Origin of the sequence: Streptomyces sp. NPDC023838, assembly GCF_040639555.1 — a bacterium.
Classification (GTDB): domain Bacteria; phylum Actinomycetota; class Actinomycetes; order Streptomycetales; family Streptomycetaceae; genus Streptomyces.
The window spans coordinates 114869-171116 of sequence record NZ_JBFAAD010000006.1 but is presented as its reverse complement, the minus strand read 5'-3'; the positions used below and the strand labels follow the sequence as shown (position 1 = coordinate 171116).

General features: G+C 72.9%; 51 protein-coding genes (2 of these 51 cut by a window edge). 29 read left to right on the top strand and 22 right to left on the bottom strand.

Features of this window, described 5'->3' with window-relative positions; translation table 11 throughout:
- The 3 genes from AB0G17_RS10150 to AB0G17_RS10140 all read left to right on the top strand — a co-directional run.
- Window positions 1–99, top strand: the final stretch of a protein-coding gene (locus AB0G17_RS10150; RefSeq protein WP_361378512.1) for a signal peptidase I. It extends 303 nt beyond the left edge of the window; the window shows 99 of its 402 coding nt (coding positions 304–402); the start codon falls outside the window, past its left edge; it ends in the stop codon at window positions 97–99.
- Between the two features lie 327 nt (window positions 100–426).
- Complete coding sequence (locus tag AB0G17_RS10145; protein WP_361378509.1) at window positions 427–1263, top strand: MerR family transcriptional regulator; 837 nt, start codon at window positions 427–429, stop codon at window positions 1261–1263.
- Window positions 1226–2527, top strand: a complete 1302-nt coding sequence (locus AB0G17_RS10140; RefSeq protein ID WP_361378506.1) for a glycosyltransferase — start codon at window positions 1226–1228, stop codon at window positions 2525–2527. The genes AB0G17_RS10145 and AB0G17_RS10140 overlap by 38 nt, the downstream gene beginning before the upstream one ends.
- Window positions 2528–2601: 74 nt before the next feature.
- Here AB0G17_RS10140 and AB0G17_RS10135 read toward each other — a convergent pair whose 3' ends face one another.
- The 3 genes from AB0G17_RS10135 to AB0G17_RS10125 all read right to left on the bottom strand — a co-directional run bounded on the left by AB0G17_RS10135 (window position 2602) and on the right by AB0G17_RS10125 (window position 4622).
- Window positions 2602–3165: a PadR family transcriptional regulator gene (locus tag AB0G17_RS10135; protein WP_361378503.1), complete on the bottom strand. Its 564-nt coding sequence runs from the start codon at window positions 3163–3165 to the stop codon at window positions 2602–2604.
- 117 nt (window positions 3166–3282) lie between these two features.
- A complete protein-coding gene (locus AB0G17_RS10130; protein ID WP_361378500.1) occupies window positions 3283–4095 on the bottom strand; it encodes a VOC family protein in 813 nt (270 codons plus the stop codon).
- A gap of 203 nt (window positions 4096–4298) precedes the next feature.
- On the bottom strand, window positions 4299–4622 hold the full coding sequence (locus AB0G17_RS10125) for a plasmid stabilization protein (protein ID WP_361378497.1): 324 nt from the start codon (window positions 4620–4622) through the stop codon (window positions 4299–4301).
- A gap of 252 nt (window positions 4623–4874) precedes the next feature.
- Between AB0G17_RS10125 and AB0G17_RS10120 the strand changes: the two genes are divergently transcribed.
- Window positions 4875–6134: an alpha/beta hydrolase gene (locus AB0G17_RS10120; protein WP_361378494.1), complete on the top strand. Its 1260-nt coding sequence runs from the start codon at window positions 4875–4877 to the stop codon at window positions 6132–6134.
- A 30-nt stretch (window positions 6135–6164) separates the two neighbouring features.
- Here the strand turns inward: AB0G17_RS10120 and AB0G17_RS10115 are convergent, their stop codons facing one another.
- Entirely contained in the window at window positions 6165–6464 is a 300-nt protein-coding gene (locus AB0G17_RS10115) for a DUF2087 domain-containing protein (protein WP_361378491.1), read from the bottom strand.
- A gap of 225 nt (window positions 6465–6689) precedes the next feature.
- Here AB0G17_RS10115 and AB0G17_RS10110 point away from each other — a divergent pair, with 225 nt between their 5' ends.
- A complete protein-coding gene (locus tag AB0G17_RS10110; RefSeq protein ID WP_361378488.1) occupies window positions 6690–7658 on the top strand; it encodes a helix-turn-helix domain-containing protein in 969 nt (322 codons plus the stop codon).
- Here the strand turns inward: AB0G17_RS10110 and AB0G17_RS10105 are convergent.
- On the bottom strand, window positions 7618–9006 hold the full coding sequence (locus AB0G17_RS10105; protein WP_361378485.1) for an AMP-binding protein: 1389 nt from the start codon (window positions 9004–9006) through the stop codon (window positions 7618–7620). The two genes, AB0G17_RS10110 and AB0G17_RS10105, sit on opposite strands and share 41 nt — an antisense overlap.
- Before the next feature lie 253 nt (window positions 9007–9259).
- On the opposite strand from AB0G17_RS10105, the gene AB0G17_RS10100 reads away from it, so the two are divergent.
- The 5 genes from AB0G17_RS10100 (at window position 9260) to AB0G17_RS10080 (ending at window position 13414) form a co-directional block, all read left to right on the top strand.
- Window positions 9260–9913, top strand: coding sequence for a formyltransferase family protein (locus tag AB0G17_RS10100; RefSeq protein WP_361378482.1), 654 nt, complete (start codon window positions 9260–9262; stop codon window positions 9911–9913).
- 381 nt (window positions 9914–10294) lie between these two features.
- A complete protein-coding gene (locus AB0G17_RS10095) occupies window positions 10295–11182 on the top strand; it encodes a peptidoglycan-binding domain-containing protein (RefSeq protein WP_361378479.1) in 888 nt (295 codons plus the stop codon).
- Window positions 11183–11870: 688 nt separating this feature from the next.
- Window positions 11871–12593 (top strand): hypothetical protein, encoded by a 723-nt coding sequence (locus AB0G17_RS10090; RefSeq protein WP_361378476.1) that lies wholly within the window; start codon window positions 11871–11873, stop codon window positions 12591–12593.
- On the top strand, window positions 12590–13111 hold the full coding sequence (locus AB0G17_RS10085; RefSeq protein ID WP_361378473.1) for a histidine phosphatase family protein: 522 nt from the start codon (window positions 12590–12592) through the stop codon (window positions 13109–13111). The genes AB0G17_RS10090 and AB0G17_RS10085 overlap by 4 nt, the downstream gene beginning before the upstream one ends.
- A gap of 135 nt (window positions 13112–13246) precedes the next feature.
- Window positions 13247–13414 (top strand): hypothetical protein, encoded by a 168-nt coding sequence (locus AB0G17_RS10080; RefSeq protein WP_361378470.1) that lies wholly within the window; start codon window positions 13247–13249, stop codon window positions 13412–13414.
- 78 nt (window positions 13415–13492) lie between these two features.
- On the opposite strand, the gene AB0G17_RS10075 is transcribed toward AB0G17_RS10080, so the two are convergent.
- A complete protein-coding gene (locus tag AB0G17_RS10075; RefSeq protein WP_361378467.1) occupies window positions 13493–14056 on the bottom strand; it encodes a dihydrofolate reductase family protein in 564 nt (187 codons plus the stop codon).
- A gap of 487 nt (window positions 14057–14543) precedes the next feature.
- On the opposite strand from AB0G17_RS10075, the gene AB0G17_RS10070 reads away from it, so the two are divergent.
- On the top strand, window positions 14544–16181 hold the full coding sequence (locus AB0G17_RS10070) for a phospholipase D-like domain-containing protein (RefSeq protein WP_361378464.1): 1638 nt from the start codon (window positions 14544–14546) through the stop codon (window positions 16179–16181).
- On the opposite strand, the gene AB0G17_RS10065 is transcribed toward AB0G17_RS10070, so the two are convergent.
- A complete protein-coding gene (locus AB0G17_RS10065; RefSeq protein ID WP_361378461.1) occupies window positions 16154–17590 on the bottom strand; it encodes a lipase maturation factor family protein in 1437 nt (478 codons plus the stop codon). The two genes, AB0G17_RS10070 and AB0G17_RS10065, sit on opposite strands and share 28 nt — an antisense overlap.
- Before the next feature lie 101 nt (window positions 17591–17691).
- Window positions 17692–18483 (bottom strand): alpha/beta hydrolase, encoded by a 792-nt coding sequence (locus tag AB0G17_RS10060; protein ID WP_361378458.1) that lies wholly within the window; start codon window positions 18481–18483, stop codon window positions 17692–17694.
- A 177-nt stretch (window positions 18484–18660) separates the two neighbouring features.
- On the opposite strand from AB0G17_RS10060, the gene AB0G17_RS10055 reads away from it, so the two are divergent.
- The 4 genes from AB0G17_RS10055 to AB0G17_RS10040 all read left to right on the top strand — a co-directional run bounded on the left by AB0G17_RS10055 (window position 18661) and on the right by AB0G17_RS10040 (window position 24829).
- Window positions 18661–19785, top strand: coding sequence for a DUF5954 family protein (locus AB0G17_RS10055; RefSeq protein WP_361378455.1), 1125 nt, complete (start codon window positions 18661–18663; stop codon window positions 19783–19785).
- Between the two features lie 45 nt (window positions 19786–19830).
- Window positions 19831–20718, top strand: coding sequence for a methyltransferase domain-containing protein (locus AB0G17_RS10050; RefSeq protein ID WP_361378452.1), 888 nt, complete (start codon window positions 19831–19833; stop codon window positions 20716–20718).
- A gap of 161 nt (window positions 20719–20879) precedes the next feature.
- Window positions 20880–24287 carry an AAA family ATPase gene (locus AB0G17_RS10045; RefSeq protein ID WP_361378449.1) on the top strand — a complete coding sequence of 1136 codons (3408 nt, stop codon included), beginning with the start codon at window positions 20880–20882 and terminating at the stop codon, window positions 24285–24287.
- Window positions 24288–24478: 191 nt separating this feature from the next.
- Window positions 24479–24829: a VOC family protein gene (locus tag AB0G17_RS10040; RefSeq protein WP_361378446.1), complete on the top strand. Its 351-nt coding sequence runs from the start codon at window positions 24479–24481 to the stop codon at window positions 24827–24829.
- A gap of 46 nt (window positions 24830–24875) precedes the next feature.
- Here AB0G17_RS10040 and AB0G17_RS10035 read toward each other — a convergent pair whose 3' ends face one another.
- Window positions 24876–25712, bottom strand: a complete 837-nt coding sequence (locus AB0G17_RS10035) for a DUF4097 family beta strand repeat-containing protein (RefSeq protein WP_361378443.1) — start codon at window positions 25710–25712, stop codon at window positions 24876–24878.
- Between the two features lie 92 nt (window positions 25713–25804).
- The gene (locus tag AB0G17_RS10030) at window positions 25805–26341 is read right to left on the bottom strand and encodes a hypothetical protein (RefSeq protein ID WP_361378440.1); all 537 of its coding nucleotides are present in this window, start codon (window positions 26339–26341) and stop codon (window positions 25805–25807) included.
- Between the two features lie 376 nt (window positions 26342–26717).
- Here AB0G17_RS10030 and AB0G17_RS10025 point away from each other — a divergent pair, with 376 nt between their 5' ends.
- Window positions 26718–27305 (top strand): hypothetical protein, encoded by a 588-nt coding sequence (locus tag AB0G17_RS10025; protein WP_361378437.1) that lies wholly within the window; start codon window positions 26718–26720, stop codon window positions 27303–27305.
- Window positions 27306–27429: 124 nt separating this feature from the next.
- On the opposite strand, the gene AB0G17_RS10020 is transcribed toward AB0G17_RS10025, so the two are convergent.
- A complete protein-coding gene (locus tag AB0G17_RS10020; protein WP_361378434.1) occupies window positions 27430–28536 on the bottom strand; it encodes a substrate-binding domain-containing protein in 1107 nt (368 codons plus the stop codon).
- Window positions 28537–29051: 515 nt separating this feature from the next.
- Between AB0G17_RS10020 and AB0G17_RS10015 the strand changes: the two genes are divergently transcribed.
- The gene (locus AB0G17_RS10015; protein WP_361378431.1) at window positions 29052–29525 is read left to right on the top strand and encodes a hypothetical protein; all 474 of its coding nucleotides are present in this window, start codon (window positions 29052–29054) and stop codon (window positions 29523–29525) included.
- Window positions 29526–29553: 28 nt separating this feature from the next.
- Here AB0G17_RS10015 and AB0G17_RS10010 read toward each other — a convergent pair whose 3' ends face one another.
- Together AB0G17_RS10010 and AB0G17_RS10005 are read right to left on the bottom strand one after the other, a co-directional pair.
- On the bottom strand, window positions 29554–30369 hold the full coding sequence (locus tag AB0G17_RS10010) for an SDR family oxidoreductase (RefSeq protein ID WP_361378428.1): 816 nt from the start codon (window positions 30367–30369) through the stop codon (window positions 29554–29556).
- Window positions 30370–30458: 89 nt separating this feature from the next.
- Window positions 30459–31082 (bottom strand): histidine phosphatase family protein, encoded by a 624-nt coding sequence (locus AB0G17_RS10005; RefSeq protein WP_361378425.1) that lies wholly within the window; start codon window positions 31080–31082, stop codon window positions 30459–30461.
- A 501-nt stretch (window positions 31083–31583) separates the two neighbouring features.
- Here AB0G17_RS10005 and AB0G17_RS10000 point away from each other — a divergent pair.
- Window positions 31584–32348, top strand: a complete 765-nt coding sequence (locus AB0G17_RS10000) for a helix-turn-helix domain-containing protein (protein ID WP_361378422.1) — start codon at window positions 31584–31586, stop codon at window positions 32346–32348.
- A gap of 112 nt (window positions 32349–32460) precedes the next feature.
- Here the strand turns inward: AB0G17_RS10000 and AB0G17_RS09995 are convergent, their stop codons facing one another.
- Window positions 32461–32655: a hypothetical protein gene (locus AB0G17_RS09995; RefSeq protein ID WP_361378419.1), complete on the bottom strand. Its 195-nt coding sequence runs from the start codon at window positions 32653–32655 to the stop codon at window positions 32461–32463.
- 182 nt (window positions 32656–32837) lie between these two features.
- On the opposite strand from AB0G17_RS09995, the gene AB0G17_RS09990 reads away from it, so the two are divergent.
- The 5 genes from AB0G17_RS09990 to AB0G17_RS09970 all read left to right on the top strand — a co-directional run bounded on the left by AB0G17_RS09990 (window position 32838) and on the right by AB0G17_RS09970 (window position 38807).
- Window positions 32838–33998: a serine hydrolase domain-containing protein gene (locus AB0G17_RS09990; RefSeq protein WP_361378416.1), complete on the top strand. Its 1161-nt coding sequence runs from the start codon at window positions 32838–32840 to the stop codon at window positions 33996–33998.
- A 41-nt stretch (window positions 33999–34039) separates the two neighbouring features.
- On the top strand, window positions 34040–34819 hold the full coding sequence (locus tag AB0G17_RS09985) for a methyltransferase domain-containing protein (RefSeq protein WP_361378413.1): 780 nt from the start codon (window positions 34040–34042) through the stop codon (window positions 34817–34819).
- Between the two features lie 73 nt (window positions 34820–34892).
- Window positions 34893–35141 (top strand): ribbon-helix-helix protein, CopG family, encoded by a 249-nt coding sequence (locus AB0G17_RS09980; RefSeq protein WP_361378410.1) that lies wholly within the window; start codon window positions 34893–34895, stop codon window positions 35139–35141.
- Between the two features lie 2 nt (window positions 35142–35143).
- Window positions 35144–35515, top strand: coding sequence for a toxin Doc (locus AB0G17_RS09975; RefSeq protein ID WP_079126386.1), 372 nt, complete (start codon window positions 35144–35146; stop codon window positions 35513–35515).
- A gap of 97 nt (window positions 35516–35612) precedes the next feature.
- Window positions 35613–38807 carry an amidohydrolase family protein gene (locus AB0G17_RS09970; RefSeq protein ID WP_361378406.1) on the top strand — a complete coding sequence of 1065 codons (3195 nt, stop codon included), beginning with the start codon at window positions 35613–35615 and terminating at the stop codon, window positions 38805–38807.
- Window positions 38808–38831: 24 nt separating this feature from the next.
- Here AB0G17_RS09970 and AB0G17_RS09965 read toward each other — a convergent pair whose 3' ends face one another.
- Window positions 38832–39449 carry a TetR/AcrR family transcriptional regulator gene (locus AB0G17_RS09965; RefSeq protein WP_361378403.1) on the bottom strand — a complete coding sequence of 206 codons (618 nt, stop codon included), beginning with the start codon at window positions 39447–39449 and terminating at the stop codon, window positions 38832–38834.
- Window positions 39450–39573: 124 nt separating this feature from the next.
- Between AB0G17_RS09965 and AB0G17_RS09960 the strand changes: the two genes are divergently transcribed.
- The 4 genes from AB0G17_RS09960 to AB0G17_RS09945 are packed head-to-tail and all read left to right on the top strand — an operon-like array spanning window position 39574 to window position 44783.
- On the top strand, window positions 39574–40770 hold the full coding sequence (locus AB0G17_RS09960; RefSeq protein ID WP_361378400.1) for an alpha/beta fold hydrolase: 1197 nt from the start codon (window positions 39574–39576) through the stop codon (window positions 40768–40770).
- Window positions 40770–41942 (top strand): thiolase family protein, encoded by a 1173-nt coding sequence (locus AB0G17_RS09955; RefSeq protein WP_361378397.1) that lies wholly within the window; start codon window positions 40770–40772, stop codon window positions 41940–41942. The genes AB0G17_RS09960 and AB0G17_RS09955 overlap by 1 nt, the downstream gene beginning before the upstream one ends.
- A complete protein-coding gene (locus tag AB0G17_RS09950; protein WP_361378394.1) occupies window positions 41942–43879 on the top strand; it encodes an AMP-binding protein in 1938 nt (645 codons plus the stop codon). The genes AB0G17_RS09955 and AB0G17_RS09950 overlap by 1 nt, the downstream gene beginning before the upstream one ends.
- A 52-nt stretch (window positions 43880–43931) precedes the next feature.
- Complete coding sequence (locus AB0G17_RS09945; protein ID WP_361378391.1) at window positions 43932–44783, top strand: MBL fold metallo-hydrolase; 852 nt, start codon at window positions 43932–43934, stop codon at window positions 44781–44783.
- Between the two features lie 12 nt (window positions 44784–44795).
- On the opposite strand, the gene AB0G17_RS09940 is transcribed toward AB0G17_RS09945, so the two are convergent.
- From AB0G17_RS09940 to AB0G17_RS09910, 7 genes are read right to left on the bottom strand one after another with little or no spacing between them, the layout of a single operon-like run.
- Window positions 44796–45599 carry a thioesterase domain-containing protein gene (locus AB0G17_RS09940; RefSeq protein WP_361378388.1) on the bottom strand — a complete coding sequence of 268 codons (804 nt, stop codon included), beginning with the start codon at window positions 45597–45599 and terminating at the stop codon, window positions 44796–44798.
- Window positions 45596–45835 (bottom strand): phosphopantetheine-binding protein, encoded by a 240-nt coding sequence (locus AB0G17_RS09935; RefSeq protein WP_361378385.1) that lies wholly within the window; start codon window positions 45833–45835, stop codon window positions 45596–45598. Before AB0G17_RS09935 ends, AB0G17_RS09940 begins: the two co-directional genes overlap by 4 nt.
- Before the next feature lie 2 nt (window positions 45836–45837).
- Window positions 45838–47763: an HAD-IIIC family phosphatase gene (locus AB0G17_RS09930; RefSeq protein ID WP_361378382.1), complete on the bottom strand. Its 1926-nt coding sequence runs from the start codon at window positions 47761–47763 to the stop codon at window positions 45838–45840.
- Window positions 47760–48791: a 3-oxoacyl-ACP synthase III family protein gene (locus AB0G17_RS09925; RefSeq protein WP_361378379.1), complete on the bottom strand. Its 1032-nt coding sequence runs from the start codon at window positions 48789–48791 to the stop codon at window positions 47760–47762. The genes AB0G17_RS09930 and AB0G17_RS09925 overlap by 4 nt, the downstream gene beginning before the upstream one ends.
- Entirely contained in the window at window positions 48788–51820 is a 3033-nt protein-coding gene (locus tag AB0G17_RS09920) for a beta-ketoacyl synthase N-terminal-like domain-containing protein (RefSeq protein ID WP_361378376.1), read from the bottom strand. Before AB0G17_RS09920 ends, AB0G17_RS09925 begins: the two co-directional genes overlap by 4 nt.
- Window positions 51817–52140 carry an acyl carrier protein gene (locus tag AB0G17_RS09915; protein ID WP_361378373.1) on the bottom strand — a complete coding sequence of 108 codons (324 nt, stop codon included), beginning with the start codon at window positions 52138–52140 and terminating at the stop codon, window positions 51817–51819. The genes AB0G17_RS09920 and AB0G17_RS09915 overlap by 4 nt, the downstream gene beginning before the upstream one ends.
- A gap of 42 nt (window positions 52141–52182) precedes the next feature.
- Complete coding sequence (locus AB0G17_RS09910) at window positions 52183–53979, bottom strand: fatty acyl-AMP ligase (RefSeq protein ID WP_361378370.1); 1797 nt, start codon at window positions 53977–53979, stop codon at window positions 52183–52185.
- Between the two features lie 365 nt (window positions 53980–54344).
- On the opposite strand from AB0G17_RS09910, the gene AB0G17_RS09905 reads away from it, so the two are divergent.
- On the top strand, window positions 54345–55940 hold the full coding sequence (locus tag AB0G17_RS09905) for a DHA2 family efflux MFS transporter permease subunit (protein WP_361378367.1): 1596 nt from the start codon (window positions 54345–54347) through the stop codon (window positions 55938–55940).
- Window positions 55941–55942: 2 nt separating this feature from the next.
- On the top strand, window positions 55943–56248 hold the beginning of the coding sequence (locus AB0G17_RS09900) for a TetR/AcrR family transcriptional regulator (protein WP_361378364.1). Its footprint extends 402 nt past the window's final position; only the first 306 of its 708 coding nucleotides appear in the window; its start codon is at window positions 55943–55945; its stop codon lies off the right edge, out of view.

The window sequence follows — 56248 nt, the reverse complement described above, 5'->3', positions numbered from 1 at the left end:
GTGTGGGGCAAGGGGGTGGACCACTCCTGGCACGCGGAGGAGGAGTCCGTCGTCCTGACCGTCCGCTGGCCCTCGGTGCCGGGTTACCGGGTGGGATAGGGCCTGCCCGGTGGATCTGCCCGGCGGATCTGCCCGGCGGATCTCGCCGGTGGATCTCGCCGGCGGATCCGGTCGGCTTCGGCCCAGGAGGCCCTTTTTGGTGCCTCCGCGTGCCGACCACATCTGCCGGAGGGTCTCTGGGCGCGCTCGGCCTCAGGGATGGCGCCCTTGGGGCGTACCGCCTCGAGGTCCTCGGCCACCGCCTCCCGGCCGCTTCGCGCCGCAGCGAAAGACCAGGTTGCCGGCGTGCACGCACCGTGTCGCACGATCGGCTTGACCCTCACGCCACGTGAGGCGGCAGGCTGCGGCACGACGAAAGGCACCGCGATGAGTTACTCCGTCGGCCAGGTCTCGGGGTTCGCCGGGATCACCGTGCGCACCCTGCACCACTACGACACGGTGGGACTGCTCACCCCCAGTGAGCGCAGCCCCGCGGGCTACCGGCTCTACAGCGACGCCGACCTCGCACGGCTCCAGCAGATCCTCTTCTACCGGGAGCTCGGGTTCTCGCTGGACGAGATCGGCACCGTCCTGGAGGACCCGGACGCCAACGCGCTGGACCAACTGCGCGCCCGGCACCGGCGGCTGAGCGAGCAGATCGGCAAGCTCCAGCGGATGATGGAGGTCGCCGAGCGGGCCATGGCGGTACAGGAGACGGGCGTCCGGCTCACTCCGCAGGAGCGGTTCGAGGTCTTCGGTGAGATCGCCTTCGACCTCAGTTACGCCACCGAGGCACAGCTCAAGTGGCAGGACAGCGAGGGCCACCGCCGGTCCATGGCCAGCGCCGCCGCGCACACCAAGGAGGACTGGGCGCGGATCATGGCCGAGGCGGCCGCGTGGCGCGAGGGCCTGCTGAAGGTCTTCGAGGGCCGCGAGCCCGCCGACGGCGAGGCGGCCATGGACCTGGCCGAGGAGCACCGCGCCCACATCGGCCGCTGGTTCACGCCCTGCCCGCCGGAGATGCACCGCCGCATCGGCGACGACTTCGCCCGTGATCCGCGCGCGTTCGCGCTGGTCGTGCCCCCGTGGCAACAGCGGCCCGGCCTGGCCGCCTACCTGCGGACGGCGATCGAGGCCAATGCCGTACGTCATGACGCCGCCACCGAAGGACATCCGAGGGACAGCCATGAAGATTCTGATCACCGCCGCGGGGTCGTACGGTGACGTCGCCCCGTACACCGGCCTCGGCGCCCGGCTCCGGCGCGAAGGGCACGAGGTGGCCCTCGCGGCTCCCGGCCCCTTCGCCGCGCTGGTGAAGGACGCCGGACTCGAGTTCCGGCCCCTGCCCGGCGACCCCGGGGCGCAGACCGCGCCCGCCACCGGCAAGCGCGCCCTGATGCGGGCGGCGAGCGCGTCCGTCGGGGAACTGGCGGGCGGCCTGGCCGACGCGGTGGCCCAGGACACCGACCTGATGCTGCTCTCCACGACGACGGCCCCACTGGGCTGGCACATCATCGAGGCGACGGGGATACCGGGCCTCGGTGTGTACCTCCAACCGACCCATCCCACCCGGGAGTTCGCACCCGTGGTCGGTGGTGCGAGGTCGCTCGGGGCATGGGGCAACCGCGCGGCGGGCCGGTTCTCGCTCCGGATGGTCGACCGTGTCTTCGCGGGCGCGGTCGGGGACCTGCGGGCGCGCCTCGGCCTCCCGCCCGCCACGCCCGGCGAAGTCCGCCGCAGGCAGGAGGCCGCGGCCTGGCCCGTACTGCATGGCTACAGCCCCGCCGTGGTGCCGCAGCCCAGGGACTGGCGGGAGGGGCTGGAGACAGTGGGCAACTGGTGGCCGCACCTCGCTCCGGAGGGTCGGGAGGGTCTGGACGGTCGGGAGGGTTCCGAGGGTTCCGAGGGTCCGGAGGGTTCCGAGGGTCCGGAGGGTCAACTTCCGTCGCTCGTGGTGGACTTCCTCCAGGCGGGCCCTCCGCCCGTCTTCATCGGCTTCGGCAGCATGGCGGCGGGCGAGGGCGAGCGTCTGGGCGCCATCGCCGTGGCAGCCCTGCGCCGCGCGGGACTCCGTGGCATCCTCCAGACCGGTCGGGCCCGCCTCACCGCCTCCGGCCCCTCCGCCTCCGGCGACGACGTGCTCACCATCGGCGAAGTGCCGCACGCCCTGCTCTTCCCGCGTGTCGCAGCCGTGGTGCACCACGCGGGAGCGGGTACCACGGCGGCGGGGCTGCGTGCGGGCAGGCCTGCGGTTCCGGTTCCGGTGACCGCCGACCAGCCGTTCTGGGCCGCCCGTCTGACCGCGCTCGGCGCGGCCCCGCACCCGGTCCCGTTCCAGCAACTCACCGCTGCGCGTCTCGCGGACGCCCTGGACCGAGCCGTACGCGACCCGTCCCACACCCGCGCCGCCACCGCGCTCTCGCGTCGCATGGAGCGGGAGGACGGGGCGGCCGCGGTGGCCCGGGCGGTCGCGCGGATGGCGGGGTGAGAGCGCGCCACCTGGTGTCGGCGCTCCACTGCTCCGCGTTCACCGTCACGTGGCCTCGGCCCACACGTACACCCTCACTTGGCCACGGCCGCCCGCTGCTCCAGGATCGCCAGCGTCCGTTCCGCCCAGCGGATGTTCTCCTCCTCGAACGCACGGCCCCGCATCAGGGTCAGATAGGGGCCGACGCGTTCGGCGCGGGCGAGGTACTCGTCCTCGGTCCGCCCGTCGAGCAGGCGGTCCCGCAGCCGTTCATAGCGGGCCAGCTTGGCCCGGGCCCACTCCAGCCGCTCCGCGACCGCGCCCCGTACGGCTTCGGCGTCGCCCGCGTCCACGGCCTGCACCTTGACCAGGAGTTCGTCGCGGATCGCGCTGGGGCGGGGAGGCTCGGCGGTGAAGGAGCGCAGGGCCGCGCAGCCCGCGTCGGTGAGCGAGAACAGGCGTTTGTTGGGCCGGCGTTCCTGATGGACGAGCCGCGCCTCGACCAGCCCTTCGGACTCCATCCGCTCCAGCTCCCGGTAGAGCTGCTGCGGGGTCGCCATCCAGAAGTTGGCGACGGAGGCGTCGAATCCCTTGGCCAGGTCGTACCCGGAAGCCTCGCCTTCAAGGAGTGCGGCGAGGACGGCGTTGCGCAGTGCCATCGCGCCAAAGTATCACTTTCTTCACTAGACAATTAGGTGACTAGTCGATGTGTTGTGCCGACGGCTCGGCCCGGCGAACCATGCCCACGCCGCGACCGCGACCGCGACCGCGCCCGCTCACGCCTTCGCCGTGCGCGTGTTGATGGTGAACGTGGCGCCGTCCGGGTCGCGGATGGTCGCCCAGGGGCCGCTGGCGGCCGTGCCCTGGGCGATGACCATGCCGCCGTGGGCGCGGGCGGTAGCCGTCTTGGCGGGGACGTCCGTGGTGACGAAGTGGACTTCCCAGTGCGGCCGGATGGTGGGGTCCGGCGCCGCTTCCAGGGCGCCGGAGCTCAGGCGCGCCACGATGTGGCCGCCGTGCCGCAGCACGACCTCCTCGGCCTCGTACTGGACGTCGCAGCAGCCCGGCCGCTGGTCCGCCCAGTCGAGGACCTCGCCGTAGAAGATCGCCGCTTCGAAGGCGTTACGGGTGCGCAGCCGCAGCCAGGCCGGCTCCCGGTCGCGCCAGGACTCCCAGTCGTCGACGAGCTTGCCCTGCCAGATGCCGAAGACGGCGCCGTCCCGGTCGGCGGCGAGCGCGCCGCGCCCCGTCTGGAACGCGACCGGGCCCACGGCGACCGTGGCGCTCCGCTCGCGGATGCGCGAGGCGGTCGCGTCGGCGTCCTCGACCGCGAAGTACGGCGTCCAGGCCACGGCCACCTGGAGCGCGGGCGCCAGTGCTCCGATCCCGGCCACGGGCTCACCGTCGTCGAGCGCCGCCCGGAACTGTTCGCCGAGCCGCCCGCTGCGGAACGTCCAGCCGAAGACGGCCCCGTAGAACTCGAGCGCGGGCTCGAGCTCGCGTGCCATGAGACTCACCCAGCACGGTGCCCCGAGCACCGCTGCACTCGACGAAGCCTTGGAACCCGGGGCCGTCGTTGTCCTGTCCATCGCTGTTGCCGATCGCTGTCGCTTGACGGCTTCTTGCGTCACCATTTTGCCGCAAAACAGGCAAACTGCACCCAGCCGTCTTCGGTGATGTGCCGTTACATAGTGTAGTAGCTACGCTGCGTATGGCTCCGCTCACCGTATCGGAGGCCGGATCCGGCCGCGGGAGGGGGCCCGGCCGTTCGTCGGCCGTCCTGCTCGACGGCTCACTTGCCGAGCGCGCGCTTGAGCTGGGCCTTGTCCATGTTGGAGCGGCCGTGGACGTTGCGGCGCTGGGCCTCGGCGTAGAGCTGGTCGTACGTCGGTCCTTGTGAGCCGCTGTGGGAGCGCTGGCCGCCGCGCTTGGAGGACGACATGTCCTGGGTGGAGCTCTTGCTGGCGGTCTTGGACTCACCGGAGCGGGCGCGCTCCTTGTTCACCGTCCTGGCGGCGATCTCCTTGGCTCGCTTGGTGCTCTCGCCGCGGTCCTCGGCGCTCTCCTTGATGTGCTCGTACTGGCGTTCCCGCTTCTGGCTGGATCCGCGTGGCATGACGACTCCCTGATGCGTTCGGATTCCCTGGTTTGTGTTCTGCGATTCGGGTACCCCGATTCGCCTGCAAGGGGCACCCGAATCACTTTCCGTCGTGACATGTCCCTCCGCAACCGCTCAGCCACGCCGGGTGATCGTCTGGGCCCACCCGTGGGTGGAGGCGCGGGGTAGCCCTCGGGTGGACGCGCTGGCCTGCGAATGGGGACCCAAGGACGACGCGGCCGCCCGGCCTCGCGATCTACCGTCGACAGCATGATCGGACGCACTCGGGCGGCCACGGCCGTCGCGCTCACCTTCGCCCTCGCGCTGCCTGTTGCCGCCGCGAGCACCGCCGCCGCGAGCACCGCTATCGCGAGCACCGCTTCGACGAGCACCGCCTCGGCGGCGCCACAGTCATCGGCGTTGTCCCCGGCGGCGTTAGCGGTACCAGCCGCACCGGCGGCGGCCGACGTCGCCGCCCGCCCCCTGCAACTGCCGCGTCCCACTGGCGAGTACGGGGTGGGGAGCTCCGTGTTCCACCTGGTCGACCGGTCGCGTACGGACCCGTGGAAGCCCACTGCGGGCGCGCGCGAACTCATGCTCACGCTGCACTATCCGGCGGCACGGCCCGGTCCGGGACGCCCGGCGCCGTATGCCACCACCGAGGAGACGGGCCTTCTGGTGAAGGGTCTCGGGATCGATGCGGCCGTCCCGGCGGCGCAGTTGAGCGCCACGCGGACCAACAGCCGCCCCGATGCCCGCCCCGCGCACGGGAAATACCCCCTGATCGTGCTCTCACCGGGCTTCAGCGTGTCCCGCTACACCTTGACCGGTCTCGCCGAGGATCTCGCCAGCCGGGGCTATGTGGTCGCCTCGCTGGACCACGCGTACGAGTCGTTCGGCATCTCCGTGCCGGGCGGGCGGACCCTGACCTGTCTGGCGTGCGACGCGGTGGGCGGCGACGGTGGCGTGTCGGGGAGCGTCGTCACCTCGACGCGCGCCGGGGACGTCTCCTTCGTCCTCGACCGCCTCACCGGACGCCATCCGATATGGCGGTACGCCGACATGATCGACAAGCGGCACATCGGCATGGCCGGCCACTCCATAGGTGGCGCGAGCGCGGCCACGACCATGCTGGCGGACCGGCGGGTCGGGGCGGGGATCAACATGGACGGGGCGTTCTGGGACACCCTGCCGACGGGAGGACTCGGCGGACGCCCCTTCATGATGCTCGGCACGGACAAGCACCGGCCCGGTGGCGCCGACACGACCTGGGACCGGATGTGGCCGACGCTCGGCGGCTGGAAGCGCTGGCTGACCGTGACGGGGTCGGAGCACTTCACCTTCTCCGACAGCCCCGTCATCGAGGAGCACTTCGGGCTGCCGCAGCCGCCGCTGCCCGCTCAGCGGGCGATCGCCATCACGCGTACGTACGTGGCCGCGTTCTTCGACCAGCACCTGCGGGGGATACCGCAGCCGCTGCTCGCGGGGCCGACGGCCGGGAACCCGGAGGTGAGGTTTGAGAACCCCTGAAGCGGCCGGTGCCGGGCCGGTGCCGCCCCGTTACGCCGCCCGCTGGTAGCTGGCGCCGTCCCGGGTGCGGGTCAGCAGGCCCGCCGTGATCAGGTAGCGGCGCAGCGCCGGGAAGTCGTCGTGGACGGTGAGCAGGGCCTCGTTGACCTCGCGCTCGGTGTACTGCCGTCCCGGCTCGAAGAGCGTCTCCTTGAGGTGGACGAGCAACTGTTCACGACGGGCTGCCTTGCGAGGGATCGCCGTCAGACGGCCGCGGGAGAAGAGCGCGGCCACGGCGTGGGAGCCGCTGATGATGTCTTCTGACACGGCGTCGGCTGGGTTCTCTGACATGACGCGCAGCCTTCCCCATCGGTCGGCCGCGGGGCAACGGAATTTGGCCCGCGCCGAGCTGGGGAGGCCGCAGCGAGGCCGCGCGCGGCACTCGCGCGGGGTTCCGCTTCGGAGCGGAACACGGCAGGTAAACGGCGGTGGATGGCCGAGGACGTGCTCGACGTCAGCCGAACACGTGTGCCATGCTCGCGCCGCACCGGAGATCTCGGACCACGGGGGTGGGGGATGGGTCTGACGAGCGAGTTCACCACTGCGGTCGTGCCGCCGAGGGAGCGGTTCGCGCTGTGGACCGAGCTGGCCGCCCAGTCCCATGTGCGCAACTGGCTGCGCAGCGAGTGGGCCGAGGACTTCCACGCGCGGCTGCGCGTCCTGGACCTGGGCGAGGTGCGGGTGTCGACGCTGACGTACCCGAGCATCGAGATCACCCGTACGCCCAAGCTCATCCGGCAGGACGACCCCGAGGTCTACCAGGTCAACGTCCTCAGGTCGGGCAGCGGTCACGCCGCGCAGAGCGGGCGGGAGGCGGTGGTGCGCGCCGGAGAGCTGGTCCTGGTGGACAGCAGCCGCCCTTTCACGGGCGGGTTCGACGGCGAGCTCTCGTCGATGACGGTGGTGCAACTGCCCCGGACCCTGCTGCCGTTGCCCCAGGACGTGGTGCAGCGGGTCACCGCGACCCCTATCGCGGCGGACCGCGGGATGGGCGGAGTCTTCGGGCGCTGGCTGGCCGACCTCGACGCGCGCGCCGACGAGTGCGCGCCCGACGACGTCCCGGCCCTGGCCTCGGTGACGGTGGACCTGCTCGCCGCCGTGCTCGGGCGCCGTATGGCCGTCGAGGACACGATGACCCCGGAGGCGCGCAAGCAGGCGCTGCGCGTGGAGGTCTGCGACTTCATCAACCGGCACCTGAGCGATCCCTCCCTCTCCCCGGCGACCGTCGCCGCCGCCCACCGCATATCCCTGCGCCACCTCCACCAGGTCTTCGACTCGCGCGGGACGACGGTCGCCGCCTGGATCCGGGCCCGGCGGCTCGAACGCTGCCGCCGGGACCTGGCCGACCCGGCCCTGCGCCGCCGCCCGGTGCACGCGATCGGAGCCCGCTGGGGTTTCATCGAACCGTCGCACTTCAGCCGCGCCTTCCGGGCGGCGTACGGGATCAGCCCGCGTGACTACCGTGAGGCAGCCCGGAGTCGCTGATCGGGTCGTCCGTGCGGGAGTGGTAGTAGAGGAAGCCGTATTCGTCGGCCCAGCAGGCGTCGCCCGTGAAGGTCCAGCCGTTGCGGACGGCGTCCTGCTGGCGCACGTCGTCGAGGTAGCGGCAGCCCGTGGGCCCTTTGACGGCGAGGGCGCCGACCTGGCCGTACGGGACGGGGCGCCCGGACTCGTCGACGATCGCGGTGAGATAGCCGGGAACGGGCCGCCCGAGCGCGCCGGGGTGGGACCAGGCCTCCTCGCCGCGCATCGAGACGACGATGTGGAGCATCTCCGTGGAGCTGAGCCCGTCGATCATGCTGTTGCCGGTCCGCTGCTTCCATCTCCGGCGTGTCTCGATGGGCAGCGCCTCTCCCGACGAGACGCACTCGCGCAGCGAAGCCAGGTCGTACGGGGTGGTGTCGGCGCAGATCGCCTGGTAGCGGGCGGGGCCGCTGAAACACACCGTGGCACGGAACTCTCCGATCGCGCGGGCGAGTTGGCGGGGCGAAGAGGTGTCCAGCAGCACGGTCGAGGCGCCGACGTGCAGGGGGAACAGGAGCAGTCCGCCCAGCCCGTAGGTGTCCGCCAGTGAGGGGGTGCCGATGAAGCGGTCCTTGTCGGTGGCGCGGAGGACGTGCCGGGGAAAGGAGTTGCACGCGGCCATCACATCGCGGTGCGAGTGCACCGTGGCTTTGGGCGTCCCGGCGGTGCCGGAAGTGAAGGCGATCAGGCAGGGGTCGGTGGCGGCGGTGTCGACCGGGAGCGACCAGTCGGGCTTGTCCGCCATGGCCCGCTCCAGCCCGGCCTCGGCGCCCGCCCCGCCGCCCGGCCTGCCGAGGAAGAACATCGTCCGGGGCACGCGCCCGGTCGACTCCAGCTCGGACCGCAGGCCGGACTCGCACAGGGCGTGGGTGACCCGGGCCTTGTCGATCACATGGGCGAGGTCCCCGGCCCGCAGCGTGGGCGCCGTGGCCACGACCACGCCACCCGCCCGTACCACCGCGAGCCAGATCGCCGCCAGCAGGGGTGTGTTGGCACCGCGCAGCAGCACCCGGTTGCCCGGCACCAGGCCCATGTCCTCGGTCAGGACGTGCACGATGCGCGCCACGACCGCGGTGAGCTGCTCGTACGTCCAGCGCACGCCGTGCGGGGACAGCATGGCGGTCCGCTGTGCCCGGTCCAACGAACCGCCCCCCTCCAGGAGTTCCCACGCGCAGTTCAGCCGCGTGGGGAAGCGTAGGGAGGGCATGCCGAGGAGCAGGTCGGGCTGGAGCGGCCCGGCTGGTAGATGGTCCTGTACGAAGGTGTCCGCGTGGGCGGATCCGTGGTCTCCTTGCGATGGGGTGTTCAACTGCCTGCCCCCTCCTGGTCGGCTTGTCCCTCATTCAACGAGGGCCGACTAGAGATGTCCTTGACGATCCGTGCGCGCTCGTTGTCGGATCGTGCACAAAGCCACGGTCGTGCCGGTGGGGCGGGAGTTGCCCGAGTCGCGGAGGAGCGGGGCGCGCCTGCCGCGAGCCCGTTTCCGAGCACTCTTGACGTCTCGTCACCCCGTCAGCACCCTGGCTCGTGCCGGGGAGGCGGGTCCGAGCGAGGGGGGACGCGTGGGACCTCATCACGCGCGGCGGCGCGATCCGTCGTTGCTGCTGGTCACGGACAGGTCGGCATGGGGTGAACTGGTCGGGCGGTTCGCCCGGACGGCCGGGGCGGCGGTCTCGTACGTGCTGTGGGAGCACGGGGACCCGGTTACCCAGGACCCGCTCGGCGGCTGGGAGGGCGACTGGATCGTCGGCTTCAAGGCCGACTACGTCCTGTCCGACGACGACCTCAAGCGCGCCCGGCGCGGCGCCGTCAACTTCCATCCCGGGCCGCCCGACATCCGGGGCGTGGGGATGTACGAGGTGGCGCTCGCGCGGTCGGCGGACACCTTCGGGGTGACCTGCCACCACATGGTCGAGCGGGTGGACGCGGGGCCGATCATCGAGGTGGAGCGCTTCCCCGTCCCGCCACGCGCCACGACCGACGCGCTGCGCGAGGAGGCGGCCGCCCGGGCCTACTTGCTGTATCTGCGGCTCATGCCCCTCGTCCTGGAGGGCGCCGACCTGCCCGTGTCGACGGAGCGGTGGCGCGGCCCGCTGCACACCTGGGCGCAGTTGCGCAGCCGGTCGTGGCCGGATGTGAGGGATGTGGGGGACGCGAGGGGCGTGAAGGACGTGAGGGATGTGCAGGACGAGGACGTGAAGGGCATGAAGGGCTGAACCACGCCTTCCAATGGGTCCGGTGGGGCCGGTGGGGCCGGTAGATCCGGTGGGTCCGGTGGGTGCGGTAGATCCGATGGGCGCTGGTGAATCGTTCGCTCGCGCGGCGACCGCCGCTCGGGCCACGGGCGGGGCCGTGCGGACCCGGCCGGTAATGCCGTTGCCAAGGAGGCCCGTCGACTCGTTTGGGCGGGGTCATTGCGCGCAACACTGTTCATGACAGGCCTACTCCGCCTCGACCCCCCGGCTGGTCGACGGAGAGTGACGGAAGACCTCGGGCGGGACGCGTCCGTGGGGGCCTTCGGCTTCGACGTCATCAGCCGGCCCCCCACCCATTCCCCCCACGGGCCCCCACGAAGGGGGCTCTGCTCGGAGGCACCGATGCCCGACCTCTGGCTGCCCGGCGCACAACGGATCGACGTGGGCGACCACGCCCCCACCGACAGTGCCTACCCCGCCAAGGCGATCGCCCACATCACGTGGGACAAGAACGCCACCGCCGCCCACCCGCAGGACCAGGTGCCGTACGGCAACCTGCAGGACTGGTTCGGCCGCAACCCCGACGGCAAGGGGTCCGCTCCCCACCTGCTCTGGTCGCCGTTCACCGGCGCGTTCACCCAGTTCTTCCCGGCGAACTCGCGCTCCAAGTCGCTGGTCGACTTATCGGGCGGCACCCGGACCAACAGAGCGGGCACGGTCGTCATCCAGATCGAGGCGCACTTCTTCCCGTACTGCCGGGTCAACGGCAAGGTCTACGCCAGGCTCGTCGACACCCCCTGCGCCGGCTGGGCGACGCTCAACGCGTGGGTGCGCTCCTGGGGCGTGCCCGACACCTGGCCCATGGGGCGGCCCGTCGACTTCACCTCGCACCGTGACGAGCACGTGTGGGAGACCCGGGGCGGCTGGTACGGACACCAGCACGTGCCGGAGAACACCCATCAGGACCCCGGCTCCTGGCCCCAGTTCACCGGCGCCCCGCCGAAGGCGAAGGTCTCGCTGGCCCATGTGATCGCCGCGGCCAGACGCGACCCGGGCCTTCCCCAGGGCGGCACCACGTACAAGGCGGAGGTCCTGGTCGTCGAACGTGCCCTCCAGGCGGAGGGGCTGCTCAGCGCCGCCTGGGTGGACGGCTCCTTCGGCACCAAGACGAAGACGGCCTACGCCGCCTGGCAGCGCAGGTGCGGCTATTCGGGCCCGGACGCGGACGGGATCCCCGGCCACGACTCCCTCGCCCGGCTCGGCGCCCGCCACGGCTTCACGGTCGTCTGACACCGTCCGGTCCCCGGGGCCGCGCGGAGGGCCGCAGAGCCCCGGGTGGCCGGCCACCGACAGATGGACCCGGCGGGCCTCCACCCGCTCGCGCACCTCGCCGCGAGCCGAACCGCAGGTCGATGCGGCGGCCCGCCTCGGCCCAGGCGGCGCGGGCGCGGACGGAGTCGGGCAGTCGACGCCGAAGGGGTGGCCCCAGCGCGCCCGCGACCGCCGCCCCAGCGCGTACGCGCGCACGCTCGCGAATTGTGTACGCAAACGTGCGCCCCCAACTGCGCACCGGCGGCTTTGAGTTACGTACGCGAATACGGATCGCCTCGCCCCGATCCACCGGCTAGCTTCCAGTCCAGTGACGTCGAGCACGGAGGAGGTGAGCCTCATGATGTATCCGCCCCCGACCCCCGTCGATACCGATCGCTGATGCCGCAAGGTGGTGGCCGTTCCCGTGCCGGAGCGGCCACCGCACCCGTCGGCCGGGAGGGCCGGCGAAGCCCGTCCGGCGGAGGGCGAACGGGTCATGAAGGCCGACCTGTTGGTGGGCGGCGACTAAGCCTGCGTGCTCATGGCGAGCGCGTCGAGGCGTACGGCGTGGTCGAGCAGTTCGGGACCGGTGTCGCGGACCAGGACCGGCAAGGCCCCCGCACCCGTCACCAGCCGGGGCGCGTCGACGTGCCCTAGGCTCGGTGCCGTGCTGCGAATCGTCGATCATCTCGTCGGCCGGGGGCCGCTGCGGATCTGTGCCCATGTTCCCCGGGCCGACGGCCCGGGAGATCTCACCGGGCTGCGCGTGCTGCTGACCGCCGACGTGCTCGCGCGCGTCGTCGAACTGCGCGGCCGGGCCGTCCTGGCGGGTCGCACCGGGCCGCGCGTCCCCGAAGCCGACGCCCTCGGCATCCACCCCGCCGACGCCGAGGGCACGGTGGAGGAGATCGCCGATGCCCTGGGCGGCCCACCGGCCGTACACCTCACCAGCCGGGCGTACGAGGGCGGGGGCGGCGCGTTCGTACGGATCGCGCAGGCGCGCGCGGCCGGCGAGACGACGGCCGAGGGCGGGGAGGCGCTGGCCGTACGCCTGTTGCTGCTCGACCGGCCCTACCACGAACCCGTCGCGATCACCGCCGACGATGTCGACGGCGCCGGACAGCGCCTCGCGCGCTGGCGGCGTGCCGTCGCCGACTGGGCCGAGGAGCCGTCCAAGCCGCTCCGGGCGGACCTCGTCCGCACGGCCCGCGACGGGCTGGAGGACAGTCTCGACACCGCCGCCGTACTGCGGCTCCTGGGCGAACTGGCGGGGGACCAGGACGTCCCGGCGGGCGCCAAGTTCGAGACCTTCGCCCGGCTCGACCGCGTCCTCGGCCTCGAACTGACCCGCGAGATCGGCAAGGCGCCCGCCGACGGGGCGCGCGCATGAGCCCGCTGCGGCGGCTGGTGGTCCTGCGCCACGCCAAGTCGGCGTGGCCCGAAGGCGTCGCCGACCACGCCCGGCCGCTGGGGCGGCGCGGGCTGCGCGACGCGCCCGCCGCCGGGCGCTGGCTCAGCGCGGCGGACTGCCTGCCCGACCTCGTGCTGTGCTCCACCGCGCGCCGCGCCCGCGAGACGTGGGAGCTCGCGGCGGCCGAGCTGGGCAGCCCGCCCCCGGTCCGCCACGACCCCCGGCTCTACGCGGCGGACGCCCGCGCCCTCCTCGCCGCCGTGCGCGAAGGCCCCGCCGACATCGAGACGCTGCTCCTGGTAGGCCACAACCCCGGCGTCCAGGACCTGACCCTGCTGCTCACCGGGGAGGCCCTCGGCGAGAGTCTGGACCGGGTCGGGAGCAAGTTCCCCACCGCGGCGATCGCCGTGCTCACCTGGCGCGGCTCCTGGTCCGACCTCGCGTCCGGCGCCGCCCTGCTCACCGACTTCGCGGTACCGCGCGGCGACCGTCGCTGAGACCCGGCACCCGGGTGCGGGACCGGCCATCGGAGTGACGGATCGTTTCGGTGCGCCACCGAGGCGGGGGTGTCGTGATGGAGTTGCCGCATCCGGCATGGCCGCCGGTGTGCCCGTGGGAGAGGACGGAGTGCGATGCAGTACGGCTGTCCCGGCTGCGACGCCCTGCGCGCCGAAGCGCGTCGGCCGGGCATCGATCTGGCCGACCTGCTGCACCGCGTACAGCTCCATGAGCTGGACCCCCATCCGTCCCCGGCGGCCGCCCCGCCGAAGAAGGAGAAGGGCCGCGGACGGCGCCCTTGAGCGGTCCGTGCCCTTGAGTGGTCCGTACCCTTGAATGGTCCGAGCCCTTGAGCGCTCCGCGCCCGGCGCGGCGGATGCTCAGGCGGTCCGCTCGTAACGGAGGAGAACGACTCCGTTGCCGAACGCCCGGGTCTCGATGAGCCGGAGCGGGACCATCGCGTCGGAGGACGGGAACAGGGGCTTGCCGCGCCCGATGAGGACGGGATGGACGTAGACCCGGAACTCGTCGACCAGGTCGTGCCGCAGGAAGGCCGCGGCGAGGTCGGGGCCGCCCACCACCAGGTCCCCGCCGGGCCGCGCCTTGAGCGCCAGGATCTCCTCGGGGACGACGTCCCGCACGATCGTGGTGTTCCAGTCGGCCCGCTCCAGCGTCCGCGAGAACACGAACTTCGGCATCTCCAGCCAGATCGGGGCGAACTCCCTCATCGCCTCGGTGCTCGCCGGATCCGCGTCGACGGTCGGCCAGACCCCGGCCATCAGTTCGTACGTGACGCGGCCCTCCAGGAAACCGCCCATGGTCCGCAGCTCGTCGTTGAAGTGGCGGTGCAGCTCGTCGTCGACGCGGTGCCAGTCGAGCTGGCGCTCCGGTCCCTCGATGAATCCGTCCAAGGACACGGACATCATCAGGATGATCTTCCTCAAGGCGGCCTCACCGAAGTCAGCCGGGACGGGTACGGGCGCGACGATACGCCCGGGACCGCGCCGACGGGTTCATCCGAAGGCGAGTCATCGAGAGCGAGTCGCTGGAACGCCGGACCTGCGGAACGCGGGATCAGCGGAACGCGGGATGGCGGAACGCGGGATCTTCGGAACGCGGGGTCGACGACCGGGCGGTTCGGGCTGCGTGCGCCGGACCGCTTCCGTGGGAGTCCGTACCCCGTCCCGTGCGCGCCCCCTACGTGCCCATACGCCTCCGTGCGCGTCCCGTACGCCTCCCACACGCCTCCGTGCGCGTCCCGCACCAGCGGTTCTCGGCCATTGCGGGCTCCCCGCCTCCCCGATCGGTCCGACCGCTTCCGCCCGATTGGTAGCCTCAGTGAGTTGATCTTGGTGGGCGGTCCGGTGCTCCGACTCGCCCACCCCGCACGGGCGTTCGCGGACGCCCTCCCCGACCAGAATGCGAAAAGAATTGGCTCACCGTCAGCTTCGCCGCCGCACACGCCTCGCCGGTCACCTGGTGGCCTGCTCCACCGTGCTCGCGGTCCTGCCTGCCGCCCCGGCGCTCGCGGACTCCGGCGCCACCCCGCCCGCCCCAGGCGTGACCGCGCACCTCGACGCGGTCGAACAGGCCCTGCGCCAGGTATCGCCGGGCCTGGAGGGAAGCGTCTGGGAGCGCACCGCGGGCAACCGGCTCGACGCCTCGGGCGCCGACCCCTCGGACTGGCTGCTCCAGACCCCCGGCTGCTGGGGCGACGCCACGTGCGCCGAGCGGCCCGGCACCAACCGGCTGCTCGCCAAGATGACCGAGAACATCTCCAAGGCCAAGAACACGGTCGACATATCCACGCTCGCTCCCTTCCCCAACGGCGCGTTCGAGGACGCGATCGTCGACGGCCTCAAGGCCTCGGCGGCCGCCGGGAACAAGCTCAAGGTCCGCGTCCTCGTCGGCGCCGCGCCGATCTACCACCTCCACGTGATCCCGTCGAAGTACCGCGACGAGCTCGTCGGCAGGCTGGGCGAGGCGGCGAAGAACGTCACGCTCAACGTGGCGTCGATGACCACCTCGAAGACCGCGTTCTCGTGGAACCACTCCAAGCTGCTGGTCGTCGACAACCGCTCGGCCGTCACCGGCGGCATCAACGGCTGGAAGGACGACTACCTCGACACCGCCCACCCGGTCTCGGACGTCGACCTCGCGCTGACGGGACCGGCCGCCGGTTCCGCGGGCAAGTACCTCGACACGCTGTGGGCCTGGACCTGCCAGAACAAGTCCAACATCGCCAGTGTCTGGTTCGCCTCCTCCAACGGCGCCGGCTGTATGCCGTCGCTGGCGCAGGACGCCCCCGCCCCGGCCCCCGCCGACGGCGACGTCCCGGTCATCGCCGTCGGCGGCCTCGGTGTCGGCATCAAGAACAGCGACCCCGCCTCGGCCTTCCACCCGACGCTGCCCACCGCCGCCGACACCAAGTGCGTCGTCGGGCTTCACGACAACACCAACGCCGACCGCGACTACGACACGGTCAACCCGGAGGAGAGCGCCCTGCGCGCCCTCGTCGCGAGCGCGCGCGACCACATCGAGATCTCCCAGCAGGACCTCAACGCCACCTGCCCGCCGCTCCCGCGCTACGACATCCGGCTCTACGACGCGCTCGCCGCGAAGATGGCCGCGGGCGTGAAGGTGCGGATCGTCGTCAGCGACCCCGCCAACCGCGGCGCGGTCGGCAGCGGCGGCTACTCGCAGATCAAGTCGCTCTCCGAGATCAGCGACACCCTGCGCGACCGCCTCGCCCTGCTGACCGGCGACAAGGGCGCCGCCCGCGCCACGATGTGCTCCAGCCTCCAGCTGGCCACCTTCCGCAGCTCGGACAGCCCGAAGTGGGCCGACGGCCACCCGTACGCCCAGCACCACAAGCTGGTCTCCGTCGACGACTCGGCCTTCTACATCGGCTCGAAGAACCTGTACCCGTCGTGGCTGCAGGACTTCGGATACGTCGTGGAGAGCCCCGCGGCCGCCGCCCAGCTGAAGGCGAAGCTGCTCGCCCCGCAGTGGCGGTACTCGCAGGCGACCGCCACGTTCGACTACGAGCGCGGGGTCTGCTCGGCCTGATCCCCGAGCCGGGTGGGCGGCAGGAAGTCGCGTACGTACGTCCGCTTCCAGCACGCCCCCGTCGCCCGCAGCTCGCCCCACGTCGTGTACTGGTAGCGGAACAGCCGGGCGCGGATGTAGTGGGGCGGGCTGTCGGGCGGGAACGGGGAGCGCCTGAGCAGACGCAGGGTGTCGGGATCGTTGTCCAGCAGGCGCTCCACCAGGGGACCGAACCACGGCCGCGCGTAGCCCGGCGAGAGACCGGCGAACCACATCAGCCAGTCGAGCCGCAGATGGTAGGGCGCGAACTGGCGCGGCCAGTACCGGAGATCCCCGGGTTTGCCCTTGAACTCGTACTCCCGCCAGTCGGAGTCGGCGAGCGGGAGCGGGTCCGCCGTGCCCTCGATGACGACTTCGAGCCGCAGCCGGCTGATGCTGCCGAACGCACCGTACGTGTTGACCAGGTGCAGCGGGTCGAAGGAGTAGTTCATGATCTGGCGGCGCGAGAGCAGGTTGCGCGCCGGGCGGTAGCTCAGGACGAGCAGGAACGCGGCGACCGCGAGGACCACGACCTCGTACCAGAGCGGGGTGGCCGCGAAGTGCCGGGCCCCGGTGAGCGGCGAGAAGTCGACGGCGGTCACGGCGAGGGCGACGGTCGTCCAGTTCAGCCAGGAGAAGTTGCCCGACAGGATCAGCCACAGCTGGGTGAGGATCATCAGCGAGGCGGCGGCCGTGGCGACGGGCTGCGGGGTGAACAGCAGCACGGGTACGGCCAGTTGTGTGACGTGGTTGGCGGCGACCTCCACGCGGTGCACGGGCCTCGGCAGATGGTGGAAGAACCAGCTCAGCGGGCCCGGCATGGGCTGGGTCTCATGGTGGTAGTCGAGGCAGGTCAGCTTGCGCCAGCACTCGTCGCCGCGCATCTTGATCAGCCCCGCGCCGAACTCGACGCGGAAGAGCACCCAGCGCATCAGGAACAGCACGACGATCGGCGGCGCGACCTTGTCGTTGCCCAGGAACACCGCGAGGAAGCCCACCTCCAGGAGCAGCGACTCCCAGCCGAAGGAGTACCACGTCTGGCCCACGTTCACGATCGACAGGTACAGGACCCACGGCAGCAGCCACAGCAGCATCGCGCACCCCAGCGGCACCCTGGCGTCGACCCCGGCCAGCAGCGCCGCCGAGACCAGGACCCCCGCCCAGGACCAGCCGGCGAAGAACCGGTCCGAGTAGTGGAAGTGGAAGACGCTCGGCGCGCGGCGGAAGGGCACCCGCTCCAGGTACCAGGGGACGGGGAGCATGCCGCGCTCGCCGATCAGCGCCCGGAACTGCAGGGCCGCGCCGAGGAACGCGACGAGGTAGATCGCGGCGAGCGCCCGCTGGAAGACCAGCCGGCTCAGCCAGTAGTCGGGTGCCAGGAACCACTCCACGGTTCCATTGTGACGCTGAGTGACGCGAGTGGCCTGCGGGACGTGGCGGACGCGGCCGTACGGGATTTTCACGCCCGGACCTCTACGCGCGGGCGCACTCCTCAGCGGGACTTCGCCAGCGCCTCCACGACGAGCTCCGCCACGAGGGCGGGTTCCTCGTTCGGCGTGAAGAAGCTGGGGCCGGGAATGGTGACCACGGTGACCTGCGGGCACGCCTTCAGGGTGCGCCGCTCGGCGTCGGTCATCCCGCCGTCCCCGCTCTCGCCGTGCACCACCCAGGCGGGCACCCCCGTCTGGCACAGCCGTGGTGCCACCGTGCCGTGGCGGTCCAGGTACCGCAGGTAGTCGTGGATCGCGCGGCGCATCGCGCGCGGGTCGTTGCGGCGCAGGTCCGCGATGAGCGAGGCGATGCGGTCGGGGGGCAGCGGGCTCTGTTTGGCCATGCCGCCGACCAGCTTCAGCATCGCGCTGTACGGCAGGTGCCCGAGCACGCCCGCGAGCCGGTCCAGCGCCCGCAGGAACACCGCTTCGTCCTCGCGCGAGAAGCAGGGCGCGAGCAGGACCACCGGTCCCGCGAACGCACCCGATCCCGCCATCTCCAGCGCGATGTTGGCTCCGATGCTGTGCCCCACCACCACATCGCACCCGAGCTCGGCGGCGCACTCGGCCGCGAGCCGGGCGTAGTTCTCGACGCTGGTGTCGTGGGGCGCGGGCGTACCGCCGTGCCCCGGCAGCGTCACCGCCACCAGCCGCACCCCGGCCAGCGCGGGCTCGGCCATCAGGTCGTCGTACTGCCGCGCCCGGCACATCCCGCCCGGCAGCAGCAGCGCACTCCCAGCACCCCCCGCCACCTCGTTCTCGCGACGCTCCCAGCTCGCCCACGCACCACTCATGTCCACCTGCCCACGGCGTGACGGCCCGGCCTTGATTCCACCGTACGCCGCTCTCCGCGGCCCGCACGATCGGGCGGCCTTCCACCGGCTTCCACCACTCAACTACCGGTCACCCACAATGAGTTGATTTCACGCTTTGCCACCCGCCGCCGCCCCCGGGTCGGGCACAGTCGGTACATGAACGGTTACGAGGACAAGGTGCCGGCCTTCCTGACGTTCCGTGTGACGCCCCAGGAAGGTCCGATCGCCGCGTTCGCCGAGCAGGAGGCGTGGCAGGCCCGGCAGCGGTACCCGGAGATCCTGGGGGTGGGCGTTCCGGAGTTCTTCCACGCCAGGGAGTGCGAGACGGGCGGCTGGGAGCTGCCCGAGCACAGCAACGACGCGCCGCAGGGCGCCCGGGACGGGCTGGGCTGCCGCTTCCGGGGCCTGGCGAAGGACGCCTCGGACGCCGGGGACGACAGGGCGCGGCGCAAGTGGCTGGCGGCGGCCGCGCGCATGGACCGGGAGGTCGTCGACGAGGTGCGCGTCCTGGGGGAGCGGTTCCGGATCGTACGGGCCTCGCGCTTCATCCGGATGGGGCCCAGCGGGCCGGAGCCGCCGCGCCCCTCCGACCCGGACCCGGGCGAGGTGGGCGAGTCGCACCGGGTGCCCTCCCGCACCAAGGGCTTCGTGATCGACCCGTACACCGGAACGGGCCTGGCCGACAGCATCCTCAAGCTGGACCTGGTGCGTTTCGTGGGCTCCGCGCCCGGTGCGCCCCGCGAGGTCACGGACGACGCGTGGCGGGCCGCCGAGCGGTACCCCGGCGGGGTGCTGCTGCCCGCCGTCTTCATGGTCTCCGAGCGGGAGGACGGGAAGTGGCGCGCCCACGACCCCGGAGCGGCGTACACGACGCCCCAGGGCGCCCGGGACTCCCTGGCGGACTGGCTGCGGGTGATGGCACCGTTCACGCTCAAGCTGGACGAGGCCACCCGCGCGGTGTACGCGGAGGCGGCCGACCGGCTCGACGACAAGCGCCGCAACGCGCTGAGCGTCGCCGACCGCCGCTTCCGGGTGACCCGCGTCGAGCGGCTCGTCCGGATCGGCCCCGACGGGCCCGAGGGCCCGCGCCCGTCCGACTACGACCCCGAGGTCCCCATCGAGGTCCAGGTGCGCCAGCTCAAGGAACAGGGCCTGTGGAAGGAGGAGGACGAGCCGGTGGTGCTCGACGACCGGGCCAAGGAGCTCTCCCGCCTGTGGGAAGAGGAAATGGTGCGCGCGGCGGCCGCGAAGGAACGCAGACGCCGCCCCGGGGGCGGCTGACCGCGGTACCTCGCGCGGTCCCGCCGTGTCGGGGATCGTGAAGAGATGAGCGGCGGGCAGGGCGAGCGCACCGGGGAGCGGGAGCGCTTCGACGTCTGGGCGGCCGGGACCGCCTACGAGCGGTACATGGGCCGCTGGAGCCGCGCGGTCGCCGAGCGGTTCGTGACGTGGCTGGGCTGCGCCGAGGGGCTGCGGTGGCTGGACGTGGGCTGCGGCACCGGCGCCCTGACCGCGACCGTGGCCGCTCACTGTGGACCGGCCGCGCTGCTCGGCGTGGACCGGTCCGCCGGGTTCGCGGCCTCGGCGCGGGGCCGGTCCACCGCTGCCCACGCGCCCGGGACCGCCTCGGCACGGTTCGCCGTGGCGGACGCCCGGGCGCTGCCGGTGCCGGACGCCTCCTGCGACGTCGTGGTCAGCGGGCTCGTGCTCAACTTCCTGCCGGAACCCGGCGCCGCGCTCGCCGAGGCGGTACGGGTCGTGCGGCCCGGCGGAACAGTGGCGACGTACGTGTGGGACTACGCGGAGGGGATGCACCTCCTGCGCCACTTCTGGGACGCCGCCGTCGCCCTGGACCCGGCGGCCGCCGCGCTGCACGAGGGCCGCCGGTTCCCGCTGTGCGGCCCGGATCCGCTGCGGGAGCTGTGGAAGGGCGCGGGCCTCGTCGACGTGGCCGTCGGGGAGATCGAGGTGGACACCGTGTTCCCCGGCTTCGCGGAGCTGTGGGAGCCCTTCCTGAGCGGGCAGGGACCGGCTCCCGGCTATGTGGCCGCTCTGGCCCCGTCCGCCCGTGACCGGCTCCGTACGGCGCTGGGCCGAGCCGTACCGGCCCGGCCGGACGGCTCGATCGCCCTCACCGCCCGCGCCTGGGCGGTACGGGGCCGAAGGCCGCCCGTCGGGACGGCGGGCGTTCGGCTTCAACAGGAGCTGCCGTAACGCGCGTTGCCGCAGAACGTGCCGCCGTAACGCCTGCTCAGGATCCGTGCGCTCCCCGCGCGCGCCGCCTTCGGTAAACGCACCTCGCGACCGCACCCGGCGTGCCACCCTGGACGACGTCACCGGTCAGTCACCCGGAGTCACGACCCAGTGGAGCGCGTATGGACGGGACCGCCTTCACCACCCTCGTGGCCGTGCCCACCGCGCTGCTGGGGCTGGCGACCGCGTACTACCAGTTCCGGCGGGCGAGGAGCGAGACCGGGCGGGTCGCGGTGCGGCCCCGTCGGCGTCGGCGCCGGGGCATCTCCGGGGTGACCGTGGACCTGGCGGCCGCGGCCCGGCCCGGGGCACTCTTCGGCCGCGAGGAGGAGCTGGCGCGGCTCAGGGCGTGGACCGGCGGGGCGGACCGGCAGCGGCTGGTGGGGCTGCTCGGCCCCGCGGGCATCGGCAAGAGCAGGCTGGCCGCGGAGATCGCCGCGACGGTGGCGGAGCGGCGCGCGGGCGCGTACGACTACGTCGTGTGGCGCGGCCTCAAGGACGGACCCGCGCCCGCGACCACCGTGGCCCAACTGCTCACCCTGCTCTCCCGGGGCCGCCAGGCGGCCACCGGGCAGGCGGACGACGACCTGGCCCAGCTGGCCGCGCTGCTCGACCGCGCCCGGGTGCTGCTCGTCCTCGACAACGTGGAGTCCGTCCTCGACGGCACCACCACCGCCGGGCACTATCGCGCCGGGTTCGAGGGCTACCGGCAGCTCATGGACCTCTTCCTGACGGCCGCCCGGCCCTCCACGCTCGTGCTCACCGGGCGGGAGATGCCCGAACACGTCCATCTGACGGCGACCCGCGACGGCCGGGTGAAGGTGCTGCGCCTGGCCGGGCTCTCCGAAGCGGCGGCCGGGGCCCTCGTCGGGCAGTACGACCTCCACGGCAGCCCCGACGAACTGCGCGGCCTGTGTCACTCGCTCTCCGGCAACCCGCTCAAGCTCCAGCTCGCCGCCAGCGCCGCCGCCGAGACGTACGGCGGGGACGTCACCGCCTTCCTCGTGTCGTACGAGCAGGCCCCGGGCGATCTGGGCGCGCTGGTGCAGGCGCAGGTGGAGCGGATCAGCCCGCTGGAGCAGCATCTGCTGGACTGGCTGACCGTCGAGCGCACGGCGCTGACCGCTCCCGAGCTCGCGGCCCTCGCCCCCGACCGGCACGCGGCGCGCGAGGCGTCGGGGGCCGTCACCTCGCTGTACCGGCGCAGCCTGGTGGAGCGCACCGACGACGGGCGGTTCGTGCTCCAGCCCGCGGTCTCCGAGTATCTGACGGACAGTCTGGTCGAGCGCTGCTGCGCCGAACTGCTCGCGGGGGAACCGCGCGTGCTCGACACCGTCGCCCTGTTCGGCCCGGACGCGCCCGACTACATCCAGAGCGCCCAGATCCGCTATCTCCTCCAGGCGGTCCTCGACCGCTACCGCACCGCCGCCACCGTCGAACCCGCCGTGATGCTCCACCGCGCGCACACCCAGCTGCACGACCGCACCCTGCGGGCGACCAGCTGCCTCGCGGGTAATCTGATCAACCTGGCCGCCGCCGAGGGCGTCGAGCTCGGCGGCTGGCGGTTCGCCGGGAGCACGGTGCGCCGCGCCGACCTCACCCGCGCCCGGGTGGCCGGGGCCGACTTCCGGGGCGCGCGCCTGGTGGGCTGCCGGCTGCACACGCCGGTGAGCAGCATCCACTCCATCGCCTTCAGTCCGGACGGCCTGCTCGTCGCGTTCGGGGGCTCCACGGGCGACATCTGGGTCAGCCGGGTGAGTGACCTGGGCGAGGTGGGGCGGCTGCGCGGACACGTCGACTGGATTCGGGCGCTCGCCTTCCATCCGGACGGCCGGCTGCTCGCCTCGGCGGCCGACGACGGCACCATCCGGATCTGGGATCACCGCACCGGCCAGGAGATCGCCCGCTGTACGGGACACGAGGGCAAGGTCACCGGTGTGGTCTTCGACGCCGGGCACGAGCAGCTGCTCTCGGTGGGCGACGACGGGTTCCTCGTCGCCTGGTCCACCCGCACCTGGCGGGAGCGCGCACGCGTCCGCGCCCACGACTGCCAGGTGTGGGCGCTGGCCCGCTCGGCCGACGGCGACCTGATCGCGACGGCGGGCGAGGAGCACTCCGTACGGCTGTGGCACACGGGCACCTTGGAGCCGCACACGGTCCTCACCGGGCACTCCGACTGGGTACTCTCCCTCGCCTTCACCGAAGCGCCGCTCCGGCTGATCAGCGGTGGCCACGACGGCACCGTACGGGTGTGGAACCTGGAGACCGGCGCGGTCGACGTCGAGGTGGGCCACGGCGCCTGGGTCTGGGCGGTGGCCGCGCAGGGCTCCCGGATCGCCGCCGGGTACGGGGACGGCACGCTCTGCAGCTGGCTGAGCGGACAGGACGGCTCGGCCGTCCGCCGCACCCTGCTCGGCCACACCCAGCGCGTGTGGAGCCTCGGGTTCTCCGGGAGCGACGGGCTGCTCGCCTCCGGCGGGGACGACGAGACGCTGCGGCTGTGGGACGCCTCCTCCGGCGAGTGCGTACGGTCGCTGCACGGCAGCACCAGCCAGCTCTGCGCCCTGCACGCCAGGACGAAGGAGGTCGTCACGGGCGGCGCCGACGGCGTCCTTCGGGTGTGGCGGCGCCACGGGGGCGGGGCGGCGGCGGAGTTGGAGGCCGAGCTCGTGGGACACGCGGGCCGGGTCTGGTCGTTGCGGGTGGTCGCCGCCGACCGGATCGTCAGCGGGGGAGAGGACGGAACCGTCCGGCTTTGGCGGCGCACGGACGACAGGTGGCAGGGCCGGGTGGTGGCCGACCTGAACAAGCAGATCTGGTCCCTTGAGACCATGGACGGCGGCCGCCGGATCGCCGTGGTCGCCGAGAACGGCAGCGTCAGCCTGCTCGACATGGCCGACGGCGGGCGCGTGGAGCGCGAACTGGCCGGGCACAGCGGCTGGGTGTGGAGCGTCGCGGCCACCCCGGACGGCTCCCGCGTCGCCACCGCCAGCTACGACCGGACCGTCGGCTGGTGGGACACCGCGTCGGGACAGCTGCTCGGCCGCTTCACCGGCCACACCTCGCCGGTCACCGGCGTCTGTGTGAGCGAGCCCCTGCAACGCGTCCTGACCGGGGCGTACAACGGCGAGGTCAGGCTCTGGGACACCGCCGACCTGTCCTGCCGGGCGGTCTTCGCGAACCCGCACTCCGGCCCGGTGTGGAACGCGGCGACCAGCCCGTCCGGCCGGCTGGCCGCCACCGGCGGCGGCGACGAGGTCGTCGTGGTGTGGGACCTGGAGGCGCAGGAGCCCCGGTTCCGGCTGTCCGGCCACCACGGCTGGGTCCTGCGGGTCGCCTTCTGCGACGACGAGACGCTGGCGAGCGGCGACCAGTACGGCAACGTACGCCTCTGGGACACCGCCACCGGCCGCTGCGCCGGTACGTTCCACGCCCCGCGTGTGTACGAGCGGCTCGATCTGCGCGGGGTGCGAGGTCTGAGCGCCCGGCAGCTGGAGGCGCTCTCGGCGCTCGGAGCCACGGTCGGCTGACGCGCCGAGCGCGTGCCTGGGCGCCGACATCGGCCCGTGCGGCGTCCGCCCGCTCCAGCCGCGCTCGACTCCCCTCGCCTGCGGACCCGGTAGGTTCCGGCGGGGTCGCGCGTGTCGACGAGGGGCACGCGGCCCGGCTGCGAGGATGCCGGGGAGAAGCCGGTGCGGAAGAACGACGAAGCGAGGGCAGCATGTTCAGTGGCGCGCACGCCATCTTCTACAGCACGGACGCCGACGCCGACCGGGCCTTCATCCGGGACGTACTCGGCTTTCCCGGGGTGGACGCGGGCCAGGGCTGGCTGATCTTCCGGCTGCCGCCCGCCGAGCTGGCCGTCCATCCCACCACGGGCGAGCCCAAGCACGAGCTGTATCTGATGTGCGACGACATCACCGCCCAGGTGGAGGAGTTCACGGCCAGGGGCGTCGAGGTCACGCGGCCGGTCAGCGACCAGCCCTGGGGCCGGATCGCGGCGGTCCGCCTGCCCAGCGGGGCCGAGCTCGCCTTCTACGAACCCCGCCACCCGGTCGCCCACAGCCTCTGAGGACCCCGGACCCCTTCGCAGGAGCGGGTGAGACCGGGCGGGCCCGTCAGGCGCGGCGGATCACGATGTCGCCGAGCCCGGTCCGCGCGCGCACCTCGACCGTGTGGTTCTCCGCGCCGGGGCCGTCCGCCGTGCCCAGGGAGTTGCGAACCATCCCCATCCGCGTGTTGACGTCGAGCCAGGCGGCGGTCGACTCGCGGATGCCGACCTCCAGGTCGCCCATGGCGCTCATGAGCACGACCTGGCCGCGCCTGACGTCCGCGACCCGGATGCCGCCCTTGGCGGACTTGGCGTCGACCCCGGCGTGGGCGACGCCGAGCGTGATGCGGCCGTTGGACGCGTTCGCCCGTACGTCGCCGGTGACTTCGCCGATCGTGGTCTCGCCGTTCACGTTCTTCACCGTGGCGGTGCCCCCGACCTCGCCGATCTCCACCCGGCCCGCGCCCGCGACGTCGACGTCACCGCTCGCGCTGCCCAGCCGGATGTCGCCGTGGGCGGTCTTGAGCCGGGCGGCCGCCGCGTGCTCGACCTGGATGTCACCGGCCGAGGACTTGAGGACGCAGTCCCCGAGCAGGCCCTCGACGACGAAGTCCCCCAGCGGCGCGGTCCCCTGGAGCTCGGATCCGGCCGGTAGCTCGATGCTGATGTCGAGCGATCCGCTCCGGCTGAACAGGGAGCGCTTCCTGGGGCCCTTGACCACCAGCTTGCCGCCCGAGTAGGTCACCTGCGTCTGCTGCGCGGTCCGCACGTCGGCCTCGGCGGCGCCGTCGCGGGGGAGCACCTCGACGACCGTGTCCGTACGCTCGCCGGCGCTGATCCGGGCCGAGCCGATGTCGAATTCGAGGATGACGGAGATCGGTTGGGGCGTGTCGAAGCGTGGCATGGCTGTCTGTCCCGTCCTCTTGGCTCTGCTGGATGATCCCGCCGGTCGGCGGGTGAAGGGTGAAGTGGTTCGGTGTGCTTGCCGGACAGGCCCTACCGCACCCAGCCGGTGAAGCCCTGGCCGCCCCGGTGGCGGCTGCGGGTGGGCGCCGGGCCGCCGTCGCCGGGCTCCAGGGCGGTGGCCACGGCCCGGACCAGCCAGGCGTTGACCGAGAGCCCCTCTTGGCCCGCGGCGTCCTCGACGCGTGTCTTGAGGTGGGCGGGGAGGCGGAAGTTGATGCGCGCGGTGCCGCCCTCCTCCCCGTCCGACGGTGTCGGAGCCACGGGCACCCGCGCCCCGCTCGGTGCGCTCTCCCGCGGCTCGCTCTCCTCGTACGCCTCCAGGCCCGGGGGCGTGGTCACCACGAACTCGGGGTCGAGCCCCCGCAGCCGCACGTCGACGGAGCCCGGTGCCAGATCCCGGGTGATCTCGTCCGTGGCCGCGGAGAGCGCGTTGAGCAGGGTGAGCCGGACGGCCGACTCGAGCGGGGTGGTCAGCCGCTCCGCCAGCGCGCGGGCTTCGTCCCCGCCCGCGTCGGCGGCGACCGCGAGCTCGTGGCGGAGGTTGTCCACATACGGCGTGAGGTCCATGACGCCATAGTGGCACCATCATGGCGCCACTACAAGTCCCACGAAGGAGTGAATGGCGCCAGAAGTGGCGCCATCGATGGCGTAAGCGTGGCGCCGCGCATCCCCGGACACCCGTCGTCGCAGGTCGGAGCGGGGGAGGGGAGGGTGCGCGGCGGAGAGGGCCCGGCCAGGTCCGACGGATTCAGTGCGGGCAGCGACGGCGCCAGGGTGGCGCCGTGCGCCCCGGGCGCCTCCTTCGCCGCACAATTCCCGGGCGGCTGGGGGGTCCCCGATTCATACGATGCCCTTACCCTTGGGCGGGTAGCCTCGGTAAAGAGAAGCCAAAGGTGCGTGAGGCCACTGTCGTCCTCACGCACCACAGCGAAAGGCACGGCTTATGGCCCTCACCTTTGCGCACAGGGTCAGCGCTCGGCGTGCGTCCCTGCAGGATGTCAACGCGATAGTCCGCCTGCTCTCCGGCGATCACGGGCTGCCGCCCGAGACCGCCGCTCTCGTCTCGGCCTCACAGGCCCAACTCCGCCTCATCCTCGCGCACTTCGGTCTGGAGACCGGCAAGGTGTGGGTCGCCGAGTCCGGCTCAGGAGCGCCCGAGGCGGCAGCGGTGTGGATCCCGCCGGGTGTCTCCATCGACGAGGAGGAGCACAGAGCCCTGCTCCGGCTGCACGGGCTCCGGCCGACCCTGATGCCCGCGCGCGACCACGACGGACGGATACCGGGCGAGGAGGACCACTGGCTGCTCGCGGCCGTCGGCATCGCCCCGACCGCCCACCCGGCGGCCCTCGAAGTCGTCCTGGACCCGGTCCTGCGCATCGTGGACGAGGCGTCCCTGCCCGCCTACGCCACCGCCCCCGCGTCCTTCCAGGCCGAGCTGCTCGCGCCCTTCGGGTTCGAGCCGTGCGCCTCCGGCGAGACGCGCCCGGAGCCCCGGCTGCGCCGCCCGCCCCAGGGGGCGTACGGCGGCTGAGCGCCCCCTGCGGGGCAGCCAAGCCAAAGACCTCTGCCCGGCCCGCGTCATGCGGGCCGGGCAGAGGTCTTTACGGTCGTACGGCAAGGCCGCGGTGCGGTGCTGTGCGGTGAGGCCGTGGCCGTTACTGCAGTCCGGCGGACTTGCAGGCGGCCTTGTACTTGGCCGTGCAGATCTCGTCGATGGTGTAGAGGCCGTCGCTGACCACGGTGGAGCGGATGTTCTCCTTGATCACGGCGACGACCGGGACGAGCGCGGTGGGGATGTCGCTCTGGGTCGGGCTCTTGGTCTTGGAGTTGGCGATGGAGATGAGGCTCTGCCCCTTGGCCAGCGCGACCGCCATCTGCGCGGCGATCGGGCTCTCCTCCGCGTACGACTTGTAGACGCTCATGTACTGCTCGCCCGCCACGATGCGCTGGACCCCGGCGAGTTCGGTGTCCTGGCCGGTGATCGGCGGCAGCTTGGAGACGCCTGCGGCCTTGAGGGCGCTGATGATGCCGCCGGCCATGCCGTCGTTGGCGGAGTACACGCCGACGATCTTGTCCTTGCCGAGGGCCGAGATCGCGCTCCGCATGTTCGCGGCGGCGTTCTCCGGCTTCCACTCCTTGGTGTCGTACTCCTTCCCGATGTTCACCTTGCCGTCAAGCTCGGCGTGCGCGCCCTTCTTGAACTGGGCGGCGTTCGGGTCGGTGCGGGCACCGTTCATCATGACGATCTGGCCGCTCTTGGCCTTGTCGCCCAGGGTGTCCAGCAGGGCCCTGGCCTGTACGTGGCCGACGTCCTCGTTGTCGAACGAGACGTACGCGTCGACGGGGCCCTCGGCGAGCCGGTCGAAGGCGACGACGGGGATGCCCGCGTCCTTGGCTCGCTGGACCGCGCCGCCGATGGCCTTGGAGTCCACGGCGTCGATGATGAGCGCGTCGACCTTCTTGGCGATCATGGCGTCGACCTGCTGGTTCTGCCGCGCCGCGTCCTGCTCCGCGTTCGCGTAGACGACCTGGCCCTTGCCGCTGGTCAGCTCGCCGACCATCTTCTCGATCAGCGGCTTGTCCGACTTCTCGTAGCGAGCAGCCTGCTTCTCCGGCAGCAACAGGCCTATCTTGAGGTCCTTCTTCTTGGCGGCTCCGCCGGACCCGTCGCCGGACTTGCTCCCACCGCCGCATGCGGCGAGGGTGACGGCCATCGCGACGACACCCACGGTCATCGCTCCACGGCCGGTACGCGTGCTCACTTAAAAACAACCTCCCTGACATGGCCGCATTAATTCGGCCGAGGTGGCTGGAAGCCAACCCTGCGCTTGGGGTGACGTCAAGAAGTTAGCCCTTAACGAGATGACAACGGAATTTTCGGATACGGGCTGGACGGGCTTTATCTGCCTGGCAATTCGGGCTTAAACGGGCTTAGAGTCACTTTTTGCTTCGCTGGTCAATTGCTGATGGTTCGTCAATTTGACGAGGAAGGGAATTGTAGTCTCGCAGCTCAGGTGGGTGGTGCTGGTTGAGGGGCTCCCCCGTGGTCTGTTCGCCAGTCGCCACTTCAAGGAATGCGGCATGCAGGCGAGATCGGCGAGAGGTTCGTTAATTTATTGAACGTAACACCCCTCAGGTGGGGCTGAATTGGTCTACACCTTAGCGGAACCCTCTTATTTCAGTACGTGACTCAAGTAGTAAGCCAACAGCTGGTCAGCCCCTGCATGGACCAGACGTTCGAGGTCTGAACCCTTGGTGTGTCCATGGTGGCCATGGATTGACCGAAATCGCCGCGATCCCCGGTCACCCCACGGGCTACGCCCGTGGGGTGACCGGGGGAGTTGAAGCGATCTTTCGGGCCCTGTCGGTGGAGGCCGCGGACGCGGTGACCGTGCCGGATCTCGGCCGGGCGCTCTCGGACGAGCTGGGGCGGATCGTGCCGCACGACGGCTACATGCTGGCCGGGCTCGACCCGCTGAACAGAGCCAGCTGTCTTTTCACCGAGGAACACGACTACGAGGAACACCACTACGAGGAACACGACTACAGCGAGGCGGCCGCGCGCCGGTCGGCGCTCGACGACGCCGCCGGAGCCGAGCGGCACCCCTTCGAACGGCTCGTCGAGGGCCCCACCAAGGTCGGTGTGGTGAGCCTCGGCGCGGCCCGCTACCGGCACAGCGTGCGGCTGGACAACGTGAGCGTCCCCGAGGGGTTCGGCAGTCAGATGCGCATCCTCACCGGACTGGCCTGACGGATCGTCAGGCCAGTCCGGCATCGCGTCAGCCGGTCGCGTCGTCGCGGCGCTCCAGATGGAACCCGAAGGGCACGGTCCCGGGGTCCAGCGCCGTCACGCCGCCGTCGACCGTGAGCGTCGCGCCATTGACGAACGAGGCCGCGGGGGAGAGCAACCACGCGATGGCTTCGGCGACTTCACGCGGCTCGCCCGGGCGCTGGACGGGCAGCAGCCGGGTCGCCGTCTCGTACGCGGCGTCCACGTCCGCGAGCCCCGCCTCCTCGGCGAACCGGGCCATGCGCCGGTCGGCCATCTCCGTACGCACCCAGCTCGGGCACACCGTGTTGGCGCGCAGCCCCTTCGGCCCGTAGTCGACCGCGAGCGAGCGGCACAGCTGGAGCAGCGCGGCCTTCGACGTGGCGTACGCGGCGTTGGCCACCCCGTTGCGCAGCGCGGACACCGAGGCGACCGCGACCACGGACCCGCGCGCCTCGACCAGATGCGGCAGCGCGCTGCGCAGCAGCAGGAACGGGCCGGTGAGGTTGGTGCGCATCACCAGCTCCCAGTCCTCCACGGAGGTCTCGCCCACGGCCCCGCTGCGCCCGGTCCCGGCGTTGAGCACCACGCCGTCCACCCGGCCGTACGCCGCGACCGTCGCGTCCACCAGGCCCTGGACCGCGTCCGGGTCGCCGATGTCGCAGGGGTGGGCCAGGGCGCCGGTCTTCTCGGCGATCTCGCGCAGCGGCTCGGGGCGGCGCCCGGACACGACCACCTGGTGGCCCGCGTCGCCCAGCAGCCGGGCGGTGGCGGCGCCGATCCCCGTACCGCCTCCGGTGACGATGACAACCTGTCGCTCAGCCATGCCCGTTCAGCCTCCGTGGTCGTGTGCGGTCCGGTTCGACCAGCACCTCGAACGATCATAGGCAGACGTGCCCGGGGCACCGCGATCGCTCAGACGCGGAACTCCGGTGGGAAGCCGGTCCAGCGGAGTTCCGTCGGCAGATGGCCCATGTCGTTGAAGAAGACGACGGAGGCGGGGCGGTCGGGTGCGTACCGGATCACGGTCAGTGCCGCGTTGGCGTGGTTGAGGCCCTGCCAGCGCCAGTTCGGGCCGTCGAGGGCGGCCCGGACCAGCCAGCCGATGAGGAAGTTGTGGGTGACGACCAGCTCGTGGCGCGGCTCGTCGCCGACCACGGGCCGGGCGAACCGTTCCATCGCGGCGGGCGCGAACTCCCGCCCCAGCTCGCTCATCTCCGGCGGGAACTGCGCGAGCCGGTCGAGCAGCGAGTCGGCCCACTCCGGCGGCAGCTCCTCCTTGCGGGGGACGTACGGGATGTAGTCACCGGCGAGCGCGGACTCCTCCATGCGGACGCCGTCGAGTTCGCCGTGGATCAGGCGCGCGGTCTCCGCCGCGCGCGCCAGCGGACTGTGCAGCACCGCCGCGAGCGGGCTGTCCCGGAGCCGCCGGCCGAGCAGTACGGCCTGGCGCCGCCCGTTCTCCGTCAGTCCGCTCTCGTCCGGCAGAGCCTCGCCATGGCGCGCGAGGTAGAGATAGCGGGCAGCGGTTCCAGCCATGGGTGAGGTCCTCCCCGGGCAACGGGTGATCATGCGGATGCCCGAAGGACGTCGGTGCCTCGCCGTGCGGTTCCCTGCTCCGGTCCGCTTTCCTGTTGTCACCCGCCACCCCCGTGGGCGGGTGACAACAGGGAAACGGACCAACCTGCGCCGGGCCCGCCCGGGCCTGCCGTACCCCTGCTCGACTGGTCGAAGACCGGGGGCATATGCCCCTGGCGCCGGGCCGATGGCCGATATTCGGCCAGGGGTTCGGCTGTTCCTGGCCTTCACCACCTCTGCCATCACAGACTGCTGCCGAGGCCGACCGCTGGTCTTGTAATAAGGCGCACTGCCTTGCCGGATTCCGGTCGGCGGAACACGCGCATGGTGAGGAGAGGGTTGCAGGTGGAGGCCAAAGCATCCTTGATTACCGAAGACCGAGGGGAGAGTGTGGAACGAGCGGCACCTGACTGGCTGCGGGGTCAGGTGGTCAAGTACCGGGGCCGGCGCACACCGGGAGGGATGCCGGCCAGGCTCACCCTTCCCGCCGCGACGGTGACGCTGATCGTCGGCTGGGGCGACCCGCTGCACCTGTTCGGCGCGGGTGAGAGCGGATCGGCGGGTGGCACGTGGTATTCGCTGGTGGGAGGTCTGCGGACCTCGCCCGTCCTCGGTGGCTACCGGGGGTCCGGGCAGGCCGTCGAGGTGGATTTCACCCCGCTCGGCGCCTATATGTGCCTGGGCATATCCATGCACCAGCTGGCGAACGAGACCGTGCACCCGGACGAGTTGCTGGGAAAGAGATGGACGGAGCGGCTGACCGAACGGCTCGCCGAGGCACCCGGCTGGGAGGCGCGCTGGGCGGTCCTCGACGACGCCCTGGCGAGCCTGCTGGCCGACGGCCCCGTGCCCTCGCCCGTGGTCGCCGAGGCCTGGAGCAGGCTGAGCGCGTGCCACGGCGGGATGACGCTGGGTGAACTGGCCGGGGCCACCGGCCGTGGCGGCCGACGGCTCCAGGTGCTCTTCCGGGAGCAGATCGGTCTGCCGCTGCAGTCCGTCGCCCGGATCCTGCGGTTCCAGCGTGCGCTGACGCTGCCGTACGGTTCGCACGCCTCGCTCGCCGAACTCGCGGCGGCGTGCGGCTATTACGACCAGGCCCATCTGAACCGCGACTTCAAGGCGCTGGCGGGCCTGACCCCCGCGCAGCTCTGCGGACTCGCGAACCACACCCCGCTGGACGGCACGGCGGCCGTCGAAGGGAGCCGCACGAGCGTGTTCAACCGCTGACCGCATTCCCGGGTTCCCCGGTTCTCGGGTTCCCGGATTCCCGGCGCGACCACAAAGGGGTGCTGCCCGACCCGGCAGCACCCCTCCTCTCCCGCTCTTGTCGACGGCGGCTCTACGCGGCCGGCTCGTCCACGACCACCGGGCCGCGGTAAGGCTCGGCCCGTTCCGGATCGGGCGCGCCCGTGCCGTTCGCACCGCCTCCCTCCGCGCCGTCGTGCTCCGACTCGCCGTTTCCGCACCCCGCCAGCATCACCGCGAGCGCCGCCCCCGCGGTCGCCAGCGCGATGCCCTTGCCCCAAACGCGCACTGGTCGCATTCCTTCCCCGTTTGTGAAAAATCCTGGCGATCTTAGCCGTCTGCGCAGGTACGCACGGGTGTCGACCGGTACCCATCGGTGGCCGTGGGACCGATGAGTTCGGGTGCCACCATGGGTCTTCCTTCTGGCTGCCGAGTTCCCCGGGGCGGCTTCCGACTTCCGAAGGTGGACCGATGAGCGATCTGCACGACATCCTCGACAAGCACGTGGGCGGCGACGGACGTGCGCCCGGCGCCGTGGGACTGGTGGCCCGGGGCGACCGCGTGGAGGTGCGGGCCGTCGGGGTCACCGACGGCGAGGACAGCGCGCCCATGGCCCGTGACTCGATCTTCCGGATCGCGTCGCTGACCAAGCCGATCGTGGCGGCGGCGGTGATGACCCTGGTCGACGACGGCCGGATCGCGCTGGACTCACCGGTGCGGGAGTGGCTGCCGGAGCTGGCGTCGCCCGGCGTGGTCCGTACGCCCGAGAGCCCGGTCGACGACGTGGTCCCGGCCGCCCGACCCATCACCGTGGCCGATCTGCTCACCTTCCGCGCCGGATACGGCTTCCCGGGTGACTTCTCGCTCCCTGCCGTCGCGCCGCTCTTCACCGAGCTGCTCCAAGGCCCGCCGCAGCCGCAGGCCGTCGCCGCGCCGGACGCGTGGATGGCGGCGCTCGCCCGGATCCCGCTGCTGTACCAGCCCGGCCAGGCCTGGCTGTACAACGCGTGCTCGGACATCCAGGGCGTACTGATCGCCCGGGTCAGCGGGCGTCCGCTGCCGGAGTTCCTGGCCGAGCGGATCTTCGGGCCGCTGGGCATGACCGACACCGCTTTCGCGGTCCCGGCCGCCGACCTGGGCCGCTTCACCGGCTACTACCGGGCCGGGGCTCCGGGCTCCGCCGGCCTGGAGCTGGTCGACGCGCCGGACGGGCAGTGGAGCACCCCGCCCGCGTTCCCGTCCGGGGCGGGCGGGCTCGTCTCCACCGTGGACGATCTGTACGCCTTCGCCCGGATGCTGCTCGCCGGGGGCACGCTCGACGGCCACCGCGTCCTGTCGCCCGACTCCGTACGGCAGATGACGACCGACCACCTCACCCCGGCCCAGCGCGCGGCGAGCACGCTGTTCCTGGAGGGGCAGGGCTGGGGGTTCGGCGGCGCGGTCGACGTCGAGGCGATCGAACCGTGGAACGTGCCGGGCCGGTTCGGCTGGGTCGGCGGCACCGGAACGGCGGCGCACATCGTCCCGTCCACGGGCGCGGTCACGATCCTGCTCACGCAGCTGGAGCTCGCCGGACCCTCACCGCTTCCCTCCGCGATGCATGATTTCTGGCGGTACGCGGCGAACGCCTGATGCCCATAGGGGACTTGCTACGTACCCAGTAGGTTCGGATCATGAATGAACGCAGAACTGACGGCAGCGCGGGAGACGCGGACTACGGCACGATAGGCGTCGGTTACGCCGACTACCGGCGCCCCGAGCCCCGTATCGAGGAGTTCATCTCCCAGGCGCTGGGGGACGCGCGCACGGTGCTGAACGTGGGCGCCGGGGCGGGTTCGTACGAGTCCACCGCGCGCGAGGTGACACCGGTCGAGCCGTCCGCGTCGATGCGCGCCCAGCGGCCCGCCCATCTGCCGCCCGCGATCGACGCGGTGGCCGAGAACCTGCCCTTCGACGACGACGCCTTCGACGCGGCGATGACCACGTTCAGCGTGCACCAGTGGAGCGGCGTCAGAGCGGGGCTGCGCGAGATGCGGCGGGTGACGCGCGGACCGGTGGCCGTGCTGACCTGTGACCCTGATCGGGTGCGCGACTTCTGGCTGCACGCCTACGCCCCCGAGGTGCTCGACACCGAGGCCCGCCGCTACCCGGCGATCGCGGACGTCGCCGACGCGCTGGGCGGCGGCGTCACGGTGCGGCCGGTGCCGATCCCGGTGGACTGCACCGACGGCTTCAACGAGGCGTACTACGCCCGCCCGGAGATGCTGCTCGACCCGGGCGCCCGGCAGGCGTGCTCGGCCTGGAGCTTCGTGGACGAGGCGGCGCGCGAGCGGTTCGCCCGCGATCTGCGCCGCGACCTGGACAGCGGGGCGTGGGACGCGCGCTTCGGCGCGCTGCGCCGGCAGGCCTTCTACGAGGGCTCGTTGGTCCTGGTCCGCTCGGTGCCCGAGTGATACGACCCCGCGCTCGCGGGGCCGTTTCGGCGGAGGCGGTCCCGCGCTGTACGGCCTGCTGTACGGTCGAAGCATGTCCAAGTCAGTGACGATCCGGGTCGACGACCAGCTGCACGCGCTGCTGAAGGAGCGCGCGGCGGCCGAGGGCTCGACGGTGACCGCGCTCATCACGCAGGCCGCGTACGAGGCGGTGCGCGATCCACGGCTGGAAGGCGCGGCGGAGGTCTTCCGCTCCTTCATCGCCGACCAGGGCGACGCCTTCGACGCGGCCTTTCCCGACGACGCCCCCGACCAGCGGGACTCCTCGGGGCGGGCCGCCTGACGGTGGAGTTCCACATCGACATCCGCTGGCTGCTCGAACGCCAGACGGAAGTGCTGCCCAAACAGCCCACCGTCCACGACTTCTCCAGCCTGGTGGCCGCCGTCGGCCGCCACCGCGTCAACACCCCCCGGGTCGAGGCGACCGTCGACAACTCCTGGCGGGCGGGCGCGCTGATGCACGCCATCATCCGACTGCGCCCCCTGCCCGCACGCAACGCGCTCTTCGGAGCGGCGGTGGTGGTCGCGTACATGAACGCGGCCGGCGAGGGCCTGGACGCGCCGTACGGCGCGCTCATCGATCTCGCCCGCGACATAGACGCGGGCCACACCGACGCCTACGACGCGGCCGACCGGATACGGTCCTGGCGCATCTGACACGCATCTGACACGCAATGGACGCCCATCTGACGACCCATTTGGCCTGAATGGCACCGTTGCCCCTGGGGCGCGTGGTGCGCCAGCGTGTGGGGTCATGGACCGTGACCCGAGCGGCGCCGCCGCGAGCTCCCTCTCCCGCCGTCAACTGCTCGCCGCCGCCGGTGCGGCCGGGGCCGTCACCGCCGTCGGGGCGGTGCCGGTGGCGGCTCGGCAGCGCGACGGGCTCTCGCTGTCGTTCAGCGCGGCAACCAACGGCTCCGCGAGCCTCTCGCCCGCCGGGGACTGGCTGGTCGCCGAGGTCCAGAGCGTGCTGTGGTCGCTGCCCCGGCACGGCGGCAAGGCCGTGCCGCTCACCCCGGCCGGTCTCGAACCCGGCCGTCCCGTCCACTCGCCCGACGGATCACTCATCGCGTTCTGCGCCTATGAGGGCGGCGGATATCACGTGTGGACCATGCGGCCGGACGGCTCGCAGGTGCGACGGCGCACCGAGGGGCCCTGGGACGACCGGGGACCGGCCTGGTCGCCGGACGGAACGCGGATCGCCTTCGCGTCCGAGCGCGCGGGCGACCCGGTGGCGGGCAGCTCGTACCGTATCCATGTGCTGGACCTGCGGACCGGGCGGCTCACCCGGCTCACCGGGCTCCCCGGCCAGGACGGGCCGCTCCAGGACGGGGCTTGGGAGGACTTCGACCCCACCTGGTCGCCGGACGGGACGAGGATCCTGTTCGTCCGCGCGAAAGTGGTCACCACCCCCATGGGGCTCGGCGTGGAGGCGCGGACCGTCGCCGCCGTCGCGGCCGAGGGCACCGGGCCCGTCGGCGTCGTGTACACGGAGAGCCAGGCCGCGCAGGTCATGTGCCCGGCCCTGGCGCCCGACGGCCGCCGCCTCGCGCATCTGCGCACCACCGCCGCGCCGAACGGCTCCTGCGTGCTCGTCGTCGACGGCGAGCCGGTCCCCGTCGCCGGGGACGTCGCGCCGGTGCCCCCGCGCTGGACGGCGGCCGGGGAGCTGCTGCTGACCGTCGACGGGCGCTTCACGCTCATACGGCCCGACCGGCCCGGCGAGGCGGAGGCGATTTCGTTCGAGGGCGTGCTGCCGGTGGAGCGGCCGCGCTACCGGGTCAAGGAGTACGACCTCGGCGAGGGGCGCGTGCGGCCGGTGCGGGGCGTGCATCTGCCCGCGCTCTCGCCGGACGGGCGGCGCATCGCGTTCGCCGCGCTCAACACGCTGTGGCTGGCGGACACTTCGGGCGCCCGGCCGCCCGAGCGGCTGCGCGAGTCGGCGCCGACGCGCTATCTGCTCGGTCCCGTCTGGACGCGCGACGGGCGGGCGCTGCTGTACGCCGACGACCGCGACGGGCTGCTCGGCGTCTACCGTCGGGATCTGGCCACCGGCGAGGAGAGCGCCCTCGCGACCGGCGGGCGGGTGCACCCGGCGCTCTCGCCCGACGGCAAGCGGCTCGCCTGCCTCGACATGACCGGCCACCTGCTCGTACGCGACCTGGCGTCCGGCACCGAACGCGTCCTGGCGGCGCCGCTGGGCGGCGGCGGACTGCCCGGCCGTCCCAGCTGGTCGCCCGACGGCCGCCATGTCGCGCTCTGCGACCGCAACCGCCTCAACGCCCGCTTCAGGGAGGGCTACAACCTCATCCGGGTCGTCGACACCGAGACCGGCACCGCCCGCCTCCACGCGGTGGCACCGCACGTCTCCCTCTCGGACCGGTACGACTCGGGGCCCGTCTGGTCGCCCGACGGGCGCTGGATGGCGGTGATCGTCGAGTCCGCGCTCTGCCTGCTGCCCGTCGCCCCCGACGGCACCCCGCAGGGCCCGCCGCGCACCCTGACCAGTGAACCCGCCGACCACCCGTCCTGGTCGGGGGACTCGAAGACGCTGCTGTATCTGTCCGGGGCACGGCTTCGGCTCATCGGCGTCGACGGCGGCCCCGCGCGCACGGTCCGGGTGCCGCTGGAGGCGCGCCGGCCCGCGCCCGCCGACGTGGTGGTGCACGCCGGGCGGCTGTGGGACGGCACCGGCGAGAAGGTCCGCGACGACGTCGACATCGTCGTACGGGACGGGCGCGTCGCGGCCGTCGAGCCGCACCGCGGCCGTGGGGCGCTGCGCCGGATCGACGCCTCGGAGCGGACGGTCGTGCCCGGCCTGTGGGACACGCACACCCACCCCTGGCAGAGCACCTACGGCGGCCGTCAGACCGCCGGCCAGCTCACCTATGGGATCACCACGGCCGTCTCGCTCGGCGGATTCGCCTACGAACAGGCCCGCATCCGTGAGGCGGTGGCCGCCGGGCAGCTCGCCGGACCCCGGCTGCTGACCACGGGGGAGCTGCTCGACGGCTCCCGGGTGGCGTACAGCATGGGGCGCGCCCATCGCACCGAGGAGGGGCTGCGGCGGTCGCTGGAGCGGGGCGCGGCGCTCGACTGGGACTTCGTCAAGACCTATGTGCGCGCGCCGGGCTGGGTGATGGAGGCGGCGGCCCGGTTCGCCCACGAACGCCTCGGGGTGCGCGCCGGAAGCCATCTGCTCTCGCCCGGTGTGCAGGTGGGCCAGGACCTGACGACCCATCTGCAGGCAACCCAGCGCGCCGAGTTCGGGCACGCCACCACCGCGTCGGGGCGTGCGTACGAGGACGTGGTGGAGGTCTACTCCGCGCGCGGCGTCAACTTCGCGCTCATCGCCACGCCGTTCACCTCGGCGCCGCTGATCGGGGCCGATCCCGCTCTCGCCGAGGATCCCCGGGTCACCGTCGTGATGCCGCCGTGGGACTCCGCGGCGGTGCGGCAGTCGGCGGGTGTGCCGCCGACGGCGGCCCAACTGGCCACGCTGCGCACGGAGACCGACGTCTACCGCCGTGTCCTCGCGGCCGGAGGCCTCGTCGCGCTCGGCACGGACGCGCCGATCGTCCCCGTCGGCCTCTCCCTGCACCTGGGCCTGCGCGCGCTGCACCGGGGCGGCTTCTCCCCGGCGGCGGCCCTGCGCACCGCGACCGTGCTCCCGGCCCGCCTCTTCGGGGTCGAGCGGCACCTCGGCACCGTGGAGGAGGGGAAGATCGCCGACCTGACCGTGGTGGACGGCGACCCGTTCGAGGACTTCGACGCGATGGTACGGACGGTCGCCGTGCTCCGGGGCGGAGTGCCGTACGAGACCGAGGAGTTGGTGGCCGCGTTCGAGCAGCACGCGCGGCACGCGGCCGCCGACGAGGAGTGGCTCTCGGTGGGGCGGCTGATGCGGCGCGGCGGGTGCTGCGACATGGAGGCCGAACTGCCCGGGTGAACGCGGGCGGGGCGCGGCGGGTGGTCAGCGGCTCGCGGCGACCGCCGCGACGATGGCGTGGGTCAGCCGGGTGACATAGGCGTCGTCGGTCGGACCGCCCGCCGCCAGCATGCGGAAGTACAGCGGCGCGCCGAACAGGTCGGTGGCCAGGCTCGTGTCGATGTCGGGCGGCAGTTCGCCCCGTACCGTCGCGCGGTCCAGGAGGGTCGCGACCGCCGAGCGGCGCGGGGCGAGGACGGCGTGGTGGAGCGCGTCGTGGAGCGAGGCGCTGCGGGCCGACTCGGCCAGGAGGTCGGGGATGATCCGGCCCACCAGGGGGTGCCGCAGCGCCCCCAGGGTCTCGCGGACGAACCGTTCGACGTCGCCGTGGAGCGACCCCGAGTCCGTCGTCGTCGGGATGTGCGCGGCCGCCGCCTCGGAGACCAGCTCGACGACCATGGCCTCCTTGGAGGGCCAGCGGCGGTAGAGCGCCGCCTTGCCGACGCCCGCTCGGCGGGTCACGGCCTCCATGGACATCCGTGCGTACCCGGACTCCGCCAGCTCCTCGAACATCGCCCGGCGGATCGTTTCGGTCACGGACTCGCGCAGGACGCCGACACCGGCGGGCGGACGCCGTACTTCGCTGTCACGGAGGCTTGCCATGATCGGAGACTAACACGGAACGGAACGGTTGCGTTCCGTGCTGCGGCGGGTGTACGTTCGCGCCCTACGAGCCGGAACGGTGCCGTTCCGTTCAGTGGTTCAGTGGTTCAGCGGGAGGCCCGCGGTGAAGTTCCTCTTCGACGACAAGGCGTTCTCCTTCCAGGCGCTGCGCACCGCGGGACACGCCGCCTGCGGGGGAGCCGATCTCGGAGAAACGCTCGTCACCTGCCAGGACGTTCCGGACGGCAACGAGGCGGCCTGGTGCCGCGCCTGGTCGGCCACCGCCGCCCGTCTGCACCGCACCGGCGACGACGCACTGGCCGCCGGGCACCGGGTGAGCGCGCGCGAGGCGCTGCTGCGGGCCTCCAACTACTACCGCACGGCCGACTTCTTCCGCGTCGAGGACCGCGACAGCGACCCCGAGTCGGACCGCCTCGCGCGGCACTCGCGCGAGACGTTCGCCCGCGCCGCAGAGCTGTTCGACACCCCGGTGATCCCACAGCGCATCCCGTACGAGGGCACGACCCTGCCCGGCTACCTCTTCCTCGCCGGGCCCACGGACGAGCCCCGGCCGACCGTGATCCACCACGGCGGGTACGACTCCACGCTGGAGGAGCTGTACTTCATGGTCGGCGCGGGCGCCCTGCGGCGCGGCTACCACGTGCTCGCCTTCGAGGGGCCCGGCCAGCAGTCCGTGCGCCGCGAGCAGGGCCTGGCCTTCCGGCCGGACTGGGAGGCGGTGGTCACCCCGGTGGTGGACCACGCGCTCACGCTGCCCGGTGTCGACCCCGGGCGGCTCGTCCTCTTCGGCACCAGTTTCGGCGGGCTCCTCGCCGCCCGGGCGGCCGCCTTCGAACGGCGCTTCGCCGCCTGCGTCCTGCACAACGGCATCTACGACTTCTACCGGTTGCCCTTGACGGGCATCCCGGCGCACCTCGCCGAATGGGTCGCGGAGAGCCGCGACGAGGTGGCCGGGCCCGCCCTGGGGGTGGCCATGTCCCACAGCACCCAGCTGCGCTGGTTCCTGCGCCACGGCATGTGGGCGTTCGGGGCCACGACCCCGGCCGAGGCCCTGCGCGCCTGCATGCCGTACAACCTCGACGGCGTGGCCGAGCACATCACCTGCCCGACCCTGGTCCTGGACGCCGAGAACGACGTCGTGGCACGCGGCGAGGCGCAGCGGGTGCACGCCGCGCTGCGCGCCGAGAAGGACCTCGTCCGGTTCGCCGCCGCCGACGGCTCCGGCGAGCACTGCCAGGAGGGCGCCGCCCTCCACTTCCACCAGCAGGTGTTCGACTGGCTCGACGAGCGGGGGATCTGATGCTGTCCGACATAGCGGTCGTCCAGGGAGTACGCACGCCCATCGGGCGGTTCAAGGGCGCGCTGCGGTCGATCCCGGCGCACCGGCTCGGCGCCCTGGTGATCCAGGAAGCGCTGGTGCGGGCGGGCGTCGACCCGCAGGCCGTCGACGAGGTCGTCCTCGGATGCGTCGGCCAGGTGGGGCCGGACGCGTTCAACGCCCGGCGGGCGGCGCTGGCCGCCGGGCTGCCGGTCGGTGTCCGCGCGTACAACGTCAACCGGCTGTGCGGCTCCGGCCTCCAGGCCGTCTGGTCCGCCGCGCAGACGCTCGCCCTGGGCGAGGCGCAGGTCATGGTGGCCGGCGGCAATGAGTCGATGACCCGCCAGCCGCTGCTCGACTACAGCGAGCGTGCCGCCGACGAACTCCCCGGCACTCCTCGGATCGACGGTACGTTCTCGCTGGTCACCGACCCGTTCGCGCACGGCCCGATGGGGCTCACGGGGGAGGCCGTGGCCGCGCGGTTCGCCATCTCCCGGGCGCGTCAAGACAGTTGGGCCGCCGGTAGCCAGCAGCGGGCCGCCGAGGCGCTGGCACGGGGGCGGTTCGCCGGCCAGATCGTTCCCGTACTCACGCCGGACGGCACGGTCGGCAAGGACGAACACCCGCGCCCCGGCACCACCGTGGAACGGCTCGCCCAGCTCGACCCCGCCTTCGCCCCCGACGGCACGGTCACCGCCGGGAACGCGGCCGGGCTCAACGACGGGGCCGCCGCGGTGGTGATGACCCGCGGCACGGAGCTGCTCCCGGGAACCGTCCCGCTCTGTCTGCTGCGCGATGTGGTGGTCACCGCGCTGGAGCCGGAGATCATGGGCTTCGCGCCCGCCGGCGCCATCAGGAAGCTGCTGCGGCGCGCGGGACTCGACGTCGACGACATCGCGGTGGTCGAGCTCAACGAGGCGTTCGCCGCGCAGGTCCTCGCCGTACTCGACGACCTCAAACTGGACCCCGACCGGGTCAACCCGAACGGCGGGGCGATCGCGCTCGGCCACCCGATCGGCGCGACGGGAACCATCCTGCTGCTCAAGGCCGCCCATGAACTGCGCCGCACGGGCGGACGGTTCGCCGTCGTCGCGCTGTGCATCGGCGGCGGCCAGGGCATCGCCGCGCTCATCGAGAACCCGGAGGCCCGCTGATGGGTGAGTACGCCTGGTACCCGGGCCGGGAGCTGACCGAGCACAGCAACGTCGCCCGGTTCTGCCGGACCCACGGCCTGGACGGATACCGCGAACTCCAGCGTCGCTCCGTCGCCGACCCCGAGTGGTACTGGTCCAGCGCCGCCCGCGACATGGGCATCGTCTGGCACGAGCAGCCGCTGTGCGCCCGCGACGGGCGGGGCGGGATCGCCGCCACGCGCTGGTTCCCCGGCGGGCGGACCAACCTGGTCGAGTCCTGTCTGGAGCGCCATGTACGCCACGGCCACCCGGACGCGGACGCCCTGCGCTGGGAGCGCGAGGACGGCACACGGGGACGGCTCGGCTACCGCGAGACGGCGCGGCTCAGCGCCCGGGTCGCCACGGGACTCCGCGGCCTGGGGGTGGGGGAGGGGGACCGGGTGGCGGGGTATCTGCCACCCGGTCCCGAGGCCTTCGTGCTGCTCTTCGCATGCGCCCGCATCGGCGCCGTACTGGTCCCGATGTTCTCCGGCTTCGGCACCGAGGCGCTGGCGGTGCGGCTGGCCGACGCCGGGGCCCGGGTGCTGGTGACGGCCGGGGCGACGACCCGGCGCGGCAAGCGGTACGAGATGCTGCCCGTCGCCCGCGCGGCGGCGCGGAAGGTGCCCGACGTGCGCCACCTCGTGGTCGTCGCCGACGAGCCGCCGGACAGCGCCTCGCTGTCCGGCGCCGCCACCACCACCTGGCGGGCGCTGACCGAGGCGAAGCCCGCCGAGACCGTTCCGCTGCCCGCCGACGCCCCCTTCCTCGTGCTGTACACCTCCGGCACCACCGGCCGCCCCAAGGGCGCCGTCCACACCCACGGCGGGTTTCCCGTCCAGGTCGGCTCCGAGGTCCGCTACAACCTCGACGTGCGCCCCGACGACGTGGCGTTCTGGGTCACCGACCCCGGGTGGATCATGTTCGCCCTGGTCGTCATCGGCTGCACCCTCGCGGGCGCCTGCGTCCTCACGTACGAAGGCGCCGTCGACCACCCCGACCCGGCCCGGCTGTGGCGGCTCCTGGACGAGCACCGCGTCAGCGTCTTCGGCAGCTCGCCCAGCCTCGCGCGGGCGATGATGACCGGCGCCGGGCCCGGGTCCGCCGCGTCCCGGCTGCGGATCCTCGGCTCCACCGGCGAGCCCTGGACCGAGGACGCCTGGCGCTGGTACTCCGAGGAGGTCGGCGGCGGACGCTGCCCCGTCATCAACATCAGCGGCGGTACCGAGGTGGGCGGTTCGCTGTTGGCGTCCGCGCCCACCGTCCCGCAGTCGCCGTGCGGCTTCACCGGGCCCTGTCTGGGCATCGACGCGGTCATCGAGGACGCGGACGGCGCCGAGGCCGGCGAGGGGGAGATGGGCGAGCTGGTGATCCGTCAGTCCTGGCCGGGCATGACCCGGGGGCTGTGGCGCTCGCCCGAGCGGTTCGCCCACACCTACTTCAGCCGCAGGCCCGGCCGCTGGTCCCACGGCGACCTCGCGTCCCGCTCCGACGGGGAGTGGTTCGTGCACGGCCGCCTCGACGACGTGATGAAGGTGGCGGGCAAACGGCTCGGCCCCGCCGAGGTCGAGGAGGCCGTGCTCGGGGACCCCGCTGTGGCCGAGGCGGCGGCGGTCGGGGTGCCGCACCCGGTGAAGGGCGAGGCGCTCTGGTGCTTCGTGGTGCCCGCGCACGGGACGCTGTCGGCGCCCGAGGCCGACCGGATCCGTACCCGCGTGGCCGACGCGCTGGGGCCCGCCTTCCGGCCCAGCCGCGTGGTCGCCCTGCCCGAACTGCCGCGCACCCGCACCGGCAAGGTGATGCGCCGGCTGATCCGCGACTGCGTCACCCAGGACGTGCCCGGCGACCTGTCCACGCTCGCCAACCCGCACAGCCTCGCAGCGCTGCGCGCCGCCCTCCACGAGGTGGCCGAGGGCTGACCCGGAACACGGCCGTCCGCACGCCAACAGCGGCCATAGACAAGGGAGTTCCATGCCGACGATCGACATTCTCCTGCCCGGCTTCGCCATCGACACCGACCAGGGCTACCCCGCCTTCTGCGGGGTCTTCCTCGTCCGGGGCGCCGACGCCACCGGCCGCCCCCGCACCATCCTCGTCGACGCCGCCCATGTGGGGCGCCGGCCCCATCTGTGGGCGGCGCTCGCGGCCCACGGTCTGACGGCGGCGGACATCGACACCGTGGTGCTCACCCACGCGCACTGGGACCACGTACAGAACATCGACCTCTTCCCCGGCGCCGAGCTGCTCCTCCACGCCGACGAGCGGCGCTACGCGCACGCGCCGCACTCCAACGACTGGGCGACCCCCGCCTGGACGGGGCTGCTGCTCGAACAGCTGCCCATCCGGGAGGTGGTGGACGGCGAGGAGATCCTGCCCGGCGTCAGCGTCATCGGCCTGCCCGGACACTCGCCCGGCAGCATCGGCGTCCTGGTCGACACGGACGCCGGGGTGGCCGCGATCACCGGCGACGCCCTGCACTTCGCGTACGTGGCCACGACGCGCCGCAACCCGCTGATCTTCTGGGACGCCGAGCTGGCGGCCCGCAGCATCGACCGGGTGGTCCGGGCGGCCGATGTCATCTACCCGGGCCACGACCGCCCCTTCCGTCTCACCTCCGACGGCGCCATCGACTACCAGGAGCCGTTCGCGCTCACCGTGACGGGGCTGCGCCCCGACACCGAAGGGCTCGCCTTCGCCGACGGCTCCTCGCGCCCGCTGTGGGTCATGCCCGGTGTGGACGAGCAACGCACCCTGTACGAGAAGAACGCGGAGGAGGCCCGCCGGCGCATGGCCGGGGTGCCGCGCGTGGTACGCCCGCAGTGAACTGATGGTCCGTCATGTTCCGGTCCTCCGCGCCTCGGTGAGCAGCGCGGCCAGGGAGCGGTTGAGCTCTTCGAAGAACGGCTCGGGGGCATCGCGCGGGAAGAAGTGGCCGCCTGGCACGGTGGTCAGCCGGAACTCCCGCGCGTACCGCGCCCAGGCATAGACCGCGCCGGGGTCCACGAGAGCGTCGTCCGCGCCCGCGAAGGCCCGGATGTCGAGCGGCAGCCGCTGCTTGGCCGCCTCCGGGTCCGGCAGCCCGGCCTCCCGGTGGCTGGCGCAGATGCGCAGGTCGTCCCGGACGATGGGCAGCAGCGCGCGCAGCCAGTCGTCGCGGCCCAGGAACTGCGGGTGCAGCCCGCCGACGTCCACCAGGAGGCGGGCGAGGTCCGCGTCACCGTACAGATCGGCGGGCGGCAGGGGCGGGGTGAGGTGCGGGGCCGCGTACGCGCCGACGAACAGCGCGAGCGGCGCCCGGCCCCCCGCCCGCATCCGGGCCGCCACCGTCGCGAAGCCGGTCAGCGCGCCCATGCTGTGCCCGTACACCGCGTACGGGCGGTCGAGCCACGGGGCGAGCTCGTCGGCGAGGGCTTTGGCCAGGGTCCCCGCATCGGTGAACCGGCGCTCGCGGAACCGGGACTCGCGGCCGGGCAACTGCACGGGCACGACGTCGACCCCGGGCAGCACCCGCGCGGGCCACGGGCCGAAGAACGACGCCCCGCCGCCCGCGTGGTGGAAACAGAACAGCCGCAGCGGCGCGTCCTCGCGCGGCGCCCGCACGAGGCAGCCCGCCGGAGCGGCCGTGGCCGGGCCGCTCACGCGCGCACCACCTCGTACATCTGCTGGAAGGTCACGGCCTCCAGCAGGTCGGCCACCGGGATGCGGCGGCCGGTGACGCTCTCCACCACGGTGACCAGGCGCAGCAGATGCACCGAGTCCCACTCGGCCACTTCGTCGAGGGGGCGGTCGAGGTCCTCGGGGGCGACACGGATGCCGAGTTCGTCCTCCAGGAGCGCGCAGAATCCGGTGGCGTCGGCGATGGCGGTGGCGGTCATGGTCAGTTCTCCTCGAAGGCGGTGTGCAGCCGCAGATGGGCGGGGGCGGGCGTGAGGTCGCGCAGGGCGTGGCGGAAGACGACGGTGGTGGGGTCGTCGGGGGCGACGCCCGAGGGGACGAAGCCGTGGTCGATGTAGAAGGAGGCGAAGGCGGCGTTGCGCGGGGTGGGCCGGTGGCGGGCGAGCGCGCCGTGCGCGCCGGACGCCGCCGCGTGCTCCAGGACGGCCGCCAGGCAGGCGCTCTCGATGCCGCGCGAGAACACCCGGCAGCTCAGTACGTAGTTGTCGATGTGCAGGTCCTCCGCGTCGCGGCGCAGGAAGACCGCGCCGACCAGGCCGTGGTCGCCGAACCGGTCGCGGGCCCGGACCACCAGCACGCTGCGGTCCGGGTGTTCGGCCCACTCGCGCACCTGCGGCAGCTGGAGGCGCTCGGGGGCGAGGTGGAACTGGTTGGTGCGCAGGGTGAGCTGGGAGACCCGGGTCAGCTCCGCGGGCTCCGGCGGGCGCACCGTCACCTCGATGCCGAGACCGTCCAGATAGTCCTGGTACGAGCCGGTGTCCTCGCGGAACTCCTGCCGCCTGGCCTCGGTGCGGTAGCGGCCCGCCCGCTCGCGGTCCTCGTCGGTGAGCACGGGCAGGTCGAACCAGCCGTCCGCGAGCAGCGCGGCCGGGTGCAGAGCCGGCTCCTCGTCGACCCGGACCACCGCGATCTGCGGCAGCTGCTCGCGGACCAGACCGCACTCGAAGGTGCTGTCGTCGACGAAGACGAAGCTGTCCAGGCCGATCCCGAGCCGCTCCGCGATGTCGCGCAGATTGTCGTGCTTGGCCGACCAGTTGGCGTTGACGCGGACGAAGTCGTCCTCGCGCAGCAGCATCGAGGGGTGCTCGCGCAGCACCTCGCGCACTCTGGCGTCGTCGTTCTTGCTGCTGACGGCGAGCAGCACCCCCTGCGAGCCGAGCTGGGTCACCACGCGCTGGAACTCGACGAACGCCTCGCCGCGGAACCCGCTGCCGAGCTCGATGCCGTCCATCCCGTCCTCGCCGAGCACCCCGCCCCACAGCGTCCCGTCCAGATCGAGGACGAGGCACTTGCGGGTCCGCCCGAGCAGCCCCGTCACGAGGTGACCGACGTCGCGGGCGTAGCTCGCGAGCAGCCCCTCGGCGAGGCGAGCCTTGGCGTACAGACCTGTGCGCGGCTCGTACGCGGGTGTCCCCTGCGCGATCAGCGGGTCGAGGTCGACGACGATCAGCCCGGGGTGCTCCTCGGCGAGCGCGAGCAGTCCGCTGTTGAACTCCCGCCAGACGACGCCCAGTCGGGCCCGGGAGCGCAGGTCGACGAGCTGGCGGGCGTGGCGGTGCAGCAGCGGAACCGTGTTGAGGACCAGCGGGCCGCGCCCGCCGTCCTGATGGGCGCGCACGGCCTGCCCGATCAGGGCGAGCCGGGATCGGGCCGCGGCCTCGACGTCCTCGACCCGCCAGGGCAGCGGCACCTCCTCGAAGACGGTGTGCGCGTCCAGCAGGCACAGGGTGAGACGGGGCTGGGGCCCGGCGGCGGAGCCGGCGGGACCGAGCAGGTCCGCCAGATACGAGCCGTAGGGCGAGACCACGGGGTCGAGCAGCAGTCCGTGGCGCGCCAGCTCCGCGGTGAGCGGGGCGACCAGCGGGGCGACGGTGGACTGGCCGGTGACCGCGACGGTCACCACGGGCACGCCGGGGTGGTGGCGCACGACGTCGTCGCGGTCGAGCCGGGCGAGCAGCTGGCCCGCGGCGGGCAGTTGCCGCTCCGGCAGCCGCGCGAGCAGCGGCCGCACCGAGGCGTACTCGGCCTCAAGGCGCCCGGCGGCGTACAGGCCGCGCAGGGTGCGCAGGGCCTCGGGATCCTGCCAACTGCCCTCGGCGGCCGTGGCGTTGGTGGCTGTCGTGGTCATGCGCGCTCCAGGGCGATGCCGGACTTGATCCACTTGCTGGACTCCACGGCGACGGTGACCGCGCGCCCGCCGCCCTGCCACTGGCCGAGCAGTTCGGCGAGCTGGAGGAAGGGCAGTGCGTTGCCGTTGTTGCCCACCGTGCGCACCACGTTGACGCGCTGGGCGAGCGGGGCGGGCATCGCGTCGGAGATGCGGTCGCTCATACGGCCGGAGAGCTGTGGCGGGAGCAGATAGTCCACCTGGTCGGCCGTCCAGCCCACGTCCCCGATCAGCTCCCAGAACATCTGGGTCGCCAGCACCGGCACCGCCGCCTCGATCGCCTTGTAGTCCTCAGAGACCGCGGTGCGGTCGCTGTGCCGGTCGCCCAGGCCGAACCAGTCGATGACCTGGCCGGGCGCCTTGCCCAGGCCCACCAGGCGGTTGAGGATCTGGCGGATCTCGACGCGCTCGCCGAAGGACTCGGCGCTGAGCACCGCCGCGCCCGCCCCGTCGCCGAACAGGATGTAGTTGACCAGCTCGGCGGGGGTGCGCGAGCCGGGGTCGAAGTCGGTCTCCAGGTGCTTGGCGCAGACGTCGCCGCCGATCACCAGGACCGTGGAGCAGCGCCCGGCCAGGAGCATGGTGCGGGCCACGTCGAGCGCCTGTATGGCCCCGGCGCAGCCCGACTGGAGCTGGTAGGTGGGGACGTTGTCGATGCCGAGGCGGTCCGCCACCAGGTTCACGGTGGCGGGCATCAGCTGGTCCGGGGTGGCGGTGCCCATGACGACGCAGTCGATGTCGACGGCCTCCAGGCCCGCCGCCGCCAGGGCGCGGTCCGCCGCGGTCGACGCGATGTCCGCGAGCGAGTGGCGCACGTGGCCGGTCGCCAGGTCGACGGCGAAGTGCCGGCTGACGTTGCCGATGAACATCTCGGCCCACTGCTCGTCGACGCCGACGAGCTTGGCCAGGGTCGCGTTGTCCACCGGCTCGCCCGGCAGACAGGTGCCGACCGAGACCAGGTGGGCGACGGGGGCGGGTGAGGGGCTCATGTGCGCGGTCCTTCCGGGGCGGACGGTGTCGGGGCAGTCGGTACGAGGAGGCGCTCGCCCAGATAGCGGGTGAGGTCGCCCACGGTCTCCAGGCTTGCCAGCAGCTCCTCGACGGGCAGGCTGCCGAGCTCGGGCAGCTCGTTCTCGATACGGGTCTTGAGCTCCATGACCTGGATCGAGTCGAAGCCGAGGTCCTCGGCCAGGCGGGAGTGGGCCCGTACCGCCGAGGGGTCGTGCCCGCCGACCCGGCACACCAGACGGTGCGTCACCTCGGACACCCGGCGGGGGGAACCTCCGTCCGGGGCCGGCGGGCACGTTTGCGCGAGGTCCGCCGTCGGCGGTACCGCGGCTGCCGCGTCCATGGCGGGGGGCTGGGGCGCGGGCAGGCCGGGGGCCGCGGCCGAGCGCCAGGCGCGGAAGCTGTCGTCGAAGACGTACGGCGGCAGCCGGCGCGGCACGCGGTGCGCCTCCGGGTACAGGCTGTCCCAGGTGGGGTCGGCCCCGGCGCTCCACAGCTCCCCGAGCAGATGGTGCAGCGGGTGGCGGGGCGCGCGCTCGCCCGGGTGGGCGGCGAGGCAGCTCACCGGGTCCGCGTCGGCCGGCCTGAGCCGGGCGAGCATGGGGGTGAGCACGGCGCGCGGGCCGATCTCCACGACATGTGTGACGCCCGACGAGAACAGCTCGGCGGCGGCGTCGGCGAACCGCACCGGCGCGGTGATCTGGCGCGCCCAGTACGCGGCGTCCATGCGCTCCTTGTCGCCCATGACCCTTCCGTACACGGTCGAGAAGACCGGCACCGAGGCGGCGCGCGCCGCCACGTCCGCGCCCTCCTGCCGGAACGGTTCGACGGCGGGCCGCATCAGCGGGGAGTGGAAGGCGTGCGAGACGGTCAGCGGGCGGGCTTTGACACCCCGGTCGGCCAACGTGGTGCGCAGCAGGGCGAGTTCGTCGGTCCCACCGGCGACCACGGTGCTGCGCGGGCCGTTGACGGCCGCGACGCACACCCGCGCGGGATCACTGAGCAGCGCCTCCACCTCCGCCTCCGGCAGCGGTACGGCGAGCATGCCGCCGCCGTCCGGGAGCGCCTCCATGAGCGCGCCCCGGCGGGCCACGAGGCGGGCCGCGTCGGCGGGTTCGAGCACTCCGGCCACGCACGCGGCGGCGAACTCGCCGATGCTGTGGCCGATGACGGCGGCGGGCCGGATCCCGGCGTCGGCCAGGGCGCCCGCCATCGCGTACTCGACCGCGAAGAGCGCGGGCTGGGCCAGGCCCGTGCGGTGCACCCCCGGATCGCCCTCCAGGACCGCGTCGCGCACCGAGCGGCCGAGGTGGCCGGCGAGGTGTTCGTCGATCTCGTCGAAGAGGCGGGCGTAGACGGGCGAGGAGGTGTACCAGGAGGCGGCCATGCCGGGGTGCTGGGCGCCCTGTCCGGTGAACGCGTACGCCACCGAGGGCGCCGTGCGCCGCACCCCGCCCTCCTCGTCGTGGGCGCGACCGGCGGCCGCGCGCAGCCCGGACACCAGGGACGCCAGATCGCCCGCGGCGACGGCGACGCGGTGCGGCAGCCGGGACTTGACGCGGTTGCTGGTCCAGCACAGCTGGGCGAGCCGGTCCTCCGGCAGCCGGGCCAGCGCGTCGGCCTGGGCCAGCAGATTGGGGCGCAGCTGGCGCGCGGAGCGGGCGGACACGGTGAACACGCCCGGGACCCGCTCGCCGGAGCGGTGGACCGCGCGCGGCGGGGAGGAGAGCACCGCGTGGGCGTTGGTGCCGCCCATGCCGAAGCTGCTGACGGCGGCGTGCACGGTACCGGACGGCAGCCGCAGCGGGGACCTGAGCAGCGCGAGACGCCGCCCGGGCAGCTGGAGCCTGGGGTTCTCGTCGTCGGCGAACCGGCTGGGCGGCACGGTGCGGTGGTGCAGGGCGAGGACGGTCTTGACGACCCCGGCGATCCCGGCGGCCCCCTCGGCGTGCCCGAAGTTGCTCTTGACCGAGCCGAGCGCGACGCTGCCGCCGCTGCGCCCGCTGGTGAGATGGCCGAGCGCCTGCGCCTCCATCATGTCGCCGAGGAGCGTGCCGGTGCCGTGTGCCTCGATGAAGCCGATGTCGTCGGCGCCGACCTCGGCTGCGCGCCACACCCGCTCGATGAGCTCCTGCTGGGCCCACCGGTTGGGCGCGGTGATCCCGTTGCTGCGGCCGTCCTGGTTGACACCGGTGCCGCGCAGCACGGCGTAGACGGGCTGGCGGTCGGCGAGCGCGTCGGCGAGCCGGCGCAGGACCAGTACGGCGACGCCCTCGGCGCGGCCGATGCCGTCGGCCGAGGCGCTGAACGGCTTGCAGCGGCCGTCGGGCGCGGACAGGCCCGCCTGGGTGTAGAAGATGTTGAGGACGGGCGTCATGATCAGGTTGGTGCCCGCAGCGAGCGCGTAGTCGCAGTCGCCCGTGCGCAGCGCCCCGGAGGCGAGGTGCAGGGCGACGAGCGAGGACGAGCACGCCGTGTCGACCGCGAGGCTGGGACCCTTGAGGTCCAGGTGGTACGAGACCCGGTTGGCGCCCATGAAGTAGCCGTTGCCGGAGCCGTGCCGGGCGGTGATCCGGTCGTAGTCGGCCAGTTGGAGGTGGGCCCACTCGTTGGCCATCACCCCCACGAAGACGCCGGTGTCGGTGCCGGCCAGGTCCTCGGGGGCCACCGTCGCGTCCTCGATGGCGCGCCAGGAGCACTGGAGCAGCAGCCGCTGCTGCGGGTCCATGGCGGCCGCCTCGCGCGGCGAGATCCCGAAGAAGGCGGGGTCGAAGGCGTCCGGGTCGTCGATGAAGCCGCCGCGCACGGTGTTGGAGCGGCCGGGGGGCCGGGCCTCGCCCGGGGCGGCCGGGCCGTCGAGCCGGTAGCGGTCCGCCTCCCAGCGCTCCTCGGGGACGCGCCGGGTGCCGTCCCGGCCCTCCATCAGGAGATTCCAGAACTCGCCTGCGTCCCGGGCCCCGGGGAAGCGGCAGTCGAGCCCGACGACCGCGACCGGTTCGGGTGCGCTCATGAGGCCACCCCGGCGTCCGCGGCATCACCGACGGCGAGCAGCTCGGCGAGGTGCCCGGCGATGGCGCGTACCGTCGGGAAGTCGTAGGCGAGGGTCGGCGGGACCGCCAGCAGGTGGCGCTCCTCTATCTCGCCGCAGATGCCGATGGCGGCCACCGAGTCGATGCCGTAGTCGGCGAGCGGGGTGGTCGGGTCGATCTCCCGGGCGGGCCGGTGCAGATGGAAGGCCACCCGGTCGGTGAGCCACTTCTCCAGGTCCGCCGGGGCCAGAACCGGGGTCTGCGGGCGGATCGCGGTGCGGGTGTCGGGGGCGATGGACATGAGGAACCTCTTCCTTGGGGGCGCTCGGTGGGCCGGGCGGGCTCAGCGGCCGGGGGCGGCCAGCGGAGCGGAGTGCCCGGCGGTCTCGGCCGGGCGGGCGACGAGCTCCGCGACCGGCCGTTCCAGGCGCTGGTGGAGTACGGGCAGGGCGCCGTCGACGAACAGCCGGCGCATCAGGGTGCGCTGTGTCTTGCCGCTGGTGGTCTTGCGGACCGCGCCGGGGCGCACCAGGACCACACTGGCGGCGGGGAGCTGGAACCTGCGGCTGAGCACCGTCTGGACCTGGGCGGCGAGTACGGGCAGGTCGGGCTCGCCCTGCGGGGTCGGGCGGACCTCCTGCACCACCACGACGTGCGAGCGGTCGCCCTCCTCGTCCCCGACGGTGAACACCGCCCCGCCGCCGCGCCGCAGGGACGGACCCGAGTCCTGCACGGCCTGCTCGATGTCCTGCGGGTAGAGGTTGCGGCCGTGGTGGATGAGCATCTCCTTGATGCGGCCGGTGACGAACAGCTCCCCGTCCACGAGGCCGCCGAGGTCGCCGGTGCGCAGATAGCCGGAGCGGCCGTCGGCGGTCTCGGCGCGGAAGGTCTCTTCGGTGGCCTCGGGGCGGTTCCAGTAGCCGCGCGCCACCGACGGTCCGCGCAGCCAGATCTCGCCGACCTGGCCGTCCGCCAGTGCCTCGCGGGTCATGGGGTCCACGATGAGCACCTCGTTCCCGGCCGGCGCGCCGCAGCCGACCAGGGTCCTGGAGATGCGGTCGGGGCGGGCCGGGCGCAGCTCGTGCTGCTCCAGGAGGTGCGCGTCGACGGCCAGTTCGACGTGCCGGGTGGTGGTGTCCCCGGCGGAGGCCAGCAGGGTGTTCTCGGCCAGGCCGTAGCAGGGGAACAGCGCCTCGGGGCGCAGCCCGTTGGCGGCGAAGCGCGCGGTGAAGGTGCGGATGGTGGCGGCGCGCACCGGCTCCGCCCCGTTGAGCGCCACCCGCAGGCTCGACAGGTCGAGCCCCTCGGCCTGCTCGTCGGTGGTGCGGCGGGCGCACAGCTCGTAACCGAAGTCGGGGGACGCGGTGCCCTCGACGCGGTAGTCGTGGATCATCCGCAGCCAGCGGTACGGTTGCTTGATGAAGGAGATGGGCGACATCTGCACGCTCGTGCCGCCCATCCACAGCGGGTGCAGCGTCATCCCGATGAGACCCATGTCGTGGTAGAGCGGCAGCCAGCTGCCCGTGACGACGCCCGGCTCGGTGAGCATGGCCCGGTGGATGGCCTCCTGGTTGGCGGCCAGGTTGGCGTGCGTGACCATGACGCCCTTGGGCTCGCTGGTGGAGCCCGAGCTGTACTGGAGGAAGGCCACGTCGTCGGCGCGGACCTGCGGCGGGAGCCACGGCCCGGGATCCTCGCCGTCCTCCTCCGGCGCCAGGCACACCACGTCCCGCTCCCCGGCGGCGGCCAGCCAGGCGGCGAGCGCCTGGCGTTGGCCGGGGACCGTCAGGACCGCGCCCACCGACGCGTCCCGCAGGATGCCGCTGACCCGGGCCAGCCGCTCGCCCGGCTCGTCCGGCAGCGGGGCCGGGATGGCCGTGCGCCCGGCGTAGAAGCAGCCGAGGAACGCGGCGACGAAGTCGAGCGTGGGCGGGTAGAGCAGCAGCACCGGGCGGCTCGGGTCGCCCAGCGACTCCTGGCGCAGCCGGGTGGCGACGAGCCGGGCGCGGCGGTCCAGCTCCGCGTAGGTGAGCTCCTCGGGCCGCATGGTCCGGCCGTCCTCGTGCAGGTACACGAACGCGAGCCGGTCGGGGTGCTGCTCCGCTCCGGCGCGTACGGCCTCGGTCAAGGTCCTGTGCATCTCTTCCCCTGTCGCTCTGTCCGGCTGGCGCGGCACCAAGTGCCATCTGCTGAACCATCGTTGGCGGGAAGTGAAAAGGACTTGTAAAGGCAGCCTTGAGGTGCACGTCGCAGCTCCGGGGCTTCCCGCAGGGTGCGGCGGAGAGGGGGCGTGGAGGCGCGTTCACCCGTACGGGGAGGGGGAGTTGGCACCCAGTGCCGCACCCCGGAGCCTCCTTCCTTGAGTCCCCTCCCGTGGCCGGGATATGAGTCAGGACTGTTTCGATACGGCATTGACTCGATTGGTGGGCGGGTCTAGCGTCGTGAACCGCACCGCTACAGACGGCAGTTCACGCAGCACCCTCTTCCTTCCGAGGAGCGGCATCCGTGACCACTCAGCTCGAACCCCGCACGACCGAGCAGGACCAGGCCGCCACCCACCGCTGGTGGGTCCTGGGCGTCCTCGTGGTGAGCCTCCTGCTCGTGGTTCTCGACACCTCGATCCTGAACGTCGCGCTCAAGACGCTCGCCGAACCCGCACCCCAGGGCCTGGGCGCCTCCTCCAGCGCGCTGCAGTGGTCGGTGGACTCGTACACGCTCGTCTTCGCGGCCCTGCTGTTCAGCACCGGAGTGCTGGCCGACCGCTGGGGCCGCAAACGCACTCTGGTGACCGGGCTCGTCGTCTTCGGCGGCTGCTCGCTCTGGTCCGCCTACGCGGGCAGCGCCGGCGAACTCGTCGCCGCCCGCGCCGGACTCGGCGTCGGCGGAGCGCTGGTGATGCCCGCGACGCTGGCGATCATCATGAACGTCTTCCCGCCCGCCGAACACGCCAAGGCCGTCGGCATCTGGGCCGGAGCGGCCGGGCTCGCGGTCGCCGTCGGCCCCATCACCGGCGGCGCGCTTCTGGAGCACTTCTGGTGGGGCTCGGTCTTCCTCATCAACATCCCGATCGTGGTGATCGGCACCGTCGCCGCGCTGGTCGTCGTGCCGGAGTCCAGGGACCCCGGGCGCGGCGGCTTCGACCCGGTGGGCGTCGCCCTGTCCGTGGCCGGTCTGACCCTGCTGGTGTACGGAGTGATCCAGGGCGGCGAGTGGGACGACTGGGCGGCGGGGCGGGTGTGGGGGACGATGCTCGGCGGGCTCGTCGTGCTGGCCGCCTTCGTCGCCTGGGAGCGGCGGGCCGAGCGCCCGGCGCTCGACATCGCGCTGTTCCGCATCCCGCGCTTCTCGGCCGCCGTGACCGTGATCGGCCTGGTGTTCTTCGCGCTGCTCGGCGCCACCTTCTTCCTGGTCTTCTATCTGCAGAGCGTGCGCGGCTGGACGCCCTTGCAGGCCGGGTACTGCCTGCTGCCGCTGGCCGTGGCCCAACTGGCCTTCTCGCCGCCCGCCACGCTCGCGGCCAAGCGGATCGGGGTCCGGCCGGTGTGCGCCACCGGGATGCTGCTGACCACCGCGGCGTTCGTCACCGTCGCCACCGTCGACGAGCACACCTCGCTGTGGCTGCTCGAATCCGTCTTCTTCGTCCTGGGCGTGGGCATCGCCTGTGTGATGCCGCCCGCCACGGCCGCCGTGATGTCGGCCCTGCCCCGGCAGCGGGCGGGCACCGGCTCGGCCGTCAACACCACCTTCCGCCAGGTGGGCGGGGCGCTCGGCGTCGCGGTCCTCGGCTCCGTGCTGTCCACCGCGTACCGCTCGCGGATGTCGGACCATCTGGGAGCCGTGCCGGGCCAACTGCGCGACAGGGCAGGGGAGTCCGTGCAGAGCAGCCTCGCCGTGGCCGATGCGCTCGGCCCGCGCGGCGCCGCACTCGCGGGCCACGCCGTCGACTCGTTCGTCTCCGCGATGCACGTCACCGCATTGGTCGCCGCCGGGGTCACCTTCCTCGGCGCGCTCGTCAGCCTGCTCCTGCTGCCCGCCCGTACGCCCGACGAACCCGCCGGTGCGGACGAGACGGCCAGAGTCCACCACTCCTCGGAGGTCTGAGCATGCCACCACCCGTTCCACCGGAGGCCGAGGGCACCGCGCCCGCCGGCCTCCGGCCCGTCCCCGCGACCGGGGACGGGCCCACCCCCGCGCCCCCGGCACCCCCCGCGCAGCGCACCGCCCCTGGCGGGCGCCGGCGCGACCCCGCCGCCGACCGGGCGATCCTGGAGAGCACCCTGGGCCTGCTGGGCGAGGGGTGCAGCTTCAGCGCGCTGTCGATGGACCTGGTGGCCCAGCGGGCCGGGGTCGCCCGCGCCACCATCTACCGCCGCTGGCGCAACAAGGAAGAGCTGGTGCTCGCGGCCCTG

Bases quoted from the DNA above. Each gene is read 5' to 3' on its own strand.
- AB0G17_RS10035 (WP_361378443.1), bottom strand. From the start codon at position 25,712: ATGCCACGCTTCGACACGCCCCAACCGATCTCCGTCATCCTCGAATTC.
- AB0G17_RS10055 (WP_361378455.1), top strand. From the start codon at position 18,661: ATGAACGGTTACGAGGACAAGGTGCCGGCCTTCCTGACGTTCCGTGTG.
- AB0G17_RS10040 (WP_361378446.1), top strand. From the start codon at position 24,479: ATGTTCAGTGGCGCGCACGCCATCTTCTACAGCACGGACGCCGACGCC.
- AB0G17_RS10050 (WP_361378452.1), top strand. From the start codon at position 19,831: ATGAGCGGCGGGCAGGGCGAGCGCACCGGGGAGCGGGAGCGCTTCGAC.
- AB0G17_RS10025 (WP_361378437.1), top strand. From the start codon at position 26,718: ATGGCCCTCACCTTTGCGCACAGGGTCAGCGCTCGGCGTGCGTCCCTG.
- AB0G17_RS09925 (WP_361378379.1), bottom strand. From the start codon at position 48,791: ATGAGCCCCTCACCCGCCCCCGTCGCCCACCTGGTCTCGGTCGGCACC.
- AB0G17_RS10005 (WP_361378425.1), bottom strand. From the start codon at position 31,082: ATGGCTGGAACCGCTGCCCGCTATCTCTACCTCGCGCGCCATGGCGAG.
- AB0G17_RS10110 (WP_361378488.1), top strand. From the start codon at position 6,690: ATGGGTCTGACGAGCGAGTTCACCACTGCGGTCGTGCCGCCGAGGGAG.
- AB0G17_RS09945 (WP_361378391.1), top strand. From the start codon at position 43,932: ATGCCGACGATCGACATTCTCCTGCCCGGCTTCGCCATCGACACCGAC.
- AB0G17_RS09950 (WP_361378394.1), top strand. From the start codon at position 41,942: ATGGGTGAGTACGCCTGGTACCCGGGCCGGGAGCTGACCGAGCACAGC.
- AB0G17_RS10145 (WP_361378509.1), top strand. From the start codon at position 427: ATGAGTTACTCCGTCGGCCAGGTCTCGGGGTTCGCCGGGATCACCGTG.
- AB0G17_RS10000 (WP_361378422.1), top strand. From the start codon at position 31,584: ATGCCGGCCAGGCTCACCCTTCCCGCCGCGACGGTGACGCTGATCGTC.
- AB0G17_RS10135 (WP_361378503.1), bottom strand. From the start codon at position 3,165: ATGGCACTGCGCAACGCCGTCCTCGCCGCACTCCTTGAAGGCGAGGCT.
- AB0G17_RS10085 (WP_361378473.1), top strand. From the start codon at position 12,590: ATGAGCCCGCTGCGGCGGCTGGTGGTCCTGCGCCACGCCAAGTCGGCG.
- AB0G17_RS09980 (WP_361378410.1), top strand. From the start codon at position 34,893: ATGTCCAAGTCAGTGACGATCCGGGTCGACGACCAGCTGCACGCGCTG.
- AB0G17_RS10060 (WP_361378458.1), bottom strand. From the start codon at position 18,483: ATGAGTGGTGCGTGGGCGAGCTGGGAGCGTCGCGAGAACGAGGTGGCG.
- AB0G17_RS09990 (WP_361378416.1), top strand. From the start codon at position 32,838: ATGAGCGATCTGCACGACATCCTCGACAAGCACGTGGGCGGCGACGGA.
- AB0G17_RS10010 (WP_361378428.1), bottom strand. From the start codon at position 30,369: ATGGCTGAGCGACAGGTTGTCATCGTCACCGGAGGCGGTACGGGGATC.
- AB0G17_RS10080 (WP_361378470.1), top strand. From the start codon at position 13,247: ATGCAGTACGGCTGTCCCGGCTGCGACGCCCTGCGCGCCGAAGCGCGT.
- AB0G17_RS10030 (WP_361378440.1), bottom strand. From the start codon at position 26,341: ATGGACCTCACGCCGTATGTGGACAACCTCCGCCACGAGCTCGCGGTC.
- AB0G17_RS09955 (WP_361378397.1), top strand. From the start codon at position 40,770: ATGCTGTCCGACATAGCGGTCGTCCAGGGAGTACGCACGCCCATCGGG.
- AB0G17_RS09970 (WP_361378406.1), top strand. From the start codon at position 35,613: ATGGACCGTGACCCGAGCGGCGCCGCCGCGAGCTCCCTCTCCCGCCGT.
- AB0G17_RS10125 (WP_361378497.1), bottom strand. From the start codon at position 4,622: ATGCCACGCGGATCCAGCCAGAAGCGGGAACGCCAGTACGAGCACATC.
- AB0G17_RS10130 (WP_361378500.1), bottom strand. From the start codon at position 4,095: ATGGACAGGACAACGACGGCCCCGGGTTCCAAGGCTTCGTCGAGTGCA.
- AB0G17_RS09965 (WP_361378403.1), bottom strand. From the start codon at position 39,449: ATGGCAAGCCTCCGTGACAGCGAAGTACGGCGTCCGCCCGCCGGTGTC.
- AB0G17_RS09930 (WP_361378382.1), bottom strand. From the start codon at position 47,763: ATGACCACGACAGCCACCAACGCCACGGCCGCCGAGGGCAGTTGGCAG.
- AB0G17_RS10045 (WP_361378449.1), top strand. From the start codon at position 20,880: ATGGACGGGACCGCCTTCACCACCCTCGTGGCCGTGCCCACCGCGCTG.
- AB0G17_RS09935 (WP_361378385.1), bottom strand. From the start codon at position 45,835: ATGACCGCCACCGCCATCGCCGACGCCACCGGATTCTGCGCGCTCCTG.
- AB0G17_RS09920 (WP_361378376.1), bottom strand. From the start codon at position 51,820: ATGAGCGCACCCGAACCGGTCGCGGTCGTCGGGCTCGACTGCCGCTTC.
- AB0G17_RS10140 (WP_361378506.1), top strand. From the start codon at position 1,226: ATGAAGATTCTGATCACCGCCGCGGGGTCGTACGGTGACGTCGCCCCG.
- AB0G17_RS10095 (WP_361378479.1), top strand. From the start codon at position 10,295: ATGCCCGACCTCTGGCTGCCCGGCGCACAACGGATCGACGTGGGCGAC.
- AB0G17_RS10115 (WP_361378491.1), bottom strand. From the start codon at position 6,464: ATGTCAGAGAACCCAGCCGACGCCGTGTCAGAAGACATCATCAGCGGC.
- AB0G17_RS09985 (WP_361378413.1), top strand. From the start codon at position 34,040: ATGAATGAACGCAGAACTGACGGCAGCGCGGGAGACGCGGACTACGGC.
- AB0G17_RS09915 (WP_361378373.1), bottom strand. From the start codon at position 52,140: ATGTCCATCGCCCCCGACACCCGCACCGCGATCCGCCCGCAGACCCCG.
- AB0G17_RS09910 (WP_361378370.1), bottom strand. From the start codon at position 53,979: ATGCACAGGACCTTGACCGAGGCCGTACGCGCCGGAGCGGAGCAGCAC.
- AB0G17_RS10120 (WP_361378494.1), top strand. From the start codon at position 4,875: ATGATCGGACGCACTCGGGCGGCCACGGCCGTCGCGCTCACCTTCGCC.